At 56.2% G+C, this 56,438-nt stretch carries 63 protein-coding genes and 1 tRNA gene (1 of these 64 running past the window's edge); 33 read left to right on the top strand and 31 right to left on the bottom strand.

Features of this window, described 5'->3' with window-relative positions:
• Both F7C38_00320 and F7C38_00315 read right to left on the bottom strand, forming a co-directional pair.
• Nucleotides 1-759, bottom strand: the beginning of a protein-coding gene (locus F7C38_00320; GenBank protein MCE4599997.1) for a carbon starvation protein A. 1,020 nt of this gene lie to the left of the window's left edge; the window shows 759 of its 1,779 coding nt (coding positions 1-759); it begins with the start codon at nt 757-759; the stop codon falls past the left edge of the window.
• Between the two features lie 7 nt (nt 760-766).
• Entirely contained in the window at nt 767-994 is a 228-nt protein-coding gene (locus tag F7C38_00315; GenBank protein ID MCE4599996.1) for a hypothetical protein, read from the bottom strand.
• Between the two features lie 111 nt (nt 995-1,105).
• Between F7C38_00315 and F7C38_00310 the strand changes: the two genes are divergently transcribed.
• From F7C38_00310 to F7C38_00295, 4 genes are all read left to right on the top strand, one after another.
• Nucleotides 1,106-1,765 carry a hypothetical protein gene (locus F7C38_00310; protein MCE4599995.1) on the top strand — a complete coding sequence of 220 codons (660 nt, stop codon included), beginning with the start codon at nt 1,106-1,108 and terminating at the stop codon, nt 1,763-1,765.
• The gene (locus tag F7C38_00305) at nt 1,762-2,451 is read left to right on the top strand and encodes a hypothetical protein (GenBank protein ID MCE4599994.1); all 690 of its coding nucleotides are present in this window, start codon (nt 1,762-1,764) and stop codon (nt 2,449-2,451) included. The genes F7C38_00310 and F7C38_00305 overlap by 4 nt, the downstream gene beginning before the upstream one ends.
• A 50-nt stretch (nt 2,452-2,501) precedes the next feature.
• On the top strand, nt 2,502-2,792 hold the full coding sequence (locus tag F7C38_00300; protein MCE4599993.1) for a GYD domain-containing protein: 291 nt from the start codon (nt 2,502-2,504) through the stop codon (nt 2,790-2,792).
• A gap of 98 nt (nt 2,793-2,890) precedes the next feature.
• Nucleotides 2,891-3,667: an undecaprenyl-diphosphate phosphatase gene (locus F7C38_00295; GenBank protein MCE4599992.1), complete on the top strand. Its 777-nt coding sequence runs from the start codon at nt 2,891-2,893 to the stop codon at nt 3,665-3,667.
• Here the strand turns inward: F7C38_00295 and F7C38_00290 are convergent.
• Nucleotides 3,664-4,188 (bottom strand): DUF488 family protein, encoded by a 525-nt coding sequence (locus tag F7C38_00290; protein MCE4599991.1) that lies wholly within the window; start codon nt 4,186-4,188, stop codon nt 3,664-3,666. The genes F7C38_00295 and F7C38_00290 overlap by 4 nt on opposite strands.
• 168 nt (nt 4,189-4,356) lie before the next feature.
• On the opposite strand from F7C38_00290, the gene F7C38_00285 reads away from it, so the two are divergent.
• The 5 genes from F7C38_00285 (at nt 4,357) to F7C38_00265 (ending at nt 7,082) form a co-directional block, all read left to right on the top strand.
• The gene (locus tag F7C38_00285) at nt 4,357-4,764 is read left to right on the top strand and encodes a DsrE/DsrF/DrsH-like family protein (GenBank protein MCE4599990.1); all 408 of its coding nucleotides are present in this window, start codon (nt 4,357-4,359) and stop codon (nt 4,762-4,764) included.
• Between the two features lie 24 nt (nt 4,765-4,788).
• Nucleotides 4,789-5,025, top strand: coding sequence for a sulfurtransferase TusA family protein (locus tag F7C38_00280; protein ID MCE4599989.1), 237 nt, complete (start codon nt 4,789-4,791; stop codon nt 5,023-5,025).
• Nucleotides 5,026-5,073: 48 nt separating this feature from the next.
• A complete protein-coding gene (locus F7C38_00275; protein ID MCE4599988.1) occupies nt 5,074-6,258 on the top strand; it encodes an FAD-dependent oxidoreductase in 1,185 nt (394 codons plus the stop codon).
• Between the two features lie 2 nt (nt 6,259-6,260).
• On the top strand, nt 6,261-6,626 hold the full coding sequence (locus F7C38_00270) for a DUF1641 domain-containing protein (protein MCE4599987.1): 366 nt from the start codon (nt 6,261-6,263) through the stop codon (nt 6,624-6,626).
• Between the two features lie 108 nt (nt 6,627-6,734).
• A complete protein-coding gene (locus tag F7C38_00265) occupies nt 6,735-7,082 on the top strand; it encodes a nascent polypeptide-associated complex protein (GenBank protein ID MCE4599986.1) in 348 nt (115 codons plus the stop codon).
• Here F7C38_00265 and F7C38_00260 read toward each other — a convergent pair.
• On the bottom strand, nt 7,054-7,809 hold the full coding sequence (locus tag F7C38_00260; protein MCE4599985.1) for a helix-turn-helix domain-containing protein: 756 nt from the start codon (nt 7,807-7,809) through the stop codon (nt 7,054-7,056). The genes F7C38_00265 and F7C38_00260 overlap by 29 nt on opposite strands.
• Before the next feature lie 113 nt (nt 7,810-7,922).
• Between F7C38_00260 and F7C38_00255 the strand changes: the two genes are divergently transcribed.
• Nucleotides 7,923-8,033: transfer RNA gene (locus F7C38_00255), tRNA-Pro, on the top strand.
• Nucleotides 8,034-8,037: 4 nt separating this feature from the next.
• Here F7C38_00255 and F7C38_00250 read toward each other — a convergent pair.
• On the bottom strand, nt 8,038-8,625 hold the full coding sequence (locus F7C38_00250) for a hypothetical protein (protein ID MCE4599984.1): 588 nt from the start codon (nt 8,623-8,625) through the stop codon (nt 8,038-8,040).
• Nucleotides 8,626-8,814: 189 nt separating this feature from the next.
• On the opposite strand from F7C38_00250, the gene F7C38_00245 reads away from it, so the two are divergent.
• Nucleotides 8,815-9,159 carry a PadR family transcriptional regulator gene (locus F7C38_00245; GenBank protein ID MCE4599983.1) on the top strand — a complete coding sequence of 115 codons (345 nt, stop codon included), beginning with the start codon at nt 8,815-8,817 and terminating at the stop codon, nt 9,157-9,159.
• 2 nt (nt 9,160-9,161) lie between these two features.
• Nucleotides 9,162-9,938, top strand: a complete 777-nt coding sequence (locus F7C38_00240; GenBank protein ID MCE4599982.1) for a hypothetical protein — start codon at nt 9,162-9,164, stop codon at nt 9,936-9,938.
• Nucleotides 9,939-10,059: 121 nt separating this feature from the next.
• Here F7C38_00240 and F7C38_00235 read toward each other — a convergent pair whose 3' ends face one another.
• Nucleotides 10,060-12,981 (bottom strand): DNA-directed DNA polymerase I, encoded by a 2,922-nt coding sequence (locus F7C38_00235; GenBank protein ID MCE4599981.1) that lies wholly within the window; start codon nt 12,979-12,981, stop codon nt 10,060-10,062.
• Nucleotides 12,982-13,147: 166 nt separating this feature from the next.
• Between F7C38_00235 and F7C38_00230 the strand changes: the two genes are divergently transcribed.
• Nucleotides 13,148-15,250, top strand: coding sequence for a 4Fe-4S dicluster domain-containing protein (locus F7C38_00230; GenBank protein MCE4599980.1), 2,103 nt, complete (start codon nt 13,148-13,150; stop codon nt 15,248-15,250).
• Here the strand turns inward: F7C38_00230 and F7C38_00225 are convergent.
• Nucleotides 15,219-15,683, bottom strand: a complete 465-nt coding sequence (locus tag F7C38_00225) for an Hsp20 family protein (protein ID MCE4599979.1) — start codon at nt 15,681-15,683, stop codon at nt 15,219-15,221. The two genes, F7C38_00230 and F7C38_00225, sit on opposite strands and share 32 nt — an antisense overlap.
• Before the next feature lie 30 nt (nt 15,684-15,713).
• Entirely contained in the window at nt 15,714-16,484 is a 771-nt protein-coding gene (locus F7C38_00220) for a PAC2 family protein (GenBank protein MCE4599978.1), read from the bottom strand.
• Between the two features lie 63 nt (nt 16,485-16,547).
• Here F7C38_00220 and F7C38_00215 point away from each other — a divergent pair, with 63 nt between their 5' ends.
• From F7C38_00215 to F7C38_00195, 5 genes are all read left to right on the top strand, one after another.
• Nucleotides 16,548-17,606, top strand: a complete 1,059-nt coding sequence (locus F7C38_00215) for an MFS transporter (protein ID MCE4599977.1) — start codon at nt 16,548-16,550, stop codon at nt 17,604-17,606.
• Nucleotides 17,607-17,704: 98 nt separating this feature from the next.
• Entirely contained in the window at nt 17,705-19,381 is a 1,677-nt protein-coding gene (locus F7C38_00210) for a long-chain fatty acid--CoA ligase (GenBank protein MCE4599976.1), read from the top strand.
• Between the two features lie 138 nt (nt 19,382-19,519).
• A complete protein-coding gene (locus F7C38_00205; GenBank protein ID MCE4599975.1) occupies nt 19,520-20,866 on the top strand; it encodes an NADP-dependent malic enzyme in 1,347 nt (448 codons plus the stop codon).
• An 18-nt stretch (nt 20,867-20,884) separates the two neighbouring features.
• Complete coding sequence (locus F7C38_00200; protein ID MCE4599974.1) at nt 20,885-21,358, top strand: GNAT family N-acetyltransferase; 474 nt, start codon at nt 20,885-20,887, stop codon at nt 21,356-21,358.
• 5 nt (nt 21,359-21,363) lie between these two features.
• Complete coding sequence (locus F7C38_00195) at nt 21,364-21,843, top strand: GNAT family N-acetyltransferase (GenBank protein MCE4599973.1); 480 nt, start codon at nt 21,364-21,366, stop codon at nt 21,841-21,843.
• 14 nt (nt 21,844-21,857) lie between these two features.
• On the opposite strand, the gene F7C38_00190 is transcribed toward F7C38_00195, so the two are convergent.
• A complete protein-coding gene (locus tag F7C38_00190; GenBank protein MCE4599972.1) occupies nt 21,858-22,703 on the bottom strand; it encodes an NAD(+)/NADH kinase in 846 nt (281 codons plus the stop codon).
• A gap of 77 nt (nt 22,704-22,780) precedes the next feature.
• Between F7C38_00190 and F7C38_00185 the strand changes: the two genes are divergently transcribed.
• Both F7C38_00185 and F7C38_00180 read left to right on the top strand, forming a co-directional pair.
• Nucleotides 22,781-23,806 (top strand): class I SAM-dependent methyltransferase family protein, encoded by a 1,026-nt coding sequence (locus F7C38_00185; protein MCE4599971.1) that lies wholly within the window; start codon nt 22,781-22,783, stop codon nt 23,804-23,806.
• A 1-nt stretch (nt 23,807) separates the two neighbouring features.
• Entirely contained in the window at nt 23,808-24,281 is a 474-nt protein-coding gene (locus F7C38_00180; protein ID MCE4599970.1) for a DUF371 domain-containing protein, read from the top strand.
• Here F7C38_00180 and F7C38_00175 read toward each other — a convergent pair.
• Entirely contained in the window at nt 24,231-25,070 is an 840-nt protein-coding gene (locus F7C38_00175; protein ID MCE4599969.1) for an SAM-dependent methyltransferase, read from the bottom strand. The two genes, F7C38_00180 and F7C38_00175, sit on opposite strands and share 51 nt — an antisense overlap.
• Nucleotides 25,071-25,138: 68 nt before the next feature.
• Here F7C38_00175 and F7C38_00170 point away from each other — a divergent pair, with 68 nt between their 5' ends.
• Both F7C38_00170 and F7C38_00165 read left to right on the top strand, forming a co-directional pair.
• Complete coding sequence (locus F7C38_00170; protein ID MCE4599968.1) at nt 25,139-26,224, top strand: hypothetical protein; 1,086 nt, start codon at nt 25,139-25,141, stop codon at nt 26,222-26,224.
• Between the two features lie 190 nt (nt 26,225-26,414).
• Nucleotides 26,415-26,885: a PadR family transcriptional regulator gene (locus tag F7C38_00165; protein MCE4599967.1), complete on the top strand. Its 471-nt coding sequence runs from the start codon at nt 26,415-26,417 to the stop codon at nt 26,883-26,885.
• On the opposite strand, the gene F7C38_00160 is transcribed toward F7C38_00165, so the two are convergent.
• From F7C38_00160 to F7C38_00135, 6 genes are read right to left on the bottom strand one after another with little or no spacing between them, the layout of a single operon-like run.
• On the bottom strand, nt 26,882-30,838 hold the full coding sequence (locus F7C38_00160; GenBank protein MCE4599966.1) for a DEAD/DEAH box helicase: 3,957 nt from the start codon (nt 30,836-30,838) through the stop codon (nt 26,882-26,884). The genes F7C38_00165 and F7C38_00160 overlap by 4 nt on opposite strands.
• Nucleotides 30,839-30,882: 44 nt before the next feature.
• Nucleotides 30,883-31,965 (bottom strand): FAD-dependent oxidoreductase, encoded by a 1,083-nt coding sequence (locus F7C38_00155; GenBank protein MCE4599965.1) that lies wholly within the window; start codon nt 31,963-31,965, stop codon nt 30,883-30,885.
• Nucleotides 31,946-33,391, bottom strand: a complete 1,446-nt coding sequence (locus F7C38_00150) for an FAD-binding oxidoreductase (GenBank protein ID MCE4599964.1) — start codon at nt 33,389-33,391, stop codon at nt 31,946-31,948. Before F7C38_00150 ends, F7C38_00155 begins: the two co-directional genes overlap by 20 nt.
• Nucleotide 33,392: 1 nt before the next feature.
• Nucleotides 33,393-34,574, bottom strand: coding sequence for a hypothetical protein (locus F7C38_00145; protein MCE4599963.1), 1,182 nt, complete (start codon nt 34,572-34,574; stop codon nt 33,393-33,395).
• Nucleotides 34,575-34,611: 37 nt separating this feature from the next.
• Nucleotides 34,612-35,661 (bottom strand): radical SAM protein, encoded by a 1,050-nt coding sequence (locus tag F7C38_00140; protein MCE4599962.1) that lies wholly within the window; start codon nt 35,659-35,661, stop codon nt 34,612-34,614.
• An 11-nt stretch (nt 35,662-35,672) separates the two neighbouring features.
• Complete coding sequence (locus F7C38_00135; protein ID MCE4599961.1) at nt 35,673-36,410, bottom strand: MBL fold metallo-hydrolase; 738 nt, start codon at nt 36,408-36,410, stop codon at nt 35,673-35,675.
• Between the two features lie 68 nt (nt 36,411-36,478).
• On the opposite strand from F7C38_00135, the gene F7C38_00130 reads away from it, so the two are divergent.
• Both F7C38_00130 and F7C38_00125 read left to right on the top strand, forming a co-directional pair.
• Nucleotides 36,479-36,994, top strand: a complete 516-nt coding sequence (locus F7C38_00130) for a hypothetical protein (protein ID MCE4599960.1) — start codon at nt 36,479-36,481, stop codon at nt 36,992-36,994.
• Nucleotides 36,995-37,004: 10 nt separating this feature from the next.
• Complete coding sequence (locus F7C38_00125; protein ID MCE4599959.1) at nt 37,005-38,060, top strand: hypothetical protein; 1,056 nt, start codon at nt 37,005-37,007, stop codon at nt 38,058-38,060.
• Here F7C38_00125 and F7C38_00120 read toward each other — a convergent pair.
• On the bottom strand, nt 38,043-39,200 hold the full coding sequence (locus F7C38_00120; protein ID MCE4599958.1) for an MFS transporter: 1,158 nt from the start codon (nt 39,198-39,200) through the stop codon (nt 38,043-38,045). The two genes, F7C38_00125 and F7C38_00120, sit on opposite strands and share 18 nt — an antisense overlap.
• 159 nt (nt 39,201-39,359) lie before the next feature.
• Here F7C38_00120 and F7C38_00115 point away from each other — a divergent pair, with 159 nt between their 5' ends.
• The 3 genes from F7C38_00115 to F7C38_00105 all read left to right on the top strand — a co-directional run bounded on the left by F7C38_00115 (nt 39,360) and on the right by F7C38_00105 (nt 42,839).
• Nucleotides 39,360-40,745: a hypothetical protein gene (locus tag F7C38_00115; protein MCE4599957.1), complete on the top strand. Its 1,386-nt coding sequence runs from the start codon at nt 39,360-39,362 to the stop codon at nt 40,743-40,745.
• Between the two features lie 158 nt (nt 40,746-40,903).
• Entirely contained in the window at nt 40,904-41,830 is a 927-nt protein-coding gene (locus F7C38_00110) for a helix-turn-helix domain-containing protein (protein MCE4599956.1), read from the top strand.
• A gap of 22 nt (nt 41,831-41,852) precedes the next feature.
• Nucleotides 41,853-42,839, top strand: a complete 987-nt coding sequence (locus F7C38_00105) for a zinc-binding dehydrogenase (GenBank protein ID MCE4599955.1) — start codon at nt 41,853-41,855, stop codon at nt 42,837-42,839.
• Here the strand turns inward: F7C38_00105 and F7C38_00100 are convergent.
• The 6 genes from F7C38_00100 to F7C38_00075 all read right to left on the bottom strand — a co-directional run bounded on the left by F7C38_00100 (nt 42,836) and on the right by F7C38_00075 (nt 49,200).
• On the bottom strand, nt 42,836-43,642 hold the full coding sequence (locus F7C38_00100) for an HAD-IIA family hydrolase (protein MCE4599954.1): 807 nt from the start codon (nt 43,640-43,642) through the stop codon (nt 42,836-42,838). The genes F7C38_00105 and F7C38_00100 overlap by 4 nt on opposite strands.
• 7 nt (nt 43,643-43,649) lie before the next feature.
• On the bottom strand, nt 43,650-46,373 hold the full coding sequence (gene alaS, locus F7C38_00095; protein ID MCE4599953.1) for an alanine--tRNA ligase: 2,724 nt from the start codon (nt 46,371-46,373) through the stop codon (nt 43,650-43,652).
• Nucleotides 46,374-46,453: 80 nt separating this feature from the next.
• Complete coding sequence (gene rpl12p / locus F7C38_00090; protein ID MCE4599952.1) at nt 46,454-46,801, bottom strand: 50S ribosomal protein P1; 348 nt, start codon at nt 46,799-46,801, stop codon at nt 46,454-46,456.
• 70 nt (nt 46,802-46,871) lie between these two features.
• On the bottom strand, nt 46,872-47,909 hold the full coding sequence (locus F7C38_00085) for a 50S ribosomal protein L10 (GenBank protein MCE4599951.1): 1,038 nt from the start codon (nt 47,907-47,909) through the stop codon (nt 46,872-46,874).
• Nucleotides 47,910-47,928: 19 nt separating this feature from the next.
• Nucleotides 47,929-48,567 (bottom strand): 50S ribosomal protein L1, encoded by a 639-nt coding sequence (locus F7C38_00080; protein ID MCE4599950.1) that lies wholly within the window; start codon nt 48,565-48,567, stop codon nt 47,929-47,931.
• A 114-nt stretch (nt 48,568-48,681) separates the two neighbouring features.
• The gene (locus F7C38_00075; GenBank protein ID MCE4599949.1) at nt 48,682-49,200 is read right to left on the bottom strand and encodes a 50S ribosomal protein L11; all 519 of its coding nucleotides are present in this window, start codon (nt 49,198-49,200) and stop codon (nt 48,682-48,684) included.
• 83 nt (nt 49,201-49,283) lie between these two features.
• On the opposite strand from F7C38_00075, the gene F7C38_00070 reads away from it, so the two are divergent.
• Entirely contained in the window at nt 49,284-49,988 is a 705-nt protein-coding gene (locus tag F7C38_00070) for a hypothetical protein (GenBank protein ID MCE4599948.1), read from the top strand.
• 7 nt (nt 49,989-49,995) lie between these two features.
• Here F7C38_00070 and F7C38_00065 read toward each other — a convergent pair whose 3' ends face one another.
• From F7C38_00065 to F7C38_00035, 7 genes are all read right to left on the bottom strand, one after another.
• Nucleotides 49,996-50,460 carry a transcription elongation factor Spt5 gene (locus tag F7C38_00065; GenBank protein ID MCE4599947.1) on the bottom strand — a complete coding sequence of 155 codons (465 nt, stop codon included), beginning with the start codon at nt 50,458-50,460 and terminating at the stop codon, nt 49,996-49,998.
• A 20-nt stretch (nt 50,461-50,480) separates the two neighbouring features.
• The gene (locus F7C38_00060; protein MCE4599946.1) at nt 50,481-50,654 is read right to left on the bottom strand and encodes a protein translocase SEC61 complex subunit gamma; all 174 of its coding nucleotides are present in this window, start codon (nt 50,652-50,654) and stop codon (nt 50,481-50,483) included.
• A gap of 24 nt (nt 50,655-50,678) precedes the next feature.
• The gene (locus F7C38_00055) at nt 50,679-51,377 is read right to left on the bottom strand and encodes a TIGR00296 family protein (protein MCE4599945.1); all 699 of its coding nucleotides are present in this window, start codon (nt 51,375-51,377) and stop codon (nt 50,679-50,681) included.
• Complete coding sequence (locus tag F7C38_00050; protein MCE4599944.1) at nt 51,358-51,897, bottom strand: Mut7-C RNAse domain-containing protein; 540 nt, start codon at nt 51,895-51,897, stop codon at nt 51,358-51,360. Before F7C38_00050 ends, F7C38_00055 begins: the two co-directional genes overlap by 20 nt.
• A gap of 93 nt (nt 51,898-51,990) precedes the next feature.
• Nucleotides 51,991-52,626 carry a DUF973 family protein gene (locus F7C38_00045; protein ID MCE4599943.1) on the bottom strand — a complete coding sequence of 212 codons (636 nt, stop codon included), beginning with the start codon at nt 52,624-52,626 and terminating at the stop codon, nt 51,991-51,993.
• A gap of 155 nt (nt 52,627-52,781) precedes the next feature.
• Nucleotides 52,782-53,384: a nitroreductase family protein gene (locus F7C38_00040; protein MCE4599942.1), complete on the bottom strand. Its 603-nt coding sequence runs from the start codon at nt 53,382-53,384 to the stop codon at nt 52,782-52,784.
• Between the two features lie 133 nt (nt 53,385-53,517).
• The gene (locus F7C38_00035) at nt 53,518-53,658 is read right to left on the bottom strand and encodes a hypothetical protein (GenBank protein MCE4599941.1); all 141 of its coding nucleotides are present in this window, start codon (nt 53,656-53,658) and stop codon (nt 53,518-53,520) included.
• Nucleotides 53,659-53,744: 86 nt separating this feature from the next.
• Between F7C38_00035 and F7C38_00030 the strand changes: the two genes are divergently transcribed.
• The 3 genes from F7C38_00030 (at nt 53,745) to F7C38_00020 (ending at nt 55,254) form a co-directional block, all read left to right on the top strand.
• The gene (locus tag F7C38_00030; GenBank protein ID MCE4599940.1) at nt 53,745-54,428 is read left to right on the top strand and encodes a DOMON domain-containing protein; all 684 of its coding nucleotides are present in this window, start codon (nt 53,745-53,747) and stop codon (nt 54,426-54,428) included.
• 72 nt (nt 54,429-54,500) lie between these two features.
• A complete protein-coding gene (gene crcB, locus F7C38_00025; GenBank protein ID MCE4599939.1) occupies nt 54,501-54,896 on the top strand; it encodes a fluoride efflux transporter CrcB in 396 nt (131 codons plus the stop codon).
• Nucleotides 54,889-55,254: a DUF190 domain-containing protein gene (locus F7C38_00020; protein ID MCE4599938.1), complete on the top strand. Its 366-nt coding sequence runs from the start codon at nt 54,889-54,891 to the stop codon at nt 55,252-55,254. The genes crcB and F7C38_00020 overlap by 8 nt, the downstream gene beginning before the upstream one ends.
• 288 nt (nt 55,255-55,542) lie before the next feature.
• On the opposite strand, the gene F7C38_00015 is transcribed toward F7C38_00020, so the two are convergent.
• Nucleotides 55,543-55,869: a type II toxin-antitoxin system VapC family toxin gene (locus F7C38_00015; protein ID MCE4599937.1), complete on the bottom strand. Its 327-nt coding sequence runs from the start codon at nt 55,867-55,869 to the stop codon at nt 55,543-55,545.
• A gap of 89 nt (nt 55,870-55,958) precedes the next feature.
• Between F7C38_00015 and F7C38_00010 the strand changes: the two genes are divergently transcribed.
• The gene (locus F7C38_00010; GenBank protein MCE4599936.1) at nt 55,959-56,069 is read left to right on the top strand and encodes a hypothetical protein; all 111 of its coding nucleotides are present in this window, start codon (nt 55,959-55,961) and stop codon (nt 56,067-56,069) included.
• A gap of 161 nt (nt 56,070-56,230) precedes the next feature.
• Nucleotides 56,231-56,438, top strand: a 208-nt coding sequence (locus F7C38_00005) for a hypothetical protein (protein ID MCE4599935.1), incomplete at its 3' end; no start/stop codon positions are given.

Here is a 56,438-nt window from a genome sequence, read left to right as displayed (position 1 = left end):
CTGTAGCAGATACCATACTGGCAGGCTGGCGGCTATGAAGGCGTAGAATGAGAGTATTGAGACCCATAGGTGGTATGTGCCCCAGAAGTCTCCCGTCTTGGTTGCCGGGTCGTATCCTAGTATTAGTGGTACCTTGTATGCGTAGTAGAATCCTAGTATGACTAGGATTATGGCTATCACCGTTGACGTTGTTACCCCGGTCCCGAGCCTGTATACGAGTACTCCGAGTAGCAGTGCTATGGGCATGTAGATTATGGCCTTTGTCGCCGCGCTCGGGTTCTTCGTATACACCAATGCCGCCACGCTGGCGAACGCCGCCACCACCAGGATTAGGGCGGCGTAGACGTAGACCAGGAAGATGTACCTGGCCTTCCTGCCCATCACGTTCTCGCTTATGCTCATGACCGACAGGCCGCCGTACCTCACGCTGGCCATGACCGCTAGGTAGTCGTGTACCGCTCCTATGAAGACGTTCCCGAAGAGCACCCAGATGAGCGGTAGTAGCCAGCCGTACGCCATTGCTATCGCGGGGCCGACTATGGGTCCTGCCCCGGCTATGCTTGCGAAGTGGTGGCCGTATAGCACGTATTTGTTGGCTGGCACGTAGTCGACGCCGTCGAACTTCGTGAAGGCTGGCGTGGGCCTATTGGGGTCGGCCTTGACTATCTTCTCCTGGAGTATCTTCTTGCCATAGTAGAGATATGCGATACCATAGATTATCACGACGATTAACGCTACCTCGATAGCATACGCGGCCATGACGCGATCACCTCTTCAACTTCTGCTTTATAGCGACTGGCGTCTCGCCAGCGATCAGTGCTGGGCCTATCAGTATGAAGAACCACCCGAGAATCGTCAGCCATGCATCAGTCGATACCTTACCGGCCTCTCCAATCTTGCCGTGGACCGCTCCCAGATAGAACGTATACAGCAGGAATAGCAGTCCTAGTATGGTTATCACGGCCCCCAGGGCTTTCACCGCGGAGTTAGCCATAGGTTTACACCCCACTAGGGTGGGTATAACTCTGTATTCCGCTACTATGGCTGGTTCCAAATAATTTATTTTCATTAACACCTGTATATACGATGAGGGGGAACCGCGAAGGTGAATACATCAGATCTAATAAATTTAATTGCTGCTATAATAATCCTGGCCAGCTTCCCAGGCGTCATCTGGTTCTTCCGGATAAGGAAGAAGATGATCAGGAAGCAATCCATACTCATAAGGTTCCTAGAGGAGAAGTTCAAGCCACGGGACAAGACATACTGGTACCTCGGATACCTAGTCGGGTTCAGGGCAAAATACAAGGTGAAGAGGAGGGACGTCGACTACGTGCACCTACTCTACACGACTCCCCCCTACCACGTATTCTTCTACCTGCCACTCATCTGGATGTTCAAGAAGAGGGAACGGCTAGAACTCATATACCAGCTGGGGAGCGGCAGTAGATTAAGGGGGGAGGCTCACATCGCGAATATGAAGATCCCCTCGATACGCTTATCGGTGAAGGCAGACTTGAAAGACCTAGATAGCTATAAGAAGATGAAGCTGAAGGCCAACGGAGTGGAGTACAGCGTGTTCTACAAGGGCGGAGAGGCCCTCGACAAGGCCAAGGACCTGTTGACCGTGATGAGCGAGAAAGCGAACGTATACAGGGTGAGCATCGACGGCTCAAGAAACTCTATACTCGTATCGTTCGAGCCCTCCACGCTAGAGTCTATAGAGCACGTGATAGACTCGATGAGGAGGATAACCGGTCTATGAAGAGAGAGCTATTCAACGCCAGGGTAGTCTTCACCGCGATAACAAGGCTCGCAGGCATATACATGGCCGAGCCTCCAGCCGAGTGCAGCTCAACGCCGCCCCCAGTTGACATGGTCCTCGACATCTACAAGGCCCGCAGAGGCGAGGAGAATCCAGAGGACGTCGTTAGGATGGTGTCGTGTGCCCTAGCAAAGTATGCCAGCGATCTAGACCTGTCCAAGATCGGGCTATCAACACTTACCAAATCCCTGGGTTTCCACCGCCTGGCGTCCCTGCTCTACAGGTTAAGCCAGCAGGCCGACGCCGAGCTCGTCAGGAGCGCGGTATCCGTCGTGGCGGGCGAGGTCTCTAGCCCCTGCCACACGGATCCCGCGCTGGAGTCCGAGGCTGAGAGAGTTGAGAAGCGGATGAAGCTCTACGGGGTCATACTAGGGGTCTCCCTCCCCCTACTCTTCGTGCTAACCCTATACGCGAGCGCTGCCATAGGTATAGTGGCGATAATCGCCGCTGCGGGCCTCTGGCTACTCATACGCAAGGACGGCAGAGTATTCCAGTTCCTCCAAGTCGAGCTGGCCTGGCGCAGGTGCAGCCTTGATCCCCAGGTGGTTAGGGCCCTGCTGGAAGGCAGGTCTCCGATGCCGAGCGTGTTCGAGATCCTAGGTATACCTCCCCCGAGGCTGGACTAAACATTAATAATAGCTTAGAATACACTAGTATATTATAGAGGTGTCCTCGCATGCCGACATTCGTAGTACTGTCAAAGCTAACAGACAAGGGCGCAGAGACCGTCTTCCAAAAGCCCGAGAGGGTCAAGGAGGTAAACAAGGAGCTAGAGGAGATGGGTGTCAAGGTCGTTCACCAGTACGTTATGCTAGGCGAGTGGGACTTCCTAAACATAGTCGAGTCGCCCGACGAGAAGACTCTGCTCGCCGCGTTAACCAATCTCAACATGAGGGGTACGATAAGGACGGCGACCTACAGGATAATACCGGTCGACGAGTACCTAGAGGCTATATCGAAAAAGTAGCTCTCAAGTAGCCAGTCTAATAACAACATCACTTATTTTCTTCTAGACCCGCCTCCACTGGTTACAGCCGGCTATACCCTCTGGAAGGCGTGGACGCCGTGGACCAGGCATACCTGCTGGCAGGACTGTTACAGGGCTTACTAGAGTGGTTGCCTGTGAGTAGCAGCGGCCAGGTCATGCTGGCTTTATCGCTATCCCTCGGGCTCTCCCCCGGCATCGCCTATGAACTCTCACTGGCGCTACACGGAGGGACCCTCCTGTCAGCTATAGCCTACTACTGGAGGAGCGTCGTCTCCGGGATAGTAGGGCTTACTAGGCCTATGGAGTGTGAGGTATCAAGGATCTGGCTTATAGCTACCCCCGTGAGCGTGGCGGTGGGGTATCCATTGTTTCTACTCTACGAGAGGATTGCCGGCGGCGTCGGGCTCGACTGGCTTATGATCCTGGTTGGAGCGCCATTGACTCTCATCGGGGTAGCCGGCTTGAGCCTTAGCGGATCCGAGAGGGAGGAGCTTACACTCCGAGACATACTATGGCTTGCAGTGGCCCAGGGGGTCGCCGCGATCCCTGGAGTGTCCAGGAGCGGGCTCACGATAGCTGTCTTGGTTTTGCGTGGTGTTTCTCCTTTGAAGGCTGTTCGATCCAGCTTCCTCGCCGGTATCCCCGTCATATTACTGGCCGCTGTCTACACTGGACTGGTTGAGGGAGCGTACCTAGCCAGTAGTATGGGCGTGGCGCTCGCGTCTTCTTTCCTTAGCGGTTTGGCTGGGATCTACTTTATGGAGTTGTTGGCTAGGAGGCTTAACATGCACGTCTTCTCGCTTGTGGTGGGGTTGGTGCTGGTTGCTTCGGGCCTCGTGGCTTTAATCCTCTAGAGGTAGACGAGCCTCCCGTCGACTATCTTGGCGCAATTGGTGTACTTGTGGGGTGTCTCATGGCCGGGGTCTATTATGTGTATTACCTTGAAGCCGCGCCAGAGTAGCCAGTCGCTCACGATCTTCCTGTGGCACCTCCAGGGCAGTCTCTCGCTACAGAGTATAAGCGTGGTCTTCCGACCCGCTATATCCGCTATCTCCTCTAGGGCCCTCCATGCCCTGGCATCCGTCGTTATATAGTACGCGTATGCCTTGAATCCGTTTGACTCGAAGCACTTGATTCTGCTGGCTTCTGGCGTCATCCTCCTGTACCCGCCTAGCGTGTCTCCCATCCAGTGGTATGTGATTCCCAGTTTCTCTACGGTCTTTTCTAGTGTTTCCCTGTTGAAGTGTGGGTTCTTCCTGCTGGTTGGCCATCTCCTGATGTCGACTATGGCTTCTATGTTGTAGTCTGTTAGGATCTTCTTGAATTCTTCCAGGCTTCTGTTGGAGTGGCCTAGTGTATAGAGTATGCGGGGCATTTCCTGCCTCCACTCCCCCCGGGCTCTTTATGGAAGCCCTAATAATTTTCAGGGGTTTGTTTTGGTAAGGGATATACAGTATATACGTTAATATGTATATACGCTTCCTCCTGCAATCGATTATACTAGCCTATGTATATATGTATATACATGAAAAGGTGACCATGTATGGCGAAGGGACTTGCAATCGTAATGTTCTCGGGTGAAGCCGAGAAGTTCATACCCCTAGCCGTCCTCACACAGACAGCGGCCAACCTAGGCGTCCCGGTAAAGATATTCGTAACCGGCTACGCAACCCTGTACTTCACCAAGAATAAGCCAGAGCCCAGATTCACCAAGGAGTTCGAAGACATGGCCTCCAAGCTATTGGAGGGAATGAAGAAGCTTAACATGCCAAGCTGGTATGACATCGTGAAGGAGGCCAAGGAGACTGGAGACGTAAAGATATACGTGTGCAGCTTGATGGCGGAAGTCATTGGCCTGAAGAAGGAGGACCTAGATCCGATAGTCGACGACATGGTCGGGGCTGCGTTCTTCATGGGCGAGACAGCCGACTACCAGGTCATATTCATCTAGCCACTCCAAGCCGGGTGTGGCGTGATGGCGGAGAAGATTGTAGTTGACGCCCGGGGGATGGCCTGCCCGGGCCCCATAACGAAGCTCGTAAGGGCCTATAGGAACGCTAAAAACGGTGACATCATAGAGGTTGTTGCCACCGATCCGGGGTTCAAGCCGGACGTCGAGGCCTGGGTTAAGAGGACCGGCAACGAGCTAGTGGAGTTGAAGGAGGGGGACGGAGTCATCCGGGCTGTTATAAAGGTAACAGCCAAGAAATAACCCTTTAAATCAATACTAATTTTTATCTAATATGGGAGGTGTAGACGTGTGAGTGGAAAGGTCCTAGTACTGGGAGCAGGAACAGGCGGACTGGTAGCAGGGAACCTACTAGCCTCGGAAGGCTACGACGTGACTATAATCGAGAAGAGCGACTACCACCTATTCCAGCCCGGCATGCTGTGGATAGCGTTCCAAGGCCACAAGCCAGAGAAATACCTCAGGCCCGTAGAGAGCCTCGTAAAGAAGAACGTAGAGCTAGTTAAGGGCACTGTATCAAAGATAGACCTCGACAACAGGATCGTAAAGCTTGAAGACGCAAGAGAATACACGTACGACTACCTGATCATAGCCCTCGGAGCCTCATACGACTACGACGCAATCCCAGGCCACAAACAGCTCTGGGAGACCTACGGAGACTATTACTCGGGAGCCGACAACGCTTCCAAGCTATGGAGCCACTTCTCCAAGATGAGGGAAGGCAGCCTAGTGATCGCGGCCGCAGACCCACTCTACAAGTGCCCGCCAGCACCCCACAAGGCCGCCTTCCTAGCCGCACAGACCATTAATAAGAGGGGGCTGCGTGGGAAGGTGAAGGTCACCCTGGCCCTCCCCTTCATACACGCATACCCCTCCGAGGTGATGGCGAGGATCGTTGAGCCCAAGCTGGAGGAGGCTGGCGTGGAGCTAGTGACCATGTTCACGGTCGACAGCATCGACGTCGATGCTGGGAAGATCTACTCTATCGAGGGCGACGAGATAAGCTTTGACGTGGCCGCCGTTATACCCGTACATAAGGGGCCGCGGATAGAGGTGGTCCCAGAGAGTGTGAGAGACGATGACGGCTACTTCAAGGTTGACAAGCACACTCTGCAGGTCGAGGGCCACGACGACGTCTTCGCCGTGGGAGACTGTAACAATGCGCCGACCAGCAAGACGGGGGTTACCGCCCACCTCGGGGGAGAGGTCGTGGTGGAGCGGATAATGGGCTTCGACGCCAGGTTCAACGGGAGGACCAACTGCCCCATAGTGGCTGACGGGGAGGCGGCCTTCGTTATAAGCTCTTACGAGCATCCAGTAATACCCGTCAAGTTCAGTAAATTCAAGAGGCTCCTAGAGGACGTATTCATAGCGGCGTACTGGTCGAGCCTACGTGACCCGGAGAAGTGGAGCCCCGTCTTCAGGGCCTACTTTAGGGCCACGGATCCAAAGGTGCTGGGTGAGAGAGGGTGGTAGGTATGAGTAGGAGGGACCCCCTTGAGGAGTTACTCGTCTACCTAGAGGACCCGAGCTTCCAGGAGGCGCTCGGCAAGCTAGTGGACCTAGTGATGAACCTTGAAAAGAGCGGGCTCCTGGACATGCTAGTCGCACTGACCGAGCCAGAGGTCATCCATAGGATAATGGACCTGGTTCTAGTCAGAGGGACCCTTGAGCTGGGCGACTCGATAGACTTCCTGCTGGATAAGCTAGGCGACATCGTCGGCGCGCTGACTAGGGACGTGGAGCCGGCAGGGCTAAGCCAGGTACTGGGGAGCCTGAAGGATCCAGAGGTTGCCCGCGGCCTAGCGAGGCTAGTCGAGATCCTCAGGGTACTGGGCCGTTAACCCCCCAGTCGATCTCCTCTTTTTACATGCCGGGATTCTTCTATAGCTATAAAATCGGCTGTGAGCCAATGCTTTACCCATAGGAGAGGGTGCTGGGAATTGTTCGGGATGAATCCCAGGGATCTGCAGAAGGCTATGAAGAGGTTCGGCATACGTGTGGAGGAGTTGAACGCCGTCAGGATCTCGGTCGAGCTCGATGATGGTTCTAAGCTTGTCGTGGAGGAGCCGCAGGTTATGGTTATGAGGGCTAAGGGCCAGCCGCCCATGCTATACGTCGTAGGGGATCTGAAGCGCGTGGAGGAGGAGAAGGAGGAGGGAGCGGTTGAGATAAGTGATGAAGACATAGACCTGGTCGTAGAGCAGACCGGAGCCTCCAGAGAGGAGGCGAGGAGAGTACTTGAGGAGGTCGGCGGGGATATCGCCGAGGCTATCCTAAGACTCCAACAGAGGGGATAGATCCTCCCACGCTGTACTTCCTCAGGCCCCGGACCAGCTCCTCTACACTCTCGGCCAGGCTAAGTATCAGGGGGACGCCGTCGAGCTTGGCGAGCTCCACCGCTAGGGGGTCGAGCTTCTCGCGGGGGCCATGTATTATAACAACGCCTGGCTTGACCGGTGAGACCCTGACCGCCACCATGGGGCTCCTACCCATCCTCACCCCGGTAAAGACTATGGCCCTCTCGGGGGTCCCTCCCAGTAGGGCGTAGAACTGCATTCCGGAGAGCGTGGCGATAGCCCTTATGCTGTCGACCACTGTGTATCCATAGATCCTCTTCTCTACGGAGTAGTCGGGTGCTAGGAGCACGCCGTTAACGGCTTCTATGAGCTTCTCAAGGGACATAGCCTCCTTGAACTCTCTCATGTCAATGATGGCCCCGGCGGGTATACCTAGGGTCCTTGATAACTCGTGGACCTTCGGCCACCCGCGTGACTGGTCTATTGCTAGGAGAGCCGATACGAAGCGGTTGATGAACCTCGCCCCTGGCAGCCTCCGGCCCTTTTCATAGTCGCTGACGACGCTTGGGGAGACCCCCATTTGCCTCGCCACTTCGTTCTGGCTAGCGTCGAAGTACTCGCGCCACTTCCTTAGGGCCGTGCCGGGGTCGTCGTTCATGACGATGTCCCCGGCTATCCTGCGGGCTATCATCGCGATTGCGTAGTCTCCTGGTGCGGTTATAGACAATGGTCGAATACCCCTTATGTAGGGGTGGGGCTCGGGTCTAAAATAGGTTAGGCTGGGATAAGGGATATATTGACGGTCCGGTTGGACATGACTATGTGGAAGGGGATAGGGCTGGGCCCGTCGTCTAGCCTGGCTAGGATGCGGGGTACGCCGAGCCCCCCTTGGGGGTTGGCGCCCGACTCGGGACCCCGTGGTCCGGGGTTCAAATCCCCGCGGGCCCACCAATCCCTACCCGCATATCTTGCCTCTAAGCTCGACTAGCTTGTGGTAGAAGTCCCCTGTTCCTGGGAGGCCTACTAGGAGCTTTTCACCCTCCTTGCTTATTATTATCACTCCATCCGCCTTTTTGCCTATAATCAGTACATCGCCTTTGGAACCGTCCTTGAGCTTGAAGTGGCCCATATAGAGTCTTAGCGAGGGATCGGAGACGCCATTGGTTCTAATGGATAATAGTTTCCTGGCATGGTCGACCGTGGTTAGGGTTATGTTGACTCTACAAAGGTCTCCCTCGAAGGTGCTACCACCATAGTACCTAGCGTGTATTGTCTCGTCCTCAACCCAGACGCCATAGTATTTGTTCCATTGCGCGGTGGCCAGGCTGACTCCCAGGTATATGACTGCTACCGCTATCAAGGCTACTAGGAGCAGCTTCACCTTCGCCCTCCCACCAGGCTTTCCACGGTAGTATAGGGCTAGGCCGATCAGGGGTAGCATAGTGGCAGCGTAGACTGTAATCATGAGCGGGCTCGTGGCCGACATCAAGTTTATCTCGGAGCCCTTTATGACGAGTGCTAGCGTGGCGTTCTCTACACTCATAAACGCCCCCATGCAACATGTATAACCTCGCGAGTGATATAGTTACTATGGCAATAGCAATACAGTGTATTATAAGGGGCCCGGAGACTAGTAAATGATCAAATACCTCGACCATTATAACCTCATGGACCCGGGGGAGCGGCCGAGCCCATGGCAGCAGCGTTCTAGAGCCTGCTTGAGGGACCATCTATGGGCGATGATAAGAGGATAGCCAAGCTCGTGAGAGACTTGAGGACAGGGCTACTAACCCTGGTCGTACTAGACATACTACTGAGGGAGGGACCCCTACACGGCTACGGGGTCAGGAAGATGATAGAGAACCTCACTGGTGTATGGGCCCCGGAGACCACGGTCTACGATGCGTTGAAGAGGCTTGAGAAGAATGGATTGGCCGAGAGCTATTGGGCCCGGAGCCCAGCTGGGACCCTTAGGAAATACTATAGGGTGAATGACCGGGCCCGTGACGCCTACGAGGTACTCATATCAGAGGCTCGGAGACTTCTTGGGAAGCTGATATGTGATAGGGGTGGCTAGGCTTGGAAGAGCAATGGCCCCTGGCTGTAGCACTGGGCCTGTCCCTGTCCATTATCGGGTTCGGCCTCGCCTGGCTCGCTGGGGAGCTTGAGCCTGGGCCCCTTATTGGGGTTAGGCTCTCCTATGCCACAGTCTCCAAGCGTGTGTGGGCGCGGGTTAACAGGGTCCTAGGACTCGTCCTCGGGGTGTCGGGGCTCCTCATGATCCCGGTCGGGCTATTCCTTGGTATCGCCTTCGAGGCGCTCCTGTATGCGGTCGTTGCAGTGGCATCGGTGGTATTCGCTGTAGAGTACTCGAAGCGTCTGGCCGAGATCGAGGCTGTGAGGGAGCCGCCGCCCGATGATGCAGTTGAGGCTAGCGTGGTGTTGATAGAGCGTTTGCCCCGTTCATGGCGGGTGTTGATCGCCGTTGCCCTAGCCCTCTCTACGGTAGTCTACGTCTACGCGGTGGCTGAGATCGTCAGGCTTGGGCTGTGGGAGGCCGGCCTCGTCTTGTTGGTGGTGTTGACACCCACGTTGTATACCTCTTATCTGTCTCTGGCTAGGCCCGAGGCCTATAGCCTGCCTTGGGTGGGCGGTGATTACAAGTTATTCGCGTTGCTCACCCCGCTACTGTTGATCCTAGTGGACGTGTCTATCGGGTTACTCTTGCTGGATTATACGTTGGCTAGCCTAGTAGCGCTGTCGATGAGCGCTGTAATAGCCATCCTCCTAGTCTATAGGTCCCTGAGCAACTATAGGAGGTACATGAGGGCTAAGGCATTGGAGGCCTCGGGATAGAGGATGGGCTCAGCCCTCACACGGCTCCTCATAGACCCGTTTAGCCCTCGGATCCGAGTCGATCCTCACCGCCCACTTCATCAATTGATTTGGAGGCCCGGGGGTTATATCGTGGATTGCCTCATCCCTCCGCGGAGGCGAGGAGGTCCGTCAAGCTAGCACTGCCCAGCGCAGTCCACCTAACACCCAGGGCGAGTAGCATCTGCTCGAATACAGTCTTCACGTAGTCGAAGTATTTCGAGGTATCGACCTCGGATAGCTTGGCTAGCTTCACCGGCTTCACGCCGAGACTGTCCCTTGTCTTGACGAAGGATACTATGAAGCCCCTAGCCACGTGTATCCCGTTCTTCCTTAGTAGTAGGGCTGCCTTTACGTGCTGCGGGGTGTTTTTCTTGTATTCCCGGGGGTCCTTTGATAGCATTACTCGTATGGCTAGCTCGTCGAGGGTGTACGCGTGCTTCTTGAGTCTCTTATAGATCTCGCTTACATGGGCTCTCATCTTGTCTAGTACCTTGACCACGTCTTCCGGCTCCTCTAGCTCTCCTAGCATCTCTACTGCTCTGTGGAACTCGTTTTTGAGGAATTCTGGGGTGTTGCTCTTTTTCCCGACCATCCCCTTTATGACTATGGAGCCCTCCCGTGTTATGCCTATGTAGTTCTTCTTTAGCCCCGAGAAGAGGCCTATCTTGAACTCCCTGTCCTTCTCCAGGTCGAGGTTGAACTCCTCCTTTATATACCTGGTCAGCATGTCTATCTTCTCTTCTGGGGGATCCCATAGGAAGACGCTGTCGGTGTCGCCGTAGAGTATTATCAGGTCTAGCTCCCTCGCCTTCTCCTCGGTAGCGGTTAGCACCCTTCTGCCTATGGCCGTCACGCTCTCAGCTACAGCCAGGGAGTATAGGTGGAAGGATTCGGTGCCGAATACCCCGTAGCTGGCGTTGACGTATACCTTCATTGCCGCCTGGACGGTATTATACCAAAGCCTCTCGGTTGCTGGCAGCGTCTTGTCTTTAGCCCTCCTCTTATAGATTCTAACCCTGAAATCCTTCAGGAGGCCGACGATCTGGCTTGAGATGCCCTGGATGGATTTGCATACCTTGTGGCCTACATCCGGGATCTCTATAGCCTCGCCTTTACAATAGGGGTTGTTTACGGTCTCGTAGCTGAGGTTCCAGTTCTTTATGATGGAGGGATACAGGCTCGCGAAGTCGAGGACGTATATGTTGAAGAACACTCCCTGGGGTGGCTGGAGTACCTTTGCCCCCTGGTATTTCTTGTCCTTTATAATAGCCCTGGTCCGGGCTATGTTGGCGTAGGACGCTATCTCGTCCCGCGAGGGTATTAGGTAGTTCCTCCTCCTGTGCTCCCAGTTCATCAGACTCTTGATCCAGCCCGATACCTGCGTCCTGGTCACGTCTTCGAGGCCTAGCTTGCTTATTCTCATTAGTAGGATGATGAGGTTCCACACCAGGTTGTCCGAGTACGTGGTCAGCTCGATTGTCAGCTCGGCATCGCGTACGTTATAGTGGGCCAGTTCCTCTAGCGATAACTCGGAGATCGGCTTCTCTAGGGCGACTTTCTTCTTGCCGAGTAGCGCTTCTGCGACCGCGTCGAGGCTCTTCTCCCTATACTTGTTGCCGAAGGCGTACACTTGTAGCGCTCTTATGTCGAAGAACCTGTGTAAGTCAACATGCAGGTTGTCGGTGAACGTTACATAGTCCTGTTTGAACTCGAAGGGTAGGAGGCTTGGGTAGACGCCGAGGGATACGAGCCTGTTATACATGTAGGGTAGGTCGAAGTTGTCCCCGTTGAACGTGACTATGACGCTGTAGTTTGATATTATCCGTAGGGCCTCCAGTATCATGCTCCTCTCGTCGTCGAATATCTCGACCTCAGCCTTAATCCTCGTCAAGTCACCTGTCTCCACGTCGTCTCGTGCGAGGAGCAGCACTTTCCTCATACCGCGGTTGTCGGCGAGTGCTATGCTGATTATTGGATAGGAGGCCGTCCTCTGGTCTGGTAGCTCTCCCGAGTAGGGCGAGTATACCTCGATGTCTATGGCGATCCTTGGTATATCGGGTGGGGGTTGCTCGAATATTGGAACCCAGTTCTTGGCTAGTTCCTGGAACTCCTTGGTCTCGTCGCTGAATACTTCTTCTACTAGCTTAGCCGCGCTCTCCGGGTCTGATTCCTCTAGCGTGAAGCCCTTTGAGACGTGGTATAGCATGCCGGGCACTATCTCGTTGTCGAAGACATAGTTGTGGTGGTACTTTATATCGGCCTCCCAGTAGTTGAAGCCAGCCTCCTTAATCCTCTCCCTCAGACCTCTCACGGCCAGGGGGTCCGAGACTACTATCTTCGTGAGCTTGACCTTCTCCCGCTTTATCGGGTGGAACTTGGTGACCGTCTCGATACTGACAACCCTCTCATCACTGGTTATAGGGGGTCTCGTCTCCCCCAGATCCTCTGGACGAGCATCCGTCAGGAAGTAGGGTCTATGGCCGGACCTGTCTATCCACTTGACTAGCCTCTCCTCGCCGGGGTCATATACGAATACTATCGCCTTACCTATACTCCCATCATACCTAACGTCCATTAGATAACCATAAGCCTCCTCTACAACCGGGCTCCTATTAAGCGTGAAACTAGAAACCTCCAACCCGGAGTCCAGCGGTTCCCCGGCTCGTGCCGGCAGCGTTACCCCTGCATTGCTAGGTTTCATCTCTACCTGTTCCTCTTCTTTCGCTTCAACCGTGGAACTCTCCCTCACGGTCCTCTCGGTGGCTGTCTCCCTCATCTCGTCCCGGACTCGTTTCTCGTAGCCCTTTACACTGGTGAGGCTTCTGGTTTGGGAGGCGGGTCTTGCTATGAAGCTTTCTAGAGTGTACTTGCCTGGCCTGCTTGGTTCTTCTACTGTTTCCCTCCTAGGCGGCTCCGCGGGGGCTCGCCTGGGTTCTCTTGGCTTTTTTAGGGGCTTGCTGTTAACCTTTCTTTCGATGTTCTTGAGGAACTCGTCGAGGGTTCTGGTTTTCTTGCGTGCCACCCTAGTTGCCCCGTGGTAGTGTTGGTCTGGGGAGGTAATAATTCGTGTCCGCTGTGAGGGTTTTTAAACTAGACGATTATAGATAGCCTATATCTACACACTAGATCCTATGTTAGTGACCTGTCGCTCCACAACGTAACGGGCTTGCTCTGGCCGGGTGGATCCAATGGCTGGAGAGATAATTATAGAGCACTTTGCAATGGTCGAGGACCTGGAACCGATCGTATACATCGTATCAACTATCACGGTTATAGTCCTACTCTACAGCCTGTGGGAGGCCTACAAGAGGTGGACCTTTGGAGGCGAGAGGATAGAGTATGGCCCCATAGGCCTGAGGATAAAGAATCTACTGAAGTACGCCATATTCCAGTGGAAGGTGGTTCGCCATAGGTTCCCTGGCTTGATCCACCTACTGATATACGGGGGGATGCTGTGGCTCCTCATAGCCACTAGCCTGAGAGCCATAGACCTGCATGTTCACAGGTTCCTAGTGGGAAACATATGGATAGTGTATAAGTTGTTGAATAATATTGCCGGGGTCATGGTCGTTGTAGGAAGTATACTGGCCATGATAAGACGCGCTCTCGGGTTGACGCCCAATCTACCCAAGGACCCGGTATACTACATAGTACATATACTATTCATCATAATAGTTGTGACGGGATTCTTCCTAGACGGGATGTCTGCGGCATACTACAGGCAGTCCTATGAGAAAGCCTGGTTCGACCCGGTGGGATACCTCATATACAAGTGGGCCACTACACTAACGCTGGGAGAACTTAAATCGATTTACAGGCCGCTGTGGCTATTCCACTTCCTAATAGCCCAGTTCAGCCTGGCAATAATCCCCTTCACAAACCTCTGGCACATAGCAGCGGCAACCCTAAACGTGACCCTATCCAGGAAGGAGCCAGCGGCTATGGCTATACGCGCATTCCACGATATAGACGAGAGGATAGAGCAAGAGAAGCCGATAGGGATTGTCAAGCTCAAGGACACTACATGGAAGCAGAGGATGGACTACGATGCATGCACTAGCTGTATGAGGTGCACAAACGCCTGCCCAGCCTACGCCTCCGGAAAAATACTCTCCCCCAGAGACATAATCACACGCATGAGAGACCTCATGTATAACGGGGCATGGGACGAGAACGTATGGTCTGAAGAGGACGGAGAAACCGCTAGCGTGAAGATCAACCCTGAGGCCGTCTGGAGCTGTGTAACCTGTGGAGCCTGCGTCAACGAGTGCCCCGTCCTAATCCACCACGTGGACACGATAATCGACGTGAGACGGGGAATGATGAGCTCCGGGAGCGAACAGATACCCGAGGACGCGTTAAACGCGCTCTACTCGATGCAACAGACCGGCAACCCCTTCGGCTACAACCCGGTTGACCGGGAGGAGTGGATCCAGGAGTTATCCGAGAGGTATGGAGAGGATATAATCGCCGAGCCGGGAGAGGAGTACGATTACCTGTACTGGATAGGCTGCGTTGCGAGCTATGACCCGAGGATAAGGCCGGTGGCAGAGCAGACGATCAGGCTGCTCAAGAAGGCTGGTTACAGGGTCGCGGTCCTCATGGAGGAGGGGTGTTGTGGCGAGCCTGCTAGGAGGATGGGAGAGGAGGCCCTCTTCGTCGAGATTATGAAGATGAACCTGGAGAACCTGTCCCAGTACAAGTTCAAGAAGCTACTAGTCCACTGCCCGCACGGCTACCACGTATTCAAGAACGAATACAAGAAGTACCTCGACTATATTAGGAATAACGAGGAAACCAAGGACTACGCGGACTTCCTAGAGAAACTCGAAGTAGAGCACCACAGCGTAGTACTAGCTAGGCTGCTCAAAGAAGGGAAAATCAAGCCTGAGAAAGAGGTCGAGATAAACGTAACCTTCCACGACCCGTGCTACCTGGGCAGATGGAACGGGCACTATGACGAACCACGCTCGGTGCTACAGAGCATAAAGGGCTTGAGGATAAAGGAGATGCCGCGCTCCAGAGACAAGAGCTTCTGCTGCGGAGGCGGGGGAGGTCACATGTTCTACGAGATCAAACGGGGCCAGAGGATTGCGAGGCTCAGGGCCCAGGAAGCCGCGGAGACCCTCAAGTCCCTCGGAGACGGGAGGCCGAGTGTGGTTGCAGTGGCGTGCCCCTACTGTAACACCATGTTCAGAGGCGAGGCGGAGGACTTCGGGTTCGAGGTGAGGGATATAGCCGAGATACTGGGGGAGGCCGTCAAGGAGTCAAGCGGGGAGGAGTCTTCTTAGCCCGTATAACTAGTACGCTCCCCCTTTTCTCGACCCTGACGGTCGAGGGGTCTATCGTGTATCCCAGCTTGTAGACGCCTCTGAACTCCTTCTTTCTGTGGGCCAGGTACCATCCCTGTAGCGCCTCTTGTATTTTGCGTTCGTCGACGGCCCCGGATACTATTATGGAGTCGTTTGTCACCTTTATGTCGATCGTCTCGTCCTTCATGCCAGACGTGTCAACAATTACTACAACCTCGTCCCCGACATCGCGTATTTCGACTAGTGGTTCCTCGACGTCGGAGGCCAGCCTCCTCAATCTATCCTCGTATAAGTCCTCCACGCCTTCGAACAGCCTTGAGAAGTAAGACTCTATCTCCCTCTGGAGCCTCCTCATCCTCCTCAGCGCTCGCTCCACGTCGCTGAAGAACTCGTCGACCACGTCACCGGTCATCGCGGATCACCAGGGCAACGGCTGGACAGTCTAGGTGTAGATTAGTGGCGGCCTGTACTCATAGCCCTTACCCATCTTAGCCATCATGCTACTGGTCTCCTTCATCAACTCCTTGAGGCGTAGCTTCAGCTTCTCAGCCTCCTCCAATAGCCTTGAGACCCCCACTTCGACTCCCGTCACCTTCGATATAGCCTCAACCGCCACGGCAGCAGCCTCCGGATCGGGGAGATCTGCGAAGGACTCGACCATGAATACTATGTTATCCATGTTCTTCCTCGCAGACTCCTTCAGTATGAGGGCATAGGGCCCTACCAGTATGCCGTTCTCCACCTTCTTACCCCCTACCCTGCCAGCCTCTATCTCGGCTCCCCTGCCGACTGCTAGCGTGTATAGCTCGGGCTTCTCCTTCTCAATCCTCTTAGGAGACCCCATTCCCGTGACGCTGATAAGCATCTTGACTCCCATTAGCCTAGAGAACTGCACTATTGACTGCGCGAATAGGGGGATCGCCGGGAGCGCGATGGGGACGTCTGTGACGACAACGCCTATTCCCTTGCCCTTGTAAATCCTCACGGGGTACTTGGGCTCGCCGCGGTTTATGACGACAACGGGCGGTAGCGCGGAGTAGCTATCTATCCCGGCGACGTCTGCCATCTCCAGCTCCCTGATCAGGTGCAGGCCCGCAATAGCCCCTACTAGGCCCACGTCGGGCAGCCCCAGGACTAGGTACTCTATATCCCGTACGTCGCCGTACACTATGTACTGGAACCCGTTTATCTCCTCCTCCAAAACGTTCCTCATCAAGGGGGTATACACCATGGTTATGTTTGTGAGGGAACCATAATTAATCGATGGGCACGGACCTTGGAGAGAGCAGCCGCCTCGAAGAGGATGCTGACGGTCTTCCTGCTATTGTCACTCGTATCCTTCTTCGCCGACCTAACCTACGAGGGGGCTAGGAGCATCTCGGGGCCCTACCTCTCAGGACTCGGCGCGTCGCTAATTATAGTGGGGAGCCTTTCCATAGGAGAGGCAATATCATACCTTGCCAGGCTTATTGCTGGGCTACTCTCCTATAGATACGCGTCGCCTAGATTCTACTGGGGCATGGTGTTCGCCGGGTACATAGTCAATCTCACGGCGGTACCGCTACTCGCATTAGCTGGGGAATGGGAGATAGCATTCACGCTCTATATCGTTGAGAGAATCGGCAAGGGACTGAGGGCTCCGACCAGGGACGCTATCCTATCCGAGGTAGGCTCCCGGCTCGGGGCAGGCAAGCTATTCGGAGTCCATGAGCTCCTGGACCAGGCCGGCGCGATCACCGGGGCACTCTTCATGGCGGCATCCCTAGAGAGCCGAGGAGTTAGCTCGGCCTTCATCCTGCTCGGGATCCCGGCCGCGATGGCAATCCTACTCCTCTCATTCTCCTATACGCTCTATCCAAACCCCCGAGTTGCGGCCAAGCCCCAGGCCGGGTTTAGGGATACAGTGGCCCGTAGCGTTAAGCTATCGATCCCCCTGGTATTGTCGATCGCACCCTTTGTGCATTGGGCGACGGCGGGCTCTCTGTTGTCTGCTAGAGAGTCTATGGCCGATATAGCGCTTGCGTACGCGCTGGCCATGGCTGTTGACGCCTTGTCGGCTATACCCTTGGGCGTGTTATATGATATGGTTGGGCCCCGGTCCCTCATTGTACTGCCTATCGCGTCGGTATTAGCTACTCTCTCGCTGCTGGCCATGCATCTGATGCTCTTCGCGGCCTTGTGGGGCTTGGCGATGGCTGGCTATGAGACTATCGCTAAGGCCTATATCGCCTCCAGGACGGGTCTGGGCGAGAGGGGGATCGTCTACGGGGTCGTCTATGCGCTAGTCGGTGCTGGGTGGACTCTGGGTAACGTTTTTATCGCGTCTATAATATAAGCCCGGTTTTATAATAAATTAATGAATATAACTAAGATTCAAATACCGAGTTACACACCGAATAATACACGAGCCTTCTACACGGCGGGTGGCATGACGTGTCCCTCCCAGAGAAAGTCCCAGTGAGGCCTGGCTATGAAGTAACCCTGGACTGGATCTACAAGAGAGCGCTCCAACTGTTTCCAGACATGGAGATAGTGTACAGGACTAAGAAGGGCGTAGAGAGGTACAGTTTCAGCGACGCGGCCGATAGGATCGCTAAGCTGGCATCTGCCCTGTCGAGCCTCGGGGTAGGCAAGCTAGACAGGGTTGCGACCCTAGACTGGAACACCCACTGGCACTACGAGGCGTACTTCGCTGTGCCCATGATGGGGGCTGTGCTACACCCGATCAACATCAGGCTGGCGCCCGCGGAGATCGCATACGTAATGTCGCAGGCGGAGGACAAGGTCGTGATAACGAACTCGGATTTCCTAAAGCTGGTCGAGGTCATAGCACCCAAGGTGCCTAGCCTGGAGGCGATCATCGTTGTCGACTCGGATTCCGCGCCGGAGAAGGTGGCAGGGCTCCCTGCCTACCACTATGAGGACTTCATAAGAGAGCACTCCAGCAGCTTCGAGTGGCCCCAGCTGAGTGAGGACCAGCCGGCCGCCATGGGATACACGAGTGGCACTACCGGGTTGCCGAAAGGCGCGTACCATAGCCATAAGGCCATGGTCCTCCACGCTATGAGCGGCGCTCTACACCTTGCTACTATCTCGAAGGACTTCAGGCTGTCGAGCCAGAACACGATACTACACATAGTGCCTATGTTCCACGTATACTCCTGGGGCCTACCCTACATCGCAACACTACTCGGGATGAAGCAAGTGTACCCCAACAAGCTGGAGCCCGAAGTACTCCTCAAACTGATAGCCGACGAGAAAGTCGACTTTACAGCGGGCGTGCCCACCATACTCTACATGCTACTGGCACACCCGGCCAGCGAGAAGTACGACCTCAGCGGTCTGACCTTCGTAAACGGCGGGTCAGCGCTCCCAAGGGGTCTAGCCGAGCTGGCCCTGAAGAGGGGTATGAGGGTCTTCGTGGGCTACGGCATGACCGAGACAGCGCCTATACTAACGCTCGCATCCCCGCCAGCCAAGACCGGGATAGACTTCAAGAGCCCCAACTACCTCGACTACGCCCTCAGGACCGGATGGCCGATACCACTCATAGACCTCCAAGTGGTCGACCCGGAGATGAAGCCGGTCCCCAAGGACGGCAAGACCATGGGCGAGATAGTGGTGAGAGGGCCCTGGATAACGCCAGAGTACTACAAGAACCCCGAGAAGACGGAGGCCGCCTGGAGGGGAGGATGGTTCCACACGGGCGACATCGCCGTATGGTATCCCGACGGCAGCATAGTAATCGTAGACAGGGACAAAGACGTGATCAAGAGCGGTGGCGAGTGGATAAGCAGCGTGAGGCTGGAAGACGCTATAAGCAGGCACGAGTGCGTAGCCCAGGTAGCCGTGATAGCAGCGAAACACCCCAAGTGGCAGGAGAGGCCAGTGGCACTGGTGGTGCCAAAGCCCGGGTGCGAGGACAAGATAAGCACAGAGTCTATCAACGAGTTCCTCATGAAGAACTTCGTGGAGACGGGCCAGATACCGAAATGGTGGCTCCCCGACAAGGTCCTGGTTGTGGAGGACCTGCCGAAGACCAGCGTGGGCAAGATAAATAAGAGGGCGCTGAGGGAGAAATACGCCAATATACTACTTGAGGAGGCCTAGGATAGCCCTCCAGGCCCACGTCAACCCCCTTTTTATCGAAGCGTAGACGATTAACAATAACTCCATTGCGTCACCCTTATAATACCTCGGCATATGACTAAACTGTAGACGACATTAATCGAACTGGAGGCGCTTGAGTTGAGCGAGAAGAAAGAGTCCATAGACTGGTACTCCCTAAGCGTCAACCTACATAAATTCTACGGGGGGAAGATAGAGATCATACCGAAAGTCCCAGTCAGGAGGATCAAGGACTTCGCCATATGGTACACGCCCGGCGTGGCAGAGCCCTCAAGAAGGATCAGCAAGGACCCCGACGAGAGCTTCGAGCTGACCAGCAGGTGGAACACGATAGCAGTAGTGAGCGACGGCACCAGGGTGCTTGGACTCGGGAAGGTAGGGCCGGAGGCCGCATATCCAGTCATGGAGGGAAAGGCCCTCATATTCAAGTTCCTAGGCGGGGTAGACGCCGTACCCCTAGTACACAGGAATAGGGACCCCGAGAAGTTCCTCGAACTGCTCGAAGCCGTCGAGCCTTCCTACGGGGGCATAAACCTCGAAGACATAGAGAGCCCCAAGTGCTTCTACATACTAGAGGAGGCCAGGAAGAGGCTTGAGATCCCCGTATGGCACGACGACCAGCAGGGAACCGCGGCAGTGACCCTGGCTGGCTTGATAAATGCCTTCTACCTGGTCGGCAAGGATATACGGAAGTCCAGGATCGTGCTCTTCGGCGCTGGAGCGGCTAACATAGCCCTCTACAGACTCCTGAAGCTCTACGGCGTGCCGCCAGAGAACATTATGGTGCTCGATAGCAAGGGCGTACTGCACCCCGACAGGACCGATATAGACAAGCTCATGATAAACCACCCGTGGAAGTACAGGATAGCCATAGAGACTAAGGGAGGAGGCTTACCCCCCGGAGCGCCGATAGACAAAGCCATGGAGGGAGCCGACGCCATAGTAGCGGCGAGCAAGCCGGGGCCCGGAGTTATCAAGAAGGAGTGGGTTGCTAAGATGGCTAAGGACGCCATTGTATTCGCAGAGGCGAACCCCGTCCCGGAGATATGGCCGTGGGAGGCCAAGGAGGCCGGGGCAAGGATAGTGGCGACTGGAAGGAGTGACTTCCCCAACCAAGTCAACAACAGCCTAGTATTCCCAGCGGTCTTCAGAGGCGTGCTCGACGTCAGGGCGAAGACGGTTACGGACGAGATGGCGATCGCAGCGGCGGAGGAGTTAGCTAAGTATGCGAGGGAGAAGGGAATCCACGAGGACTACATACTGCCCACAATGGAGGAGTGGGAGGTATACCCCAGGGAGGCTGCTGCTGTCGCCGTGAAGGCCGTCGAGCTTGGAGTGGCTAGGAGGACCACGACTTACAAGGAGGAGCTGGAGAGGGCTCAGATAATAATATCAACTGCGAGGAAGAAGTATCAGTTACTGTGGGAGGACGGCTACATACCGAAGCCTCCTGTAGACTACGAGTAGACGTGGAGGTGTGATGCAGTGTACGAGCCCGCACTCTATATACGGAAGCCTCTTGAGTCCGACGCCGACTCCCTAGCCCAGCTGATCAAGAGATTCTACCTTTTCAACGAGGAGTTCGACCCGGCCTGGGCGACCGTCGAGAACATAGACGAGGCCACGGCAGAAGTCGCCAAGAAGTACATCGAGGGAGACGGACTCACGCTAGTCGCAGTATGCGACAACGAACTCATCGGATACCTACGCGCCGAGATCAGGGAGAACCCGGTTCTAGCTACGGGGAAGATCGGAGTGATAACGGAGCTTTACGTTATCCCATCCAAGAGGGGTAGAGGCATAGCTTCAAGGCTGGTGGACGAGGCCAGGAATAGGTTCGCCGAGATGGGGATAACCCATGTAGCGGCCGAGTTCCCCGCTAAGAACTTCGTGGCCGAGGCCTTCTACAAGAAGCTGAAGTTTAGAGAGTACTCTAGTGTGTATCTGAGGGAGGTGTAGCCTAGATGAGTTCCATATTCGTGAGGGAAGCGGTCGAGAACGATATAGACGTCGTGGCTAGGCTTGTGGCTAGGCTGAAGCAGCTGAACGAAGAGCTGGATCCACACTTCAAAGCCGTTGCGAACCTCGACGAGGTCGCCAGGGAATACGTTGAGAGGGCTGTGAAGAGCGAGGACGCCAAGGTGCTGGTTGCGATTGACATGGCTACAGCCGATATCGCCGGAGTAATAATCCTCAAGATAGAGGATAGGATCTTCTACGAGCCCAGAAAGAAGGCCGTCATAACAGACTTCTACGTGAGGGCGAAGTATAGGAGGAAGAGGGTCGGAAGCATACTATTGGACGAGGCGATGAAGGCCGCTGTAGACATGGGGGCCGGGATAATAACCGCTGTCTACCCTGCTGGGAACACAATAGCCAGCGACTTCTACACTAAGGCTGGCTTCAGGGACCTGCAGGTCGAGAAATACAAACCCTTAAAATAATTTTTATTATTTATTTACAGGTACGAGAACACCCTCGTGTACAACCTCTCATAGTAGTTCTCCCACCACCGGAACCTGGCCAGCCTAACCCGGGAATCGCACACCCTGACACTAACGGTATCGCCAGGCCGTAAGGGATGGACCTCCTGTCCATCCAGCACTATCCACAGGGGGTTACTGTTCTGCTTGACTTCAACGTCAACCACCGCCTCAAGCGGTAGCACTATCGGCCTCAAGTAAAGCTGAACCGGGTTCAGGGGGGTTAGTACTATGACTTGGAGGTTAGGGTCTATAATGGGGCCACCGGAGCTGAGGCTGTAGGCGGTGCTCCCCACAGTGGTGGATATTATGAGGCCGTCGCCGTCGATGCCCATGATCCTCTCCCCGCCAACGTAGACGGCCAGCCTGACGAGCTTCGCCTTATCCATTACAAGCACAGCGTCGTTCAACACGCAGACCGAGCCGCCGGGATGGTCGGCCTGGAGCCTCGGGTACACTACCTCCCTATACTCGCCGTTCATGAAGTCCTCGATCCTCTCCTCCACCTCATACGACTCTACGTCGAGCAGAAACCCCCTCTTACCGGCTCGAACAGCCATCACGACGCTACTGGAAGGGTCCCTCATCTTCATAAACGTCCTGAGGAGAGTGCCATCGCCCCCGATAACCACCAGCTTCTCGGGTGGATTATCCAGGGTGAACACCGGGTAGACCGAGAGGCTGGGATACGCCTCGGCAGTATCCTTCTCCACGTATATACTAGCGTCCAGCTCCTTGAGCGCCCTCACAGCCCTTATAGCAACCCTCTCGGCCAACGCGCTATCCGGTTTGACTACAATCCCTACTTGGCCCGTGGACAAGAGGCTTTCCCAGGATGTAACAGAGGCGTCGCCCTAGCTAATAATTCCTCCACCAAGCCAGGTAATAGCGCTGGGAGATGGAGCTGGAGTCGAAATCCCCCTGCGTAAAGGTGCCGCCGAGGCAGGCAGAGGAGGCGAGGAGGCTGCTGAAGAAGCTGGGGCTCTACAATGAGGAGCTGAAGATGAAGAGAGGCGGCTCCACGATAGCCCTGCCAGTGGTGGAGCCCGTCGAGGCCGTGGAGAGGCTTAGGGAGTCCGGAGTCGAGGCTAGTCCCTGCACGGGAGAGTTCGAGACTGTAAGGAGAGTTAAGAGGCTGTCATCAGCCATCAAGAGCTTCAGGCAAGTTGGAGACATAGCCGTGTTTAGCCAGACCCATGGAGTACCCTATGAGGAGTATAGGAAGGCCGCGGAGGAGTTGCTAGCCGTGAATCCGCGCATAAGGTCTGTGTGGCTCAAGAGGGAGACTGTGGGGCTTGAAAGAGTCGCGGGCCTAGTACACCTTGCCGGGGATCGCGTGACCAGGACTATAGTGAAGGAGTATGGGGTTAGGTTCTACGTCGATATAAGCAAGGCCTACTACAACCCGCGTCTAGCCTCCGAGCATCACAGAGTGGCCCAGCTAGTTGAGGACGGAGAGATGGTCCTGGACATGTTCACGGGGATAGGCGGCTTCCCGCTACACATAGCCACGGCGCGCCGCGCCTTGACAGTTGGAGTCGACCTAAACATTGACGCCTTGGAGCTGGCGGCCGAGTCGCTCAAGCTGAACAAGAGCAGGCTCAAGGGCACGGTCGTCTACATAAACGCAGACGCTAGAAGCCTACCAGGTATACTCAGGGGCGTCTTCGACCGCGTGATAATGAACCTGCCCAAGTCGAGTGTAGAGTTCCTCGACGCCGCATGCAAACTAGTTAGGAACGGTGGGGTTATCCACGTATACGTGATCTCTGGCGACGAGAGCGGGGCAAGGAGGATTATAGAGGATACGATGGCCAAGCACGGCTGCACAGCCTATATCGTCAACGTGAAGAGGGTCCTAGACTATAGTCCCGGACACGCAATATACGTTGTCGACGCCCGAGTGGCTCGTAGAGGTGGTTAGCGTGAGGGAGATAGAGGGCAAGTGGATAGTCTTCACCGCATGGGGCCACGAGAACGTCAAGGCGCTCCACAAGACGACCCTGGAACTGACCCGTGAAAGCCACCTGACACCCAGAGGCGACTGTATAGTCGGGGTGCGGAGCGAGCTGGCCGTGGGAGACCTGCCGGGGTGGTTCAAGGCGCGGGCCCGCGATCCCGAGTCTATCATAGTCCTAGTATTGTGTAGCGCCAGGGAGGAAGTCTGCGACTCTATAGTGGGGTCCGGGCATCCCGGCCTCAGCTTCGAAGACGGGATTCGTATGATAGTTAGGAAAAGCACCTATGTCGATGGGAGGACCTTGATGGTCAGGGCCAGTAAATCTGCTAGGGACCTGAGACGCGACCTGGTCCGGGCGCTAGCACGGGGAGACAGGTTGGAGGCGTACCTAACCGTTATCAAGAAACCGATAGAGGGCTTCTCTGGCAGAACAAGCTGAATCCTTGTCTATGCCCCTCAATACCCTACCGTATGCCTGCGCGACGTGCTCGGCTTCTATGGGGGAGGGCGACCCGGGTATGACTATGCTGGCTGGCTCCCTCCAATCCCCGTCCTCCCCCGCTAGCTCCGCAAGAGACTCGTAGACGGTGATCCTCTCGCTGTCGAGGCCAGCCCTCTCGACCACTATAACCGATGCACGGGCGACTAGCTTCTCCCCCATATCGCCCTCTAATCCCGTTAAGATGCGGGCTGCACTAGCAGGGTCTAGTTGCGCGCCGCCGGGCGATATGTCTAGGAGGGCGAGCGTGTGTAGGCCTATGCACGCGTTAGAGTATATGTAGTCTAGTATGCTGTAGGCCTTGACCCCTCTCCAGGGGCCGGGCACCGTTATGGTCCTCCCGAACTTGTAGAAGTCCAGGAGGCTTAAGGACATAGCGGCGCAGACGCCGGAGACGCCGGGTATCACCCTGAACTCCACGTTCTCGGTTGAGGCCATCGCTATGAGGCTCCTATGCGTCGTCGCAACCAGAGGGTCCCCCGGCACCAGGACCACGACCAACTCTCTCCTAGCCCTCTCTATGACTCTGGAGGCCAGCTCCTCCAACTGGCTACGCGTCGCCTCAAACACCCTATCACCAGCCAGCCCCCTAGCATACTCCACCAGCCAGCCGCTACCGGGCACCGTGTACGTCTCAACGAACACGACGTCAGCCCTAGCCAATACCCCCTCCAGGATCCTGCCCTGGTAGCCAGGGCCTAGACCCCCACCCGCCAATATAAGCGCCATCCCCCGGGCAACCCCCTGGATTTAAACTGCCGCCCGGCAAGTAATAACTAACCCGAGGCAGGGATAGGTTGCTTGAGTGTAGTGACAGTGACCTGCTACTTGCATCGATAAAGTACGGGCTACACGCCCGGCACAACGCCTCCACGGGAGAGGTAGATCTGGAGGCTGGCGGGGCGAAGCTGACGGGCCCCACTACGGGCGTGCACCTCAAGATAGGCGACGGGGAGTACATCATATCCTCGGAGGGGCGTGTCGTCAGGGAGGGGAATCCTTGCGTCGCCCTAGTGAAGACCTATAACATAGCCTCCGACATGCTGAGGAAGAGGTATAATGGCGCTGTAACCCGTAGCCTCGTTACCATCAACAACTACAGGCCCTCTGAGAGATGCATAGAATGGATGGCAACGCTGCACAATACCAGCCGGGCACTAGCCAGGATATACTGTAAGCTGGCGCCGCTAGCGGCTAGGCTCTACGAGATCCTGTTAGACGCCGCAACCGATCCCGTCTCGAAGAGGGATCCCGACGTATACTACGGCGTGCAGCGGCTGGACGAGCAGGTGAAGCTCATAGAGGGCCTTAGGAAGGCTATACCAGGCGATCCAGAGATACTCCACTCAAGGCTACTCCACGTAGCCTTAGAGTCGATCGCCGATATCAGGGTGTGGCCCTTGCTGGCGGCATCATACCATGCAGGGTTAACAATTGGCCCGGGCTCTATACGTGGCGACGCGTCACTCCTATCCTCTATAATGGCCGGAGAGCTCTCCTGGCTACTGAGAGCCTCCAGGGGCAGCCCCGGGAAGCCGTTGCCAGAGCTTGTAGAAAGGATCACCGTACCTGTGACATACGAGGTCGCTGAGAGGGGGTCATGGACGATCCTCTACATCAGATCGTCGAGCACGGGCAGGTGCAGGTATCCATGCCTAGCTGTAGCCGAGGAGGGGGCAAGTCTACTCTATGCCGTTCACTCGTCCCACGAGGATGTGGGCGGGCTACTCTACGAGACTCCTGGGGGACCCTCGATAGTGCTACTCTACAAGGCTGGTAGCATAGGGAGGGTGGTTGTGCCCAAGTGTAGGGGGGCCTATGAGGCCTTGGAAGCGGCTCTAACTGTTGAGGCCTCGGAGGTCGGCGTGTCTGACCTCCTCTAACGCCTAAGGGCCGAGTCTAAATATCCTCTAGAGGTATAGGTTAGGTTGTAAGTGGGGGTTGTGAAGAGGGCTGGTATTGCCGACGCCGTCGGAGGCGGATGGGGATGGACGCCAGTCTAGGAGCCCCCATTAGTTGCATAAAGATATATCACGCCCTGTTATATCGAATCATATACGTAGGTAGGGTGGATTGACGAGTAGGGTACAGGCGCTCAGGAAGGCCTCCAGCACCTATAGGGAGACCCTGAGAAACCTAGTCCTAAGGATACTCCTCGACGGCCCGATGCATGGATACGAAATCATGAGGAGGATAAAGGAGATAACCAGGAACCGGTGGAAGCCGGCCGCGGGCACGCTATATCCGCTGCTCGAACAGTTGAGGGAGGAGGGCTTGATAACGGTTGCCGGGGTCGAGGTGTCCAATGTAAGGGGTGGTAAACGGATAATGTACAAGCTGACCCGTAAGGGCGTCGAGGAGGCTGCTAGGATAATCAAGGAGAAGGCCCAGACGAAATTCGACATATTAATCTTCTATATAGTGGAGGGCGTCGTCGCCCTTAAGAAGCACGGCCTAGAAGACGAGTACAGGGAGATATGCGAGGCCATCAGAGAGGGCTACAGCAAGCTGGGCGTAGTGTTAGAGGATAGGTGCAGCCTCTAGGCCTTATTGTATATGAAGAGGGCCGCATAGGGGTAACCCTTGAGCCTGTCTATCAGCACGCTCGGCTTACCAACGCCCCTAACCACCGCTATTATGAATCCATAGTCCATCAAGTGCATCCAGCCCCTCCTAGAGGCCGAGACCACCCTGTTGTAGGCCCCCTTAGTTCTCCCATGGAAGGGTCTACCGGTCTTCGCCGTGTACCGCCTGAGTATTAACGGGACCCACTCCTCGCCCTGGACCGCTAGAGTGACTCCCCTATCCCCGATCCACTCCACCGCGAGGTCCATAGCATCTACTATATTGTCGATGCACTCCTGCAGGGTTGGACAGGCTTCCCTGGCCCCCAGTAGCCCTGGCGGGGGCTCCTTGGCCGGTAGGAGTAGGGGCTTCGAGAAGTATTCTTCTAGACCCCTGCGTATGACCTCGTTCACCATGCCAGGGTACTTCCTAGAGGCCTCCACGGCCCTCTCCATCAGGTTGTGGAGCGCCTCCACCTTCTCCTCGTCCTGCCACATACCGGATACGAGCATCCTGTACTCGTTGGCCGGGAAGTACTCTATGGGCTCGTGGTCGCGGTCGAGGGACAGGTTGGCCACAACCACGTTATACCCCCTGCCCTCGCCCATGTCGAGTAGCTCCCCGCAGTCCCCAGCCGAGACGGTGAGGTTTCCAGCGATTATCTTGAAGGGCCTGAACCCGCCTGCCAGCGAGGGACACCTATAGTATCTGAGAGGGACCCTCTCCGCCACACCGCTGAGCTTCTCCTCCGGCCCGATAACAACCCCGCGGCCTAGATGCATATACCATGGGAGGTAGTAGGCCGGGTCCTCGCCCCTCTTGAACCTGTAGGCGGCTAGAGGGACCCTCACTACCCAGTAGTCCAGGTAGCCGAGCCTCTGGAGCATGCTAATCGACTTGACGCTCAACGGGTCGGGATGTATGAGTGGCGTTGGGATCACGAGCGTGGGGCTCCCCCCGGCCTCCTCCCGTATCCTCCTCCACAGCATTAGGAGTGTGTTGTAAGCTGATGCCACGGCCGATGGAGTGGTCCTCTGGGCCCTCGCCATCCTGATTCTCTCGTCGAAGTCCGCCGGGTTGTATAACGCTACTATCCTCGCCTCCCTGCCATCCCTACCAGCCCTACCAGCCTCCTGGTAGTAGTCCTCTATACTATCGCTGGAGGTGAAGTGCAGGACCCAGCGGATATTCGGTATATCGACGCCCATCCCAAAGGCCTTGGTAGCCACCACGACCAGGGGGTCCCCGGCCACGCTAGCCTCATAGATCCTATTCTCTCGGAGCCTCCTCTCGCGGGACGAGAGCTGGCCGTGATAGCTGATCGTCTTGAGACCAGTCTTCGCCGATAGCAGCTCTGCCAGGTAATCGGCGTTCTCCCACTCCTTACGGGTCCTCTTCACAAACCCCGTGTATACAATGCCGATCCACCGCTTATCCACTCCACTAGCCCACTTCGCCAGCTCCTTGACAGTCCTACCGGCCAGGTCAACCCTCTCGATATCACCAGGGGCGGGTTTCACATCGAATACCAGCTCCGGCCTCACGACAGGTCCTCTAAATACCAGGGCTCCCTCCTCGGGGAAGCTAAAGCCCCCGCCCTCGTCCCCCGATAAGTTAATGGGTATCGTCGCGCCCGGCCGCGACCCTATACTGGCAAGCGCGCTCTCGACAACGTCCGGCGGTGCTGTAGCAGTGAATAAGGCAATGGGAGGCCAGCCCTCAGTCTCACGGAGATCCGCCAGCATCTTAGCCGCGTGCAGGTAAGAGGGCCTGAAGGAGGGACCCCATCTGGCCAGCGTGTGGGCCTCGTCCAAGACCACTAGAGCCGGGGGCGCCTCGGCGAGTAGCTTAGCGAACTCCTCGTCCATGAACCTCTCCGGCGTAACGTATAAGAGATCCAATGCACCCATCCTAGCAGCCGTGACCACCAGCTTCTTCCTCTTACCAGTAACCGACGCGTCTATCCTCTCAGCTGTGAACCCCCTCCTCCTAGCGTTGTCCACCTGATCCCTCATGAGTGCCCTGAGCGGGGATACGACTAGCACGTAACCCCCATAGCCGAGCCTCTTGGAGAGCATCCCGGCCACCTGGAATATCGCGCTCTTACCGCTACCCGTCGGCAGTATCGTGAACACTGGCTGGCCCGGCCTGGAGGCAGTCATCTCGACTACCGCAGCTATGGTAGTCTCCTGGTAGGGCCTCAGCCTGTAGCCGCTCCAGTACTCGGAGAACACGGCCTGAGCCTCCTCCACGACCCAGTCCCTCCGGATCTCGACGGTGGGCTCCGGCTCGACCTCCCCGGTACCGACTAGCTCGGCGTCCTGGTAGTACGCGAGCCTTGAGACTAGGAGCCTCGACACCTGGCTGGAGAGACTCCTCACCCACTCGACGACCTCGCCTATACCAGTTGGCTTCCCAGGGAAGGCCTCGGGGTAGACCAGCACAACCCTGGGAGCCCCATTCACAGACCACGGCATGCCAAGGACTACGTCCCAGGAGGCTACTGCGTCAAGCCCGGAATCCATCCATTCATCGACGTCCCGGTGACCCTCCAGCAGCTTCAGGCCTAGAGCATTCGAAGAGGCCCGGGCCATGATCCTGCTGGGCACGATGTAGAGGGTCGGTCCTCCGCCCCACTCCCTATAGGCTGCTCTAACCGGTTCTATGGGCCCCCTTAGGAAGGGTGACTTAGTGAGGACCCTGGGCTTCACGAGAACCTCTGCAGGGGGCTTGAGCCCGGCTGCCCTGGCACAGTACTTGACCGGGCGTATACAATCATATACTACATTGTATTTAGTGGCCCTCAGCATGCCAACGTGCTCAGGCCTCACCTGGAAGCCCCCCTCTACAGGCGGGTCTGGGGAGTCTCGTAGGAGGCTTGGTAGTAGTTCGGCGAGGTCCCTGCTCCAGCTCCACTCTCCTCTTATCGAGGAGTGGTCTCCCCTCCTGTAGGCTAGTGAGAGTATGCTGGCCCATGCCCGTGAGTCGACGCCCTCCGGCATAGGGCCTCCTGCCTCTATAGTCTTGGGGAGCCAGATGGGGCACCTGGCCCTCGGCTTGTCAGTGACCACTATGGTCCCACGGTCGATCCCGCAGTCTGCCGTGGCTGAGTCTTCTACAAGGGTCGTTATCCAGGAGGGTAGCCCCGTGTAGGGCAGGGCACCCGAGGCTTCTAGGATCTTGACGGCGGCCGAGAAGGCCTTTGCCACGACCTCGGCCCTGGACCCTTCTATGCCTAGATGGTATGATATGGCCGCTATGCTAGGCGGGACCTCCGGGTACGCCATGCCAATGTACTCGGAGGCTTCATCGCCCTCCATGCATCCCCAGCTCGCTAGAAACCCCGGCTTAACCGTGCCCTCGACCGCCCGCGGGGACACGTGGATCCTCAGCCTCTCCAGGGCTCCTGCTGGTAGGTTTCTTGAGGATAGTGTTCGAGCACCATCCCATACCTCTACCACGTTTTCGCCACAGTAGAGGGCCGCGACCCCGGGTCTGGGTGACTGGTAGCCCGCCGCCTCGGCATAGCTCTCCTGGCCTGACAACACATGGAACACAATAGCTTCGTCGAGGATCTTCTCGTCGACGCTACACCCCCTTGAATGGGAAGCCGTGATCAACTCGTAGTAGCCAAGCCTCCTCAGCCCCTCGATACACTCCCTCCCAGGGCACGAGTGTGGGAGGAGTAGCTGGGCTAGCCCGGCATCGCCCCAGGCCTCCAGGACTCTGATCGCGGTAGGCCATGCAAGCCTGCCCCTGCGAGCCATGCCCTCCAGGATCCTCCTGGAGAAGGGCTTGAGAGTCCTCGACAACGCTATCCCTTCTAGGAGCTTGTAGCCCCTCCTCCCATAGGCTACCACGGCCGCGTAGAACAGTATTGGTATAAGGGCTAGGAGGGCTGTCAAGGCGATCGCGTAGATGTCGAGCGTCAAAACCTACTACCCCAGGCCTAGAAGTGTGGGCCTAGAGGGTATTACTAGGGTAAGACTCGTGAAACCATGGAGTAGACGGTCTCGGCTATGGCTGGAGCCGCCGTCAAGCCGGGCGACTCTATCCCGACGAGGTTAACGATCCTCCTAGTCCTCCCACTATACTCTATTATGAAGTCCCTAGAGGCCACCGTGGGCCTGAGGCCGACTAACACCTCGGGGTCCCCCTCAAGACCTGCATCCAGCAGTGGCTGGAACCTATTCCTCAGCTCCCGGACATCGGCTTCGCTATACCTGTAATCGCCCTTGTCAGCGGCCCCCGCGTAGTTTGGACCCAATAGAACGCCCCTTGGGTGCGGTATTATGCCCCCGCCCTTCGTCTCCCGCTTTCTCTCTAGCCTGAGCCATGCGAGTATGTTCTCAGGCTTGGCCGAGTCGTATATCGTCATAACCCCGCGGATTGGTATGATCTCGTAGGTATCGCCGTAGAGGGAGGCCACTGTATCGGCGTCTAGGCCCGCGGCGTTTACCAGCGCCCGTGCCCTTATAGTGCTGGAGCCTGCCTCGACTACGACCCCCTCGCCTACGAGGGAGATCTCGTAGACGGGGGCAGAGTACATTACCCCGGCGCCCTGCTCCCCAGCTAACGCGGCTATCCTCTGGGTCAGCGCGACGGGGTCCACAACCCCGTAGCCCTCGACCATCACGGCGGTCTTTATGCTCCGGCTCGCAAGAGGCTCGTACTCCCTCACCACACGGCCAGACACAACCCTAACTGTATGGCTCGGGAGTCTACGCCTCAGTATTGATCCGACTATTCTAGCCGTTAACGCGCTCCAGGCCCTTGTAGAGGCTATGAAGGCGCGCGTCCACTTGATCCCCAGGCCCAGCTCCCTGTCAAGCTTCTGGTATAGGAGGTTCCCCTCCACGCACAGCCTGCTCTTCAAGCTGTTAAAAGGCAGCTGCACCACGTGGATTACTCCCGCGTTCCTGGCGGTGACGCCCCAGCCAGCCTCCTCCCTCCTCTCCACGACCAACACGCCATAGCCAGCCCGGGCCAGCCTGTAGGCTGTGAACACGCCAACGATACCCGCGCCCACGACTAGCACGTCATGCTTGTCTACCGCCATCGACCAGCCCTCCGCAGTAGGATGCGGGGCTAGAGCGGGTGTTGAACAGGTTACCGGGGTCTAGGGCGCGCTTAACCGCACAGGCTAGCTTGAGGGACCCTCCATACTCGAAGGCGGCCCACCTCCTCCTCAAGAGGCCGAAGCCGTGGTGGTGGACTATCGAAGCCCCGGCCTTGAGGGCGGTTTCCGTGGCGACGTCCCAGACCCTCCAGTACACCTGAGGGTCCCTCTCGAAGACGACCGTGGTGTATAGGCTCCCCCCGTTTGGATAGAAGTGTGAGGCGTGGCTGAATGCAAGGCTCACCCCCTCTATCCTGGCTAGGTTCTCTAGGAGGAGGGAGTGGAGGCGGGGTAGCACGCTCCAGTAGGCGGCTTGGTCGATCGTGTCGAAGGCCAGCCCCATGTCGAGCACCGTCTTGACGGAGCCGGCGTAGGAGAGCCTGTTCCTCCACCACTTCTCGACAAGGCCTGGGGCCTCCCTTCCGCCGGCAGCCCGTATAATCGCCTCCAGGTATCGCCTCTGGCCCTCTACAATGCTACGGGGGCCCGCTATCCTGGCTAGTAGCATTGTGTCCTCGATCCCGTAGTGGAGTAGTGATTCGCTGGAGTCCTGGATCCTCATCATTAGCGGTGTGCTCCACGAGTAAGCTCTCCGGGCTACCGATATGGCGTCGGCGAAGGATGGCAGGGTATAGGATAGGTCTGCCTCCTCCTCGGGTAGTTCTCTGACCCTCAACCCTGTCCTGACGATTATACCGTATCCGCCCTCGGCGCCTAGGAATACGTTGTTCACTCCGGGGAGTATGAGGCCTCTGGGGTTCCTGTCGCTACCAACCCTGATCATTTCTCCACGCCTGTCGACTACATCGAGCCAGAGGACTACATCCTCTATGTTGCCATACCCGGGCGAGTAGGCGCCGGCTCCCAGTGTTGATATGCTACCGCCTATACAGGCCAGCCTCTCGGACTGGGGCCTGTAAGCTAGCGTGAAGCCGCGCTTATTCAGCCACTCCTCCAGCTCTGAGACCTTCAATCCAGCCTCTACAACGACTAGCCTGTCCTCCTCCCTCAACTCTAGTATCTTGTCGAGCCTGGAGAGGCTCACCGCTACACAGCACTCGCCTGGCGTGGTGCTCCCGACGACGTTGCTCAACCCGCATATGGGGACTATGCATGCCTTGTGGGATGCGGCGAGCCTCACTATATGCGTGACGTCCTCGACGCTCTCAGGGTAGACAACCAGGCTCGGCAGGTCCAGCGCCTCTCCCTTATAGGCCCTTATTATGTTTAGAGGCCACATATCGGCGACAGACCGCCAGTTATCATAGTCGCTTAGATCACCGGGCCGCGGTGTCGCGGGGATGAGCGTGTCGAGGCCTAACGCCTCCAGACTCCTCTGTAGCGCTTGGATGCCGCATTTACCCAAGCTAGCCTCCCTCGTATTCCACTCCCCTTATACAGTCGGGCCACTTCTTGCCGCTTCCCCTCTCTATGACCTCTATCTTGTAGGCTGGGTGGATCTCGCTCCACATCCCATGGTCCGTGTCGACGACGAACACGCCCGTCACACGCACCCTATCGCCGGGGCATACGCCCCCGCCTACTGGGCCTAGGACCTTATAGTGGTCGCTGGGGACCACCTCCACGTGGAGGCCTCCACGCCTCAACACGAGGTTACCAATGCCGAGTAGCGAGTCGTTTGCCACCTTGAGGTCGAAGCAGTAGTCACCGTCCCCAGCTATATTGGGGACCGGCTTCACAACTCCCTCGACTGTAACGCACTGCCCTATTATACGGAGCCTGGCCGGCGAGTGGGTGTTCTCGAATACATTCCCCGTGTAGGGGCACTGGGTCCCCGGGGTCTGAGCCCATCTGTCGCCCGACCAGCTGTGGGGATTGAAGGGGTAGAAGGCGGCTTTGGCGTTGTACTGGAGCGCTACCCCTCCCAGAGCCGCACCCGCTAGGACTAGTACCACCGCGGTCACTGCTGCTGGCCTAGCACCTATCCTGTCTGAGAGGGCCAGTAGTGCGAGCCCTGCTAGGGCCCCGGCCAGTAGTGCCGGGACGGGGAAGGCGTATAGGCTCAACCAGTATCCTAGTAGCGACGCCGCCGCGGCTATAGCGGCTGTGGAGTCTGGCTGTAGCCGTGTGAACTTGTACATCATGTATGTGAAGGGTGCTAGGAGTACCCCGTATATGCTGAGGCCCGTGTGTATGCCGTCGTCGCCATAGTATGCTATCGCGGTTGTTAGGGCTAGTATCTGCTCCAGGGCTGCTAGGCCCAGTGCCAGGCCCAGTGGTCCAAGCCTCCTCCCCAGCCTCCCTAGGATGTAGAGGGCGGGGGTCCTTAGGAGTATGCTGGCGACTGCTACTGTTAGGAATATCGACTTCGTCGACAGGAGTATCAGCAGGGCTAGCAGGTGTGCGGCTAGGAAGTAAAGGGTCCCTCTACCGGGGCTATAGGCTAGGAGCGCATAGTACTCGACAACGAATACTAGCCCGTAGCCGACCAGTATGCCTGGGGCGTTGACCATCGTGGAGATCGCCAGGGCGGATAGCACTATGAATAGGACTGGCCCGTACCTGCCTGCCAGGACGCATTCACCCATCACACTACAGGTGGGCTCTCCATGGATTTAACTTAACTCACACTGGCCTGGCAATCACTATGGTGTCCTTCACGCTCTCGACCACTGTAGACACGATGCTGCCCGGCCTATAGCCCTCGCCGCGCAGGGTCAGCAGCCACCTACCGTCGAGGGTTACTCCAGTCGTAGTCCCCTTGAGCCAGCCTGGAGCCAATACCCTGGCCCTGACCCTGGATCCCTTCTTGTAGGGTACCTCGACTCGTGGGGCCTTCCTGAATCCCCATTCCTCCATGCTCCACGAGACCCTTAGGCCCAGCTCCTCTTCCAAGCTCCTTATCCAGGCCCAGAACTCCCTCCACGAAACCTCCCTGACGCCCCGGGGCCTCCTACCGTGCCTGTGTATGTTATACTTCTGGATCGTGGCGGGGGGCCACCTCTTACCGGCCCCTATCCCGTAGGCCCATCTTACGACGTTCTTGACGTCTTCATCGTTCAGGCCGGGCACCCAGACCGGCGTCACGTGGAGGTCTATGCTCGTCTCCCTCACGATATACTCGGCTAGCCTCTTGACCCTCTCGACGTCGTACCAGGAGGTCCCTGCCAGGTATCTTGCCTTCCCGGGGTTTAGCGTGTCGATGCTGAGGTTAACCCTGTCTAGGCCTGCCTCCTCCAGCCGGTCTATGAGGTCCTTCCTAAGCCCCCATCCATGGGTCTCCACGGCGACCCATTTTATCCCGTCGCTCCTCTTCAACTCGGCGACTAGCTCCACGAGGCGTGGATAGGTGAATGGGTCGCCGACGCCGTCGACAAGCGCCTCTACTCCCCCGCCCTTGTACCTGGCTATCTCCCCGGCCCATGACGCCAGGTATGCGGGGTCCCCGACCTGGTACTCGCTCCGCCTCCACCTGCTCCTCGGGCCGGCGTCTACGCTGCAGAATATACAGTTCAGTGGGCAGAGGGTTGTTGGCCTGACCTGGAGGATGTTGGTGCCCCTGTCTATCACCCCTATGAATACCGTGCCTATCAGGGGCAGGGGCTCGTCTATCTCGACGAGCGGCCTCCCCCACGGCCTCGCTACTATCGACGCGCCCGGGGGTAGGAATGACACGAGAGGGACCCTCATAGGGATAGCTGGAGGCCTCGGGAGCCGATAAGGGTCCCCCTCGGGGCCTCGCCTATGGCCATGGCGTTGCGGAGCTCTGCCAGGCTTTCTGGGGATAAGTGTACCGCTATCCCGTATCGGGGCCTCGCCCTCTTCACTATTTCTATGAAGTCTTTAACAGTCATGTGGCCTTCTTTCCTGGCTATGCTGGCTAGCCGTGTAGGTAGGGTGGCTTCGCCTATGAGGATCTCGGTGCCCCTCACGGCCTCTACCACGCGGTTGTCGAGCCTTGTATCGCCGGTGTAGGAGACCAGCTTCTCGCCGCCTCTTTTTATTGTCATGCCATAGGCCGGCACTGTGTGGCTGGCCTTGAACGCCTCTATCTCTAGCCCTTCTAGGCTGAGCCTCCCGGGCTCTAGAAGCTCCACGTCTATAGACCTGGGTAGGATCCCCGCCACGGCTTCTTCGAGGTCTCCTAGGACCTCGCCTTCCGCCGATATCCTCATGCTGGGGCATCCCTCTGCTATCCTGGCTATGCTTAGTGGGAAGAGGCCTGACCAGTGGTCTAAGTGTATGTGGGTTATGTATACCGCTTCTATGTCGCATGGCTTGTAGCCGGCTTGGAGGAGTCCTGTTAGGCAGTCTTCCCCGCAGTCTAGCGCCATCTTCTCTCTGCCTGTGTCGACTAGGATTGAGGGACCCCCGTAGCCCGGCGGCGGATATGACCCGCCTCCGCCGATCACGGTGATTAGCACTCTTGTAGGCACCCCCGAGGGGTTTGCGTTGTGTGCGTGGTTTACTTATTTTACTGGGTCTGCCTATATTGGAGGGGTTTAAGGGTCTTGAGCGGTGGATTGCGGTGTATGGATTCCTGATGGGGGCGTTTTTGCCCATGATGATGCTGGCGGTAACTATACTAGTTATAATATTGATTATTATATATGTTATTAGGGAGGAGGACTCCGAGTTGTCCAGGTCCCTACGCATATACTACAGGCTCATACCCCTAGACGAGGGGCTATCCATGGATAAACTTGTATTGGAACTAGGTAAACGAGGCGTATACGCTAAGAAGGCCAGCCACGGCGAGGTAGTGATCGACGAGTTCATAGAATGGAGGCTGAGGCTCGAAGAAATAGATGGGAAGACGCACCTAAGCATCGAAGCCGGCGTCAAGACGTGGTTCCTAGTAGTGACACTGATAGCCCTAATCCCCTACGCGATACTAGGCGTCATACTAGCCGCCATCGCCTTCTGGAGATTCGCGGAGAGGAGAGACATCCTGCGGAGCATACTAACAGCACTAACGGGCAACCCGGCTATAGCAAGCCAGTTGTAGGCGGTGCGGCGTGATCGATGAAGCCCTAGAGGCTCTAAGGGAGAAGCCGCTACTCGTATACGGCTGGAGCCCCGACGGCCTGATATCAACGCTAATAGCATTAAGGTACCGTGGCGGCGTGGATGAGGTGCTTATAGAGTCCACGACAACATGGAAGCCCGGGCACCCCCAACTCGAACAGCTAGCGATCCAGTCCAGAGAGGCGAAGAGCCTCATACTACTAGGCACAGGGTGGAGTGGAGTCGAGATAGACCTGCTAGCGCCCATGGTCTTGGCGCCCGTGGTGGTTATCGACAACTCGTGGAGCCACAGGCTGCCCAGGAGGCCCAACGTGTTATTCCTCAACCCTTCACCCCGGGGAGACCCCAGGGCTAACTGGCCCACAACCGCCAGCCTGGTATCGAGCATAACCGGGAACCCCCATCCCTTCCTAGCCGCCTCCAGCATAGTCGCCCTCATGGGCGACATGGCCCGCGGAAACAGGGTCTACCAGTCCCTCATGAGCCTCTCGGGGCTGGACCATAACAGAGACTACCAGATAGCTAGCGAGTGCGCAATGCAGGCCTATGGGATAACTAGCATGTCGCAGCCCGCAGTCCACTCGGAGGCCGCCAGGAGTCTGATCGAGGCCGATCCAGACCCCTGTAAGGCGATGTTGAAGGACGTCCTACTCACAACCTACAGGGCCGAGGCAGAGGCAGCCCTAGACTCCGTCTACAAGAGCCTGGAACCAGCGGAGGAAAACGGTATCAGGGTGGCCGTGGCCGAGGGGGAGGGCAGGCACTACCTGACAATAGCCAGGATAATGGCCATGGAGGCTCCCGACAAGGTGAACCTCCTAGTCTACAGAGACTCCCTTAGCCGGGAACGCACAGGGTGCGCGTGGAGCATTAACCTGGGGAAACCCCTGGCGAGGGCTTCCTCGCTCCTGCGGGCTAAAGGCTACGAGGTCTACGGCTACTACCAGGGGCCCGCCAACTTCGTGTGCTATAGAGGTGGCAAGGGGGAGGACCGGTTTATAGAGGATCTGAGGGAGTCCCTCGGGAGGCTAGGCTATATGGGCTAGGCCCCGTTCTGCCCTCCTACCGGCTACATAGGTTGCTAGCCCTATCAGCGGGAGCAGTGCTATGGCTAGCTTCAGCCATGCTATCGGGCCGTAGCGTTGCATGAAGGCGCCCGCCGCTAGGGTCCCCAGTACCCAGCCTAGGTTGAAGGCGAACCCGTAGAGGCTGCTCGCGGTGTATCTTATCTCGCTGGGGGTCCTCGATATGATGTATACGTTGCCGGATATGTTTATGAGCGCATATGTTAGGCCTTGGACCGTCTGTGCGATGGCTGCCGTGGCTATGTTGTCGGTTATGTAGTATAGCATGAATACTATGGCGGTCGACGATATACCGAGTGAGTATAGTGCTAGCTCCCTCCCCTCGACTCTCTTGGGGATGTAGAGGCTTGCCAGGGACTGTACTATGGGGTTCACTGCCAGGGCCAGGGCCGTCTCTACTAGGCTCAAGCCGAGTATCTGGTTGAACAGTATCGCTAGGATAGAGTATACTCCCGTGGCTAGGGTGTTTCTACCCACGAGCCCGGCTAGCACGAGCCATACGCTCGCCGGTATTCTCCTCAGAGCCTCGCTGAAGTCTATCCTCGACTGGACCCTGGGGTAGTCTGTGGCGTGGGAGATTAGGGCTGCTATGAGGCTTATCGCCGCCGCCGAGTAGAACATGGGTTTGAACCCTAGGTACTCTATGATTAGCCCTCCGAGCACGGAGCCTAGTGACATCCCGGAGGCCATTATGAACGCATTGGAGCCTACTCCCTGGGAGACTCCGAGTGCGAGGCTCAGGGCTCCCAGTGCCACTGGGATGGCCGCTGATAGGCCGAGTGCCTGGACTACTCTCACCGCCATTAGGGGGAGTGGCTCTACTATGTGGGCCATGAGTAGTATCGAGGCGGCGTTGAGAAGCATGCCCGTGGAGGCGATTATGCTGGGCCTGCCTGTTTTGTCGGTGAGCCAGCCGGCTATTACTGTTGATGGCGTTAGGATTATGAAGTAGACTGTGGCTAGGAGTTGCACCTCCAGGTAGCTGAATCCGTGGAGTTTGACGTAGAGTGGTAGCCAGAAGCCTACACTGCCGATGGTGTACATGTAGGCGAATACTGGTACCCCGTAGACCGCCGTCTTTACCCGGTTGCCGTCCTCCATTCCAGCTCCCTTGGCGCCGCGTCGCTCGGAGCCATGCCCCTGATATATCGGTTATAGTTATAATTATTCCTTGTCCCAGCGGTCCCGGGACTCCTCCCGCCGAGCACCTAATCTAGCACGGGCCCCCACTACTGTAGACGAGCTGGGAGGGAGCGTGGAATGGCTTCGGGGAAGACTGGGATACTCCTGGTGGCAGTGCTCCTATTATCAACGATGGCATACCCTATAAACAGCTACATCGCCCACACGAGCCAGGCGGCAGGCGTTGTAGATGGGAAACCGCTGGCGGAGTCCAGGCTAGCCGCCAGACTATACATTAAAAAGATATCAATGATTATAAATAAGACTCTTGCACTGGCCAACAAGCACAATATAACCATTCCAGAGGCGATGCATGACCGTATAAACGATTCGATAACCCTGCTTGAACGAGCCGAGAGGGCCCTCGATGAGGGCCGGATTAAGGACGCGGTCAGACATGCCACGATAGCCTCTCAGAGGTTCATGCCGGTGGTTAGATACGTCTGGAGCCACCTGGAGCCGAAATATAAGGCCGAGGCGGAGAAGACACTGCTACTCAGGGCAATAGCGGCTAGAGAGATGGTACTCAGCCGCCTCTCCACCATGATAATCAACCTAAACGTGAGCGGGCCACAGGTCGATAGGCTCAAGGCGGGCATCGAGAAAGTAAACGCTAGCCTGGAAGAGGCCCGCCGCGCCGCAGAGAATGGGGATCTGGGAAAGGCTAAGATAATCCTGAGAGGCGCAGACTACTCGATTAGAAGACTAACGAGGCTCGTCTACATGGAGTTATCCGGGAGATTGCACCTAGTCAATGCACACCTCCAGGCATTAAAGAGGCTTGACATCGGGCTGGAGAGGATCACGGAAGGCCTAAATGAGACGATGAAGCTGATTGAAGAGGACAACGCTAGCGTGGCAGTACTCCGCCTAGACTCGATCCTCAAGGAGCTATCCAGGCTAGAGGCATTCCTGTCACGGGTAGAGTATAGGTTGGGGGCTAGGACAGGCTATAGCAACTATACGAGCCTCCTCGAAGCGCTAGTCGAGTCGGTGAACGAGAGCATAGCCTATATAAACGCTTCAATAGAGTCGCTTGAGGAGAACAATACGAATGCCGCCAGCGCCTACATAGCGCTAGCCGTTGACACGCTAACAAACGCCACAGAGGAGATAAGGGAGTCCGCGTTTACTAAGCAGGCTATAGAGCACGTGAGGAAGATAAACACCGCAACCATGAGGATGAGGAAGCTCGTGGCAGTCGAACGGGCTAGGGTGTACTCGGTGGTCTCCGTCGAGATAGACAGGGACATGGCAAGACTACGCCACCTACTGGCCTCGCTCGACGGGGGCAACGTGTCTAGAGAGGAGGTGGTCCACGAGGCGGCTAAGACCTATAGACACCTCGCCATGCTTAAGCACTCGCTCGGTTGCAAGGCTCCCCGATGGCTTATAGAGAAGATCGACCACGCCATGACTTGGATCAGGGATAACATACCCGAGGCTGTAGGCCAGAGAGGATAGATGGCCTGGAGGGTCCCTCTCAGGCTTTTAGGGCGTGGAGGCTCGCACTGCCAGCTCCCGGGTACTAGCTGTAGCCCCCGGCTTGAGGGCTCTGAGGCGATGGTAGTGCTATTGTATCTTGAGGGCTCCAGGTATATCTGCGGGGAGAGGGGTAGTCTTTGCCGGCCCGTGCAGAGACCCTGCTCTACAGCCTAGCCATGTACACCATTATATTTATATCAATATTTTATGGTATTGTCTCGTACTCCCTCCACGGCTATAACGAGTGTAGCCTAGTCCTACTACACGTCTACCCCGATGGAAGCGTTCTCGTAGAGGAGAGAATAGAGGTGGATAACGCGCCGTCGAGCGTAACTGTCGATTTGCTGGGCCCTGCCCTCTATTTGAGCGCTGTAGACGAAGGCGGGACCCCTCCCCCCATAGAGTATAATGATACTACAGCTGTGATAGACACGTACGCTAACGGCAGTATAACCCTCTCCTACTATACACTAAACCTCACCCGTAAGGAGGGGACCCTCTGGATCCTAAGGGTGGATACGGAGTGCGATACCATTGTAGTGCTATCGGACCCCATAGTACCCGTCGAGATGGAGCCCACCCCAGCGCCCGTTTCCGTTGGTAACGTGACGGGGTTCGAGTTCGAGGATGGAGTGGTCTATGTGAAGTACTACGTTCTACCCAGTTCCATCGCGTCTAGGGTTCAAGGCTCCCCCAGAGGCTATGGAGCGGCGACTAGCGGAGGCGCTAGCGTGTTTCCGGGGCCCTGGCATAAATATATAGCTATAACAGTTTTATTTATAACTATATTTATTGCTTCATGGGTTCTCTATAGACGATACGTTAAGAGGCTAGGCGGAGTCAAAGTCGATACAACAGGTACAATAACGAGGCAGCTAGACGACAGGGATACCGCCATCCTAAAAGCGCTAGAAGCCGGGCCTAAGACCGCTACCGAGATAATGCAGGAGACGGGGATACCCAAGACGCCCCTGTACAGGAGGCTGAAAAAGCTGGCCGAGGCCGGCTATATCGAGGCCGTCGATGAGAGAGGCGTGAGAAGGTATAAGTTGAAGACACGCTAACTCCTCCTCCGGGGCTCCGACGTTGAATGACTACAGGAAGGTAGAGGTCCTAGGGGCTGTACTAGAGGAGTTCCGGAAGCCGTTCCGGATACGCAGGTTCGAGCACCAGGTACCAGAGGACTGGGTAGAGGTAGAGGTCAAGGCCGTAGGCGTATGCGGTAGAGACCTAGTGGTGTGGAAGGGCGGCTTCTCTAACCTAAACCCTCCTCTACTGTTGGGCCACGAGGTCTTCGGGCTATACAATGGGGAGCCGGTCGGCGTGTTCCCGGCTATCGTGGCATCCAGCGAGTGTAGGAGTAGGATGGAGAGGGACCCCAGCGCTATATGTGGTGTGGGAGAGGTGTTTATACTCGGGGAACAGGTACCCGGCGGGTACGCTGATAGGGTATACGTCCCCGAGTGGAACCTCGTCAGGCTTCCAGACGACGACTTCGAGAAGTATGCGGCCGCCACCTGCGGGGTCGCAACCCTCATGCACGCCGCCAGGGCGGCCAGGGTGTCGGCGGGGGAGAGGGTTCTCGTAACAGGCGCCAGTGGTGGCGTAGGGATCCACGGGATACAGTATCTTAAAGCTATCGGCGCCGAGGTGATAGCATACACTAGGAGTAGTGAAAGGGCTAGGATCCTTGAAGGGCTCGGCGTTACAGTAGTTACGAGCCTAGACTTCTACAGGCGATACGGCCGCGTAGATGTCGTTATGGAGCTCGTGGGCAAGTATACTTTCAACGAGTCCATGAGGGCTCTAAGGCCCCGAGGAAGGCTAGTCCTCATAGGCAACATCTCAGGGGAGCCCGTGCCGATTGAGAGGCCCGCCCTGCTAGTCATGAGGGAGCTGGAGCTACATGGAACCGCCGCCTTCTCCAAGAAAGAGTACGAGGCTAGCATAAGGCTGATAGGCGAGGGCCTCGTTAAGCCCTTCTACCGCGTGTTCCGCCTCGACGATATAAACGAGGCCTATAGGGTCGCGCTGGAGGGGGAGCTCACCGGGAGAGCGGTTCTAAAGCCCTAGCCCCGGCAGAGGGATACGAGGCCTTCATCAACCGCCCTCCCCAGGCTCTCGGATACCTTGAAGCCCCTGGGCTTGCTTGGCGGCGTCTTGGTCACGCCCGTGAGAACCAGTAGTGAGTCCATCCCTCTGGCTAGGGCCATCTCTATGTCGATCTCTATCCTGTCTCCCACGAGGAGGGGGTTGCGGGGGTTCCCGGCCTTCTCTAGTGCGAGGTCTAGTATCCACTGGCCGGGTTTCCCGGCGTTGTAGTCGGCTTTCCTGCCGGTTGAGGTCTCTAGGAACGATACTAGGGCTCCGGCCCCCGGTATAGTGCCCTCCGCCACAGGGTATGCGGGGTCCCTGTTGGTTACTAGGAAGAATGCGTTGTTCTCTGTCAGGGCCTTGTGCGCCGCCATCAGCTTCCGGTAGTTCAGGTGCCTGTCTAGCCCCACTACTACTGTATCGGCGTATCGCCATTCGGTTACTCCGAATATAGTGTGGCCGGCGTTGTTTAGCTCCTCTACCAGCCCCTCCTCGCCCACAACGTATACCCTGGAGGGTCCCTTCTCCCTTAGGAGCCATTCGGCTGCGCTGTAGGCGCTGTTCACCACCATTTCGATGCCTATGTCTCTTCCGATGGCGTTGCTTAGTAGTATAGAGTATGTTTTCCTACTCCTCGTTGCATTGTTTGTTAGGAAGACTACCTGTACCCCCTTGTCTATGGCTTCGCGCACCACCTTTATGTTCTCGTCTATGAGGGTCCCCTCCAGCCATATCACGCCGTCTACGTCCAGTATGAGCGCGTCGTAGCACCCTCCAGGCATGCGTACCCTATCCCTCCTTTACGCTCTCCACGATCCTCTCTATGAAGGTATCCAGGTGATCCTCGCTTATCCTAGCACTTGCATAGGTCTTGCTCCCGCCGCCCCGGCCTCCGAGCTCGCCCGCTATCTCCCTGACCAGGCGGCCTAGGTCTGCCTCGGCCTTCCTACCAGAGGCCACCTCTACCTGGACTAGACCGTCTCCAACTCTATAGTATAGGATCGCTATGCCATCGTCTACCTCGTCTGTTAGCTTCCTGAGTACATCTTGGATAGTCTTTCTATCTGGCTCCAGGGCCTCCCTCGCCACTATCTTCCTCGACTTAAGCTCCTCTATCAACTCCTTGAGCCACAGCTCCCTGTACCTCTTGAGCACGTCCTCCTTCTCACGGTAAGATTCCAGGAGGCTCTTTAGACGCGACTCGACTTGGCTGGGCTCCGCGGCTAGTAGGCCTGCTATGTTGTTTATCCTCTCCTCGTAGTCCGAGGCCACCTCGTAGACCCTAGTCCCCGCGACATACTCCAGCCTGACTATACCGTCCTGTATCTTTGAGGCGGAGACTATCTTGATGGCCCCCGCCTCGCCCGTGTTCTTCAGGTGGGTCCCCCCGCAAGCTTCTATGTCCCAGTCCTTTATCTCGACTAGCCTTATCGTGGGGGTCATTGGGACCCCGCCTTGGTATATCCTGAACCCGTATCTCTCCTCTGCCTCTGTTCTGGGCAGTTCCAGGAATCTCAGGGGACGCCTGTCGTCTACAACCATGTTGGCGAGGGCTTCTATCTTCTTTAGCTCTTCCCTGGTCAATGGCTTGTGGTGTGTTATGTCTAGCCTGGCCTTCTCGGGAGTTTTCTCCGCCCCGGCCTGCCAGACGTGGTTTCCTAGGACTCTGCGCGCGGCTCCTAGTATGATGTGGGTGCTTGTGTGGTGTCTCATCAGCCTATACCTCCTGGCCCAGTCTATGACGCCTCTAACAGTGGAGCCGGGTTTGACCTTGGGCTCCTCCCCTAACACGTGCACGACTACATCTCCCACCTTCTCGACGCCGACGACGCGTATCTCTCTTGACCCCGCGATTATTACTCCGGTGTCGTGGTATTGGCCCCCTCCCGTGGGGTAGAATATCGTCTGGTCCAGTACCAGGTATTTGTTCTTAGAGGCTACTACCCTGGCGGTGATCTCCCTCTTGTAGGGGTCCTCGTAGTATACCTTACGTGTAGGGGGTAGTTGTCTGGCCCACTCTATTATGTCCTGGGGTAGCCGTGTCTTTTCAGTGGCTTTGCGTAGTTTTCCTGGTGATTTGTGTCTTGAGGCTACTATGCTGTAGAAGTTGTGGGGGATCTCTACTGTTATCCCCTTCTTGGCGGCTATCTCTGCCACTATCTCTGGTGGTATGCCGTTGCTGTCGTAGAGCTTTATGAGGTCGTCAATAGATAATTGTTTTTTACTTTTTAGTATTTTCCTTATTATACTCTCGCCCTTCCTGATAGTCTCCTTAAACCTCTTCTCCTCCAATGTAACAGCATCGAGTATATAGTCCCTATTCTCCAAGAGCTGGGGGAAGTCGCCCCTCCAATAGCCTATCTGCATATCGACCAGATCGGCTAGAGGGACCCCAGCATTCAACAGACGTAGCTGGCGTAACGCCCTCCTTATAACCAGCCTCGCCAGGTATCCCTCGCCCGTATTGCTCGGGACTATACCATCTCCCAGCATCAAGGCTATCGTCTTAGCATGGTCGAGTACACTATACAACCTGGCCTCCCTGGTTAACACCTCTACAACGGCGTCAACATCGATCCCAGTATACCTTGATACCCTTGCGTAGTATGATTCAAGGCTACGCGGGTCCTCAGGGTCAAGGTTCCCGGCGGCCCTGAAGGCGCCCCATAGGAGCTTCTCCTCTGGCTCCTCTACTCCAAGCAACTCCCTGTACTTCCCCACGAGGTCGCCGAATATCGCCTGGAAGGCTGTCGGAGCCTTCTGGGTGTACCACGCGATCCTCTCCACACCGTATCCAGTGTCCACTATCTTGAGGGGGATCTCCTCGTACCTGCCGTCGACCACCTTGTACTTCATGAATACAAGGGTCGCCAGCTCTAGGCCCCCCACCGTGACCTCGAAGCTGGGGCCAGCGTTTCCGCCGCCCTCCCACCAGGACTCTTTAAATACTATCTGGTCCTCCGGTATGCCTAGCCTCTTGGTGAAGAACTCGAAGGCGTATCTGACTGTCTCCTCCTTCCAGTAAACTTTCTTATCTGGGTAGTTGAAGGCGTGGTGTGCGGCCATCTCGAAGCTGGTGAGGTGCCTACCGATTGTCACGCCAACGTTGTCGATGTCCTCTAGCCTTACGCTGGGTTGGCTGATCACGAGGGGATTAGCCGGTGGAGGTACCAAGCCGCTTGTAACGTGGGGCTGGAATACGACGATGCTGGCGATTGTGAGGTAGAGGTCTTCCCTCCACCGGGCTACCACGGGCCTTGGCTTAACGGGCGTGTGCCCATTCTCCTCGAAGAAGGATATGAATTCGCGGCGCGCCTCCCCTACTGAAAGGGGCTTGCTGGCGGGGATCTTGTCGAACCAGTAGTCGACGCAGGGAGTATCCTGGGGCTCCTCGAACTCTGGGTTCAGAGTCCAGAAATACTCGCCCCTACACCTCTTCCCCTCCTTCCTCGTGAACCCGTTTTCCCTGAAGAACTCTAAGTTGTATTCCTTTGGGTCTGCCTTGGCATCCATATCTTGTTCTCCCTAGGATGGGCTTGTATGGATGGGGGAAATTAATGAGTGAATTAAGGATGTATGGTTTGTGGCCGTGCCTAGAAGCCGAAGAGGCCTCCTAGGCCCTCGCTGAGATCGACCTCTTTCTCCTCCTCTTCCTTCTCCTCTTCTTCCTCCTTCTTCTCCTCCTCCTCGGCGGCCGCCTCGGCTGCTGGGGCCGCGGCTGGGGCTGCGGCTACCGCTGCCACCGGGGCTGCTGCCGCGCTCTTGAGCACCTCTTCTAGGTTGATTTCGCCTAGGCTTGCCACCAGCATCTTTACCTTGGCTTCATCGACTTGGAGTCCTAGGGCTTCTATCACCTTTTTGAGGTTGTCCTCGTTTAGCTCCTGGCCTGCGTAGTATAGGGCTAGTGCCGCGTGGATGTATGCTTTACCTTCCTGGGCCATCTTCGTCCACCCCTTACACGCTATCCCACCAAGCGGAGCCACGGTTAGAATATAAAAATCATACCTGGGGTTAGAAGCCGAAGAGGCCTCCTAGGCCCTCGCTGAGATCGACCTCTTTCTCCTCCTCTTCCTTCTCCTCTTCTTCCTCCTTCTTCTCCTCTTTCTCCTCGCTGGCGGCTTCGGCTGGCGGTGGGGCTACTGGTTGTGGGACCTCCTCTATGCCTAGTTCCTTTGCCTTGTCTCCTAGGGCGGCGATGACTGCTAGGGCCTCCGCTGAGGCCTTGCCTACCACGTATTCTGCCACGTCTGGCGTTAGGAAGCCGGTCTCGCCTGCCAGCGCCCTTACAGCGGTTTCGGCTGTGAGTAACGCTGCCTCCACGGCCTCGGGTACCGGCAGGTAGACTATCTCGGCTGCCAGGCCTAGCGCCTCCTTCGCCGCTTCCAGCACGTCGTTCTTGACCTCTTCTAGGTCTACCAGAAGCTCTTCTCTGGGTATCACTACTCCTCTATCGTATACGGCCGCTAGCTTAAGGCCTACTTCGAACGGCATTATGCCCAGCTGTTGTAGCAGCCCTGCTAGGTCTGTGCTTATCGTGTCTCCGGGCTTCGCGACTACCGTGTCCTTCTTTATGTAGACGGTGCCCTTCCTGATCTCGTAGGGGATCCTCAGCTTCCCGAACACGCTTAGCATTGGGCCTGGCGTTATGCCCGTGTCGCCCTCGGGGACGACTATCTCCTTGTCGGTGACCTGTCCTGGCTTCGCTGGTATGGGCACCTTCTCCTGCTCTATGAGCCTGGCCATCTTGAACGGGTTCATGTCTGTGAAGAGGAGCATGGTGGGCCCGGTTATGTACTTCTCTATCTTCTCCTTGTCTATCCCGGCTCTCTCAGCGGCGAGTAGGATTAGGTTCTTCTTGGCCACCTTGAACACTATCTTTTTCCTGAATTTCTTCCTGATCAGCTGTAGCTGCTTTGTAGGCATCCCGGTCAGGTCAGCTATACCGACTACAGGGTACTTCTTGAAGTTCTCTTCCAGCTCCGCTACGACCCTCTTCTTCCACTCCGGGATCTCTCTCTCCTTCTTCGCGTGTAGAGCCTCCATACTCATCCCATACCACCTCCGAGCCCTAGAATACTACTTGGACCGGCGGCCCCATTGTCTTCTTGACGTAGAGCTTGGCGATCTTCTGCCTGCCCAGTTTGCCCTCGACGGTTGACAGCACCGCCTTTATGTTATCCGCTATGTCCTCGGGCTCCATGTCCTCGGTACCGACTCTAACCATTATCTGGGGCTGGTTCTTAGTCCTAACCCACACTGCCGTCTTGAACCTGTTGACCACAGCTTCTATATCGGCATTGGGGGGTACTGGGGTCGGCGCCTTACCCCTAGGGCCTAGGGCGGGGCCGAGGGTCCCTCCGGCCAGTCCCATGAGGGGGGCCATTACTAGTACCCAGTCGCACTTCTTGGCCAGCTTCTTTACCGCCTTCTTGTTGCCCCTGAGCTTCTGTAGGTCTTCCCTGTTCAACACTGTGAGTCCTAGGGCCTTCGCCTTTACCTCCATGTCCCCCTGGGCCACGACGCATATGTTCGGCTCCTTCGGGATCTTCTTGGGCAGATAGACTATCTCCCTTATCCTGCCCTCAGGACTCTTCAGGTCGACGTCCCTTAGCACGATTACGAGGTCGACGCTCTGTTTAAACCTCCTGGGCTTGCCTAGGGCTAGGGCCTTTGACACAGCCTCCACGATCTTGCCATCAACCGACACTCTTCATGCACCTCTCGGCGGGCCCCCGAGTGGAGCCCTCCTCCCCGAGGCTACCCCGGGGAGTCGGTTAGTGAGAATCCCGTTGTGGGGGGTTTAATAGTTAGTGCCTGTGAGCTACTCTTCCTCCTCCTTTTCCCATTCCTCCTCGTATTTCGCTAGTACAGCGTCGTAGAGTCCCTCTTCGATCTCTCTAGTCACTTGTTTCGGATCCTTACCGTCTACTGTTATGCCTATGCTCCTGGCCGAGCCGAGGATTGTCTTGACCCCGGCCTTGAGGGTCTTCGCTAGTAGCTGGGGCTTCTTTTGGAGCGTGATCTCGATTATCTTCTCGATTGGCAGGTCGCCTATCTTTTGGTGCATGGGGTCTCCCGGCGGCTCCTTCGCGCCCACGGCTTTGAGTAGGAGGGCTGTTGTCGTAGGTATGCCTACCTCGATCCTATACTTCTTCGTCTTAGTGTCGACTATTATCTTGACTGGTATCGTCATTCCCTCGAACTGCTTTGTCTTCTCGTTTATCTCGTCGACTACCTGCTTCACGTTTAGGCCCATCTGCGAGAGCATCGGCCCCAGCGGGGGGCCTGGCCTTGCCTTACCCCCTTCTATCTGTACAGTCACAACCTTCTCTGCCGGCATCGTGCTCCACCTTACACCACGTGGGGAGGCTAGATAACCGCATTTTAATACTATCCCCGAGCCATCACGATGGGGTTGAGGGCTTGAACAAGCTGGAGACTCTCCAGGAGAGGCTCCTCGCCGTCAAGCTTCTAAGAGCGGCTAGGGCGTTCTACAAGCTCTCGTACCTCGCCTCCAAGACCGGGGTCGATGCGACTCTACTATCGAGGTACTCCAAGGGGCATGTGCTCCCAGGCCCCCTGCAGGCTAAGAAGCTGATTGAGGGGCTCAGGGAGGCCGTTGACCTGCCCCGCCTGATTCTTGAAGAGGCTAGGACGCCGGGGGGCATGATAGACACAACCCTCCCCCTGATGAATAGGGACCTCCTGGCACTGGTGCTTGTGGAATTCTATCTTAGGTGGAGGGACAAGGGCGTGGATAAGATACTGGTCCCTGAGACGAGCGGCGTCATACTGGCCTCGGGTATGGGCCAGATGCTTGATGTCGACGTTGTAATCGCTCGTAAGAGGAAGACAAGCCCTGGCCTAAGGTGGATAGAATCCCATATAAGTGTCCCCCCGAATATAAGCAGGGCATTCTACATCCCCTTCGGCAAGATAAGGAGGACGGATAGAGTCCTGGTAGTCGACGACCTGGTCAGATCGGGTTACACCCTCGCCGCCGCTAAGCAGCTAGTAGAGGCTGTTGGCGCGGAGGTGGCTGGCGTAGTGTCGCTTATAGTGTTCGGGTCTGGCTGGGGCAAGGTCTCCGGGATAGAATCGGTCGACTCTATAGTGTATATAGAGTGACTCCTCTCTAGACCTCCTCTTTCACCGGCCTAACCTGCTCTAATGGAACCGTTATGATCATCCTGAAGTCCGACTCCAGGAGGACCAGGTCCACCTCTCCCCGGGTCTCGTAGACCTCAACCACCTTACCCTTCATACCCCTGAACGGCCCACTTATTATCTCGACGACCTGGTCCTTTGAAACAGTTGGGACCTCGACGACTGGCGCGGCAAGCCTGACGGCCTCCTCCTTCTTTATTAGGACGGGCCTCCTCCTCTTTACATCCCGCAATCCTCGGACAAGGTCGAATAGATCGCCCGGGCTCCCGACTTCTACCACAATCGTGCCTCTGAGGTCTGGGGGCACGATTATACTCCTTATATCGAGCCCCATGGCTATAGTCCTCTGCCTTAGTATCAGGGCGACCCTCTCCTCGGTCCCCCCCGTCACATATACCGCGTAGAACCTTGAAGGGCGAGCCTGCTCGTCCATAAACCCTTCACCCGTCCTCCTCAGCTGGTGAGTAGTACGTAGACTAGGTGTATGATGTAGGCGATCCCCCCTACTAGAGTGAAGCCTAGGAAGTTCAGCTTGGTTAGCAGCATGAACTCTTCCTCGTCGGGCCTCCTAGCGAGGACCAGTATCCTCTTCCAGGCGTTGATGTACTCCCTGATCTTGTCCTTCACCGTGATCCACCGTTTCCATCGCGTCTAGACGGCTTCCTCGAACTCTGTTGGATCTATGTCGGCATTAATTAGTTTCGCAAAGTACTCCCTCCTCAAGCTCCTGTACTCGACGAGGCCCCGGGGATACTTCTCCCGCCACACACGCGCGCGATACCTGTAGACCCGCGTCTCCTTGTCCAGCCAGCAGTCGGGCCATAGGCCTGCTTTTACACAGGTCTCTGAGAGGAATGTTGTCTTGTCCCACACGTGATCTACGGGCACGCTGGGCAACAGTAGGCCGGCGTAGGGAGGACGCTCCACGACGAGGCCGTCGCGCCCTATCAAGATGTTCCTCCGCCTCTCCTCGGGCGTGTCGCCTAGGTATTCGAAGTCTGATAGGACTGAGACCTCGAAGGTCACCTGGTCGAGCTCGTACTCCTCCATGGGCGGGAACCTAGGGTCGTGGAAGGCGGAGTTCAGGGTCGACTCTATGACGGCGTCTATAAGGGGTTTCACGGGTCTTGTAACGCCTATGCACCCCCTCAGCTCCCGGTGGTCCTCGCCGTAGAAGGTTTCTATCGTTACGAAGACTGCCCCCGGCCTTAGGAGTAGGGGGTCCACCTCGCTCGGCCTGCTGGCTCTACCCTTCCTGAAGTACTCTTCGAGGACTCGCCTGGCGAACCGGACTAGGAATTCTCCATGCTCGTGTGAGAGCTCCTCCGGGTCAACGGGGTCTCCCTGCATTTCTAGCCACCTCCGCGAGCTCTAGGGCCTCCCTCGCCACACGCCTTATATTGCGCCAGTGGCCCCCCTCCCAGTATACCCTGCCGCAACGGGGGCATAAGTAGAATGTATCATAGCGTTGTAGGGCGCCAGGCGGGACCCTGTCTTTCACCTTCTCCTTGTCCCTAACGACCACTAGGGGCGAGTTGCACTCGGGGCACCTGCTCCTGGAGGGGTCTGGTTCAAGCTTTATCCCGGCTTTCAGGACGAGCTCCGCAAGCCTCTCCCCGATTTTATCGGTCGAGATATACACCGCCTTCACCTTCCGCTTCCTGGCTCTAACGTAGAGGCCCCAATCCCTGGTCAACAGTGTCCTACCTGTCCTTGAGGCTATGTTTAAGAGCTGGTAGTCGGTGTAGTTCCTTGAGTATAGGGTGTCGTAGCCGAGGATCCGCAGCCACCTAGCTACCTCTCCCAGCATGGTATCGGCTACAAACGCTTGCCCCGTAGACTCTTTGCCCCTTGATTCGTCTTTATCCATAGCCCTAGTCCTCCCTTAGCCCGCTAGTGCTCCCCGCGCTAAATAGGTATCACTACTAGTAGCGGTGATATAATCTCTTGATTAGGAGACGGTTTACCGTGTAATCTTGCTACCCAGCGATACGGCGGCCTTCCTCGACGCGTAGAACAATAACGAGGTGGAGATTACGCCGAATATACTAAGGAATAATCCGGGTATCCAGGTGATAGCCGCTATCGTAAACAGGCTCCGCGGCGGCACTGGGTATCCTCTATCGTGGATCTCCCCTAGAAGGTATATAAAGTAGCCCAGCCCCAAGGCCCCTATCACTATAAGAGCCATGGAAGCAAACGAGAAGAGCGCCGCTAACCCCATGAGGGGGGAGACAATCATCAATATGAAGGCTAGTAAGGCTAGGCCTAGCCCCCCGATAACGATCTTCACTATAGTCAGGGCTACGCCATAGGTATGGCGATCGTATTCGCTAAAGTATTGTGCCGCGTCGTAGGCAACTATAACTGCGTATAACGCTGTTACAAGAGCGATAAAGGCTAGTATGGGATTACCGAAATCCGTTAACCATCCCAGCGACGCAATCTTACGGCTATGTAGTAGAAGACTATCTATTAATTTAATAATATATGATATTAGGATTAAAAGGGAGAACTTGGCGACCTCGCTAAAGCCGGACGCAAGCAAGACGTAGACCCTAACCCTCTTAACCCCATAACCGTTGTCCGCCCTAGACACTCCGAGACACCGCAGCCATCGACGAACTCCCATTTTTATATCCTAAGGGGGATATAATATTATTAGATACAGCAGGTTTACTATCCGATACCGCCCATAATCTTATGCATGGGACAACGTTAATCCTTCCGAGAAACGATATTATAGAGGAGCAGTCAGCCGCGGCGAGAACCCCACCGATTAAAATACACAGCCTCATCTAGGCTCATCCGAGGCTCTTTCACTTTATATTCACCGGGCAGGCCAACGGGGATTATTGTCTCGATAGTGTAATGCCCTGGCACCCCTAGAATCGACGCAATAGCCCTCGGATTAGTCGGTGTATACGTTAACGATGCCAAGCCCTTCTCCTCAAGCGCCAGGAGTAGGTAACCGACGGCGAGCCAAACGCTCTCCCTGGAATAGGGCGCTCTCTTATCGGCTAATACTACAATCAAGTACGGAGCAGTGGTAAGGAATTCCTTCCGCCAAGTTATACCGTGGTCTCTCAGCCACTTCTGGAACCATTCCGGTATAGACTTACTTTCGTGTAGCTTCCTCTCCCATAATTCAGCAATTCGCCTGATCTCCATCTTTATATCGGGGTCGTCTATGATGATGAAGCGCCATGGCTGTCGGTTGGCGCCGGAAGGTGCTTGTAGAGCCGTCTCTATAGCGTAGAGGATATCTTCTAAGGGTATAGGCGTAGTAGAGTACTTCCTAATACTCTTCCTTTTCCTCGCGAGTTCTAGAACGCCCATAGCTATTGCAACCCTCATTTTATGCACGTTAGCTCTCCTTAAAGGCAAGCATACAGGGATGCTATCACTCCTCCCCTCACTCTGCTATTCTTACGAGTCAGCCTGGGGGAACCGATATATTAAATAATTAATAATATAATTAATAATATCTCTAAGAGTGTGGGTTCTGCAGGTCAGCATCCACAGAGAGGCCAGCGTAGGCTAGAGCCGAGATCGCAGCGACCAGCGCGTCAGTAGCGTAGTAGTGGGGGCCCTGCCAGTATGAGGCTCCTCCCCAGGTATAGCAGGGCAAAGACCTAGACCCCTCAGTTTCCCCCGCCATCCCCACAATATCTAGAGACACCAATATAATCAGCGAGAAGCCTAGGGAGACTCCCGGTGCCTGTCGTGGCCATGGAGAGAATGCTACTAGCCACCATTATAGTACTTGCCGTCGTGGTTGCCGGTACCCTTGCACTACTAGCAGGAAGGAGCGAAAGTGGCGTTTCCACCACAACATCCAACACCATAGTAGAGACGACCACGACCTCGGGCAACTCGTCGCAAACTACCTCTGGAGGCGCCACTCCACCCTGGAGACCGGATGGTGTAATCAGCCCTGGCGAGTACCCCAGGCACGAGTCGTTCGGTAGTGGAGCCATAGAGATCTATTGGAAGATTGAGAATGAAACACTCTACATGGCGCTCATGGGTAGGACCACCGGCTGGGTTGCGATAGGCTTCGAGCCAAGCCGGGCAATGGCAGACGCGGACATTGTCCTAGGCTACGTAACAGACAATGGAAGCGTTATAGTTCAGGACGAATATAGCCTCGGCGAGACCGGCCCCCACAAGCCAGATACCATTCTCGGCGGCCAGTACAACATACTCGCCAGTGGAGGCGCTGAGCACGATGGAGCTACAATTATAGAGTTCAGCAGACCCCTACGAACAGGAGACTCCTACGACAAGAATCTCGCGTCAAAAACAACCGTGGCCATAATATGGGCTATAGGCTCCAGCGACGACCCGAGAAGCATCCACGTCGAGAGGGGACACGGCGCTCTTACCCTTAGGCCCTAAGGCGATAGGCAGAGGCCCTCAGACTGTATTTTTACTCGACCTCCAACCAGCTAGGGTGTGCGGGTGCACGGCTTGAGGGTCGATCTTGATGGGCTATTGCTGGTATTCACGGGCGGGGGTCTAGGCGCTCTAGCACGCTGGATTACCAGCGAGTGGGTCCAAGAGAGGGTGTCTGGTAGCCTCTTCCCATGGGGCACCCTAGCAGTCAATGTGGCTGGTAGCTTTCTGCTTGGCTTTATAATGGGCGCAGCACTACTCCATGGAGCCTTCACCAGGGACGAGAGGCTCTTCGCAGCGACAGGCTTCGCCGGGGCGTTCACGACATTTAGCACATTCATGTACGAGACACTGGTGCTCCTAGGTGAAGTGTCGCCTACCCTTGCATTGGCCAACCTCGCTGTCAGCATAATATTCGGTCTTACAGCAGCATATGTGGGATACGTGGTGGCAGGCCTTGTCTATGGATGACATGCCTAGGTGGATGAGGCTCCGCATCTACATTGGCGAGAGTGACAGGCTCAAGGGGAGACCTCTCTACCTGCATATACTCACCCTGCTGAGGGACCGCGGCGTGCGAGGCGCGACCGTTTACAGAGGGATAGCTGGTTACGGGAGCCATAGCCTCATACACACGGCGAGCGTGCTTCGGCTGAGCGAGGATCTCCCTATCGTTATAGAGGCTGTAGACGAGGCCGAGAAGATCGAGGAGGTGCTACCCGAGGTAGAGGATCTAGTCGAGGAGGGCTTAATAACCGTTGATCCGGTCAGACTCGTCTACTACGGCCACCGCAGGACTGGGAGGAGCGAGAAGAGAGACCTTAGATAGTCGCATAAAACCCGGGGATCCAACACTCTCATCCAAAGCTTCATGAGCAGTCAGAAGTCATAGCCTCGCCTGCCCATGTAACCAGTATGGCTTGTCCAAATTCATAAATTCATGCACTCACACATGATAATCCTATTTAATCCTACTAATAATATTTCAATATTATTAATTGTACCTTGATGCTCGTTTGAGCTCGCCTAGGAGCCCCCCCCGGAGGACATATAGGCGCTGTCTGTAATTGGGTCTAGGACCTCCGTCTCCTATGTCTCACTCCCCTACGGTGAGGGTCTATAGGTTCTCAGCAGCCACTGCTTTGGCGAGTCTCTTGTCGGTTGTAATAGATACTAGATACTTGCAGTTCGCGTAGTGTGCTGAGGCTATCTGTAGGGCATCTGCACTGTATATGTGGTGCTTCAGCACGAGCTCGGTAGTCTCGTGGATCCTGGTGAGAGGTATTTGTACTAGCTTCAACCTTAGGAGCCCTGCGAGGATGCGGGACCCGCGTAGGAGGGCTCTCAACAAGCGCTTAGCGCTGAGGCTCCCTCTCCTCTCATACTCATCAAAGACCACTACCGCCTCTGTCACGTTCCAGTGGGAAGCGGCTATTACCGCCACTCCCCGGTAGGCCCTGCTGTATATACTGTCGACTGCCTCGCTACCTGGCTCCTATCCAGTTTAAAGAGGGGGAGGAAGTCTTAGTTAGGATAGAGAACCTTGAGGATAGGAAGAAAATCATCGAAAAGTTCTATGAGAAACGTGGTAATGCGCCAAAGGAGCTTCTAGATGAATTCATGTTGGAGTCCGAGGCCCAGTGATACTGCGTCGACACTAATGCCCTAGCCTACAGGAACCGCTTATCGCTTCAACATCCTAAGCATGTGCTTAGGGCTAGGATATGTCTGAGGTTATTAGAGTGAGGTACGAGAACTGAGTTCTCAAACCACTCGAACCTCTGGATTTAGAGGAGGGAGAGGTTCTGCTAGTATCGATTAAGAATCCAGTAAGAGAGCTCTTCGGGGTTCTCAAGAGAAGGGACTTCGCAATAGACATGCTAGGGAGATACACTGAGATGCTCCACGAATTCGACATAACGGTCTTGAGAGATCATGCAGAACCCAAGGAGCTACTAGAAGCCATGAGAATATACAGGCTAACCCCAAGCGACGCTATTATAGCCTTAACCT

The sequence above is a fragment of the Candidatus Thermodiscus eudorianus genome (genome assembly GCA_015521085.1).
GTDB lineage: Archaea > Thermoproteota > Thermoprotei_A > Sulfolobales > Acidilobaceae > Thermodiscus > Thermodiscus eudorianus.
The sequence above is the reverse complement of the archived record's forward strand: the minus strand, read 5'-3'. Positions and strand labels throughout refer to the sequence as shown.

Excerpts from the sequence above, each read along its gene's own strand:
- F7C38_00315 (MCE4599996.1), bottom strand. The coding sequence starts at position 994 with ATGGCTAACTCCGCGGTGAAAGCCCTGGGGGCCGTGATAACCATACTA.
- F7C38_00305 (MCE4599994.1), top strand. The coding sequence starts at position 1,762 with ATGAAGAGAGAGCTATTCAACGCCAGGGTAGTCTTCACCGCGATAACA.
- F7C38_00300 (MCE4599993.1), top strand. The coding sequence starts at position 2,502 with ATGCCGACATTCGTAGTACTGTCAAAGCTAACAGACAAGGGCGCAGAG.
- F7C38_00290 (MCE4599991.1), bottom strand. The coding sequence starts at position 4,188 with ATGCCCCGCATACTCTATACACTAGGCCACTCCAACAGAAGCCTGGAA.
- F7C38_00285 (MCE4599990.1), top strand. The coding sequence starts at position 4,357 with ATGGCGAAGGGACTTGCAATCGTAATGTTCTCGGGTGAAGCCGAGAAG.
- F7C38_00280 (MCE4599989.1), top strand. The coding sequence starts at position 4,789 with ATGGCGGAGAAGATTGTAGTTGACGCCCGGGGGATGGCCTGCCCGGGC.
- F7C38_00270 (MCE4599987.1), top strand. The coding sequence starts at position 6,261 with ATGAGTAGGAGGGACCCCCTTGAGGAGTTACTCGTCTACCTAGAGGAC.
- F7C38_00265 (MCE4599986.1), top strand. The coding sequence starts at position 6,735 with ATGAATCCCAGGGATCTGCAGAAGGCTATGAAGAGGTTCGGCATACGT.
- F7C38_00250 (MCE4599984.1), bottom strand. The coding sequence starts at position 8,625 with ATGAGTGTAGAGAACGCCACGCTAGCACTCGTCATAAAGGGCTCCGAG.
- F7C38_00245 (MCE4599983.1), top strand. The coding sequence starts at position 8,815 with ATGGGCGATGATAAGAGGATAGCCAAGCTCGTGAGAGACTTGAGGACA.
- F7C38_00230 (MCE4599980.1), top strand. The coding sequence starts at position 13,148 with ATGGCTGGAGAGATAATTATAGAGCACTTTGCAATGGTCGAGGACCTG.
- F7C38_00225 (MCE4599979.1), bottom strand. The coding sequence starts at position 15,683 with ATGACCGGTGACGTGGTCGACGAGTTCTTCAGCGACGTGGAGCGAGCG.
- F7C38_00220 (MCE4599978.1), bottom strand. The coding sequence starts at position 16,484 with ATGAGGAACGTTTTGGAGGAGGAGATAAACGGGTTCCAGTACATAGTG.
- F7C38_00195 (MCE4599973.1), top strand. The coding sequence starts at position 21,364 with ATGAGTTCCATATTCGTGAGGGAAGCGGTCGAGAACGATATAGACGTC.
- F7C38_00185 (MCE4599971.1), top strand. The coding sequence starts at position 22,781 with ATGGAGCTGGAGTCGAAATCCCCCTGCGTAAAGGTGCCGCCGAGGCAG.
- F7C38_00175 (MCE4599969.1), bottom strand. The coding sequence starts at position 25,070 with ATGGCGCTTATATTGGCGGGTGGGGGTCTAGGCCCTGGCTACCAGGGC.
- F7C38_00155 (MCE4599965.1), bottom strand. The coding sequence starts at position 31,965 with ATGGCGGTAGACAAGCATGACGTGCTAGTCGTGGGCGCGGGTATCGTT.
- F7C38_00145 (MCE4599963.1), bottom strand. The coding sequence starts at position 34,574 with ATGGGTGAATGCGTCCTGGCAGGCAGGTACGGGCCAGTCCTATTCATA.
- F7C38_00120 (MCE4599958.1), bottom strand. The coding sequence starts at position 39,200 with ATGGAGGACGGCAACCGGGTAAAGACGGCGGTCTACGGGGTACCAGTA.
- F7C38_00115 (MCE4599957.1), top strand. The coding sequence starts at position 39,360 with ATGGCTTCGGGGAAGACTGGGATACTCCTGGTGGCAGTGCTCCTATTA.
- F7C38_00100 (MCE4599954.1), bottom strand. The coding sequence starts at position 43,642 with ATGCCTGGAGGGTGCTACGACGCGCTCATACTGGACGTAGACGGCGTG.
- alaS (MCE4599953.1), bottom strand. The coding sequence starts at position 46,373 with ATGGATGCCAAGGCAGACCCAAAGGAATACAACTTAGAGTTCTTCAGG.
- rpl12p (MCE4599952.1), bottom strand. The coding sequence starts at position 46,801 with ATGGCCCAGGAAGGTAAAGCATACATCCACGCGGCACTAGCCCTATAC.
- F7C38_00085 (MCE4599951.1), bottom strand. The coding sequence starts at position 47,909 with ATGAGTATGGAGGCTCTACACGCGAAGAAGGAGAGAGAGATCCCGGAG.
- F7C38_00075 (MCE4599949.1), bottom strand. The coding sequence starts at position 49,200 with ATGCCGGCAGAGAAGGTTGTGACTGTACAGATAGAAGGGGGTAAGGCA.
- F7C38_00065 (MCE4599947.1), bottom strand. The coding sequence starts at position 50,460 with ATGGACGAGCAGGCTCGCCCTTCAAGGTTCTACGCGGTATATGTGACG.
- F7C38_00055 (MCE4599945.1), bottom strand. The coding sequence starts at position 51,377 with ATGCAGGGAGACCCCGTTGACCCGGAGGAGCTCTCACACGAGCATGGA.
- F7C38_00050 (MCE4599944.1), bottom strand. The coding sequence starts at position 51,897 with ATGGATAAAGACGAATCAAGGGGCAAAGAGTCTACGGGGCAAGCGTTT.
- F7C38_00040 (MCE4599942.1), bottom strand. The coding sequence starts at position 53,384 with ATGAGGGTTGCAATAGCTATGGGCGTTCTAGAACTCGCGAGGAAAAGG.
- F7C38_00020 (MCE4599938.1), top strand. The coding sequence starts at position 54,889 with ATGGATGACATGCCTAGGTGGATGAGGCTCCGCATCTACATTGGCGAG.